This window comes from Bacteroides sp. An279 (assembly GCF_002159615.1).
Lineage (GTDB): Bacteria > Bacteroidota > Bacteroidia > Bacteroidales > Bacteroidaceae > Phocaeicola > Phocaeicola intestinalis.
Map to the genome: position 1 here is coordinate 1 of NZ_NFJA01000020.1, position 47,922 is coordinate 47,922.

Consider the following 47,922-nt stretch of genomic DNA (forward strand, 5'->3'; position numbering starts at 1 on the left):
CCAAAGCCCTGCAGGAACGCATCTTCACCAAACTCTTCGAAGCCGCTGAGATTGCCAAGTTCACCAAGACCGAATACGACAGCTACGAAGAAAGCCTGAAAATCTACCGCGACTGGAAAAATACCATTGATACTGCGAAAATTAAATCGAAGGAAGAAGGACGCAAGGAAGGACTGAAAGAAGGACGCAAGGAAGGACTGAAAGAAGGAGAAAAAATCGGTATTGAAAAAGGAGCAAAGAAAAAAGCAATTGAAATGGCACAAAGCCTGAAGGCTAAAGGAGTTGCAATCAGCATAATTGCTGAATGCAGCGGATTGTCCGAAGAAGAAATCAACAGCCTGTAGGTTAGTTTGTAAGTTTTTTAGTTCTTAAGTTCGTAAGTTCTTGAGTTAAGCATCAGAGAAACTTAAAAACTCAAGAACTCAAAATCACATGCGGCTCCGCTGCTCCTGTCCTGCACCCGTGCCTTTGTACTTGCTCTTTGTGGCATTGAATTTGTAGCGCAAAGTAAGCGTGAAATAGCGGCGCGATTCTTGATCAATGGTTATTAAGCGATTGCCGCCATATATCGTGCCCCATGCGTTACGGGAATTAAACAAGTCTATACCTTGCAGCTGCAAACTGAGGCGTTCATTGAAAAAAGCTTTGCGCAGGCTGACGTTAAGTGCCCAGCCTACTTCGCTGACGTGACCGTTTTCATTATCACCGGGTGTATCGAGCGATGCGTCTACATCCAACAGCAGTTCCCAAGGCAGACGGAAATTGTTGCGCCAGCTGAAGCTGCCCATGGGGTGGTTGAAGTTCTTGCGTGTGCCGTCGGGCATATCCACCATATACCATTGCTGAAGGTACATCAGCGTGAATTGGGGCGACCAGATGCCGATGGTAGGCGAGAAGCTGAGCGTGGCGTAGATTTTATCTGAATCATACTTATTAAAGTAGCTTAGCAGCATGATGTTAGGCTCGTCTTCCGAATAGGTACCGCCCAAGTTCACAATGGCGTCTTTGGTATGTGTATAGCGGGCATTGAAGTAAATCCACTTCCAAGAGGCGTCCAATGACAGGCGGTTGATGATGGAAGGACGGAGCAACGGATTGCCACTCTCGTAAGTATAACGGTTGGCATAGGTGATGTTGCTGCGCAGCATGTAATAAGTCGGACGGTAGATACTGCCCGTATAACTCAACGAAAGCTGCGTCTTGCCCACAGGAAGAGAAAGCGCAAACGTAGGGAACACATTGTCATACGTACGGCTCTGCTCGTCCACAAGGATTTCATTCTCATAATAGTCGGATGCCAAGTGCTCGTAACGCACGCCTATATGAGCCTGCAGCTTGCCGAAACTGCGGCTGTACTCCAGAAAGGCAGAAGCGGCGTTCTCGCGGATATTGCTGTGGTCGTCATCCAAAATGCCCTGGTCGTTGATATAGGTATTCGTATGGTCGGTATAGGTATATTCCCCGCCGAAAGACAGGTTTCCGTCCCACAGGGGACGGCTGATGATAAGCTTGGCGGCATAGAGCGTGTTCTCGTCCTTGTTGTAGCTGGTGACGTTCTGCTCCTGCAAGGCTTCGCCGATGGGGGTATATTCTTCGGTCATATCCTGCAACGTCTTGCTGTATGACCACATGCCGTCGGCATTGAAGTCAATGTTCCAGTCGCCTGCCTGACCGTTGTAATAAGCATTAAAGGAGTGGGTAGTAGCCGGAGTCCTCTGCCAACCCCGGCTGGTGTTCTCTTCATAAAGCGCACCGTCTCGGAACACTTGCGAGTACATATTGATATTCCACCAGTCCTTGGGCGTACGGTTGAAGTCGTAACGCGCACCGGCTGAATGATTCTCGTTGAACTGGTAATTGAGTGAAAGCATGGTAGAGATATTCCGGGAGCCTCCTGTTGTAGAAATGGAACTCTCCTGCCGCCACGTATTATCGAGGAATGTTTCAAAAACCCCTGTCTTGTTGTCTTCACCCTCGGTTTTCGAACCGAAGAGCATGCCGCTCAGGTCGAACCCGCCCTTGCGATAGTTAAAGTTAAACTGGTCAAGCACATTCCAGCCATAGTAATAACGGGTGAGGAAACGGTTGTTGAATCCGAAACCTTCGCCCTGCGCCTTCTTGGTATAGATGCGCACCACGGCTTTCACCGTTGCGTCATAACGTGCACCGGGATTGCGTACCACCTCTACACGCTTTACGTTATCCGATGAAAGCTGGTCCAGTTCCGAAGCGTTGCGCATCTTGCGTCCGTTGATGTAGATTTCAGCCGCACCCGAACCGAACACGTTTACCGTACCTTCTTCCGCCGATACGCCCGGAAGCTTGCTCAGCAAGTCATTGCCCGTACCTGCCTTCTCCAAGATAGTGCCCGTCACATTCGTCACCTGCGCATCACCTTTTAACTGCACTTTGGGCAAATCGCCCTTTACTACCACTTCGCCCAACAGCTGTGCATCGGGCAAAAGCTGAATCGTTCCCAAGTCCGATCTCTCTACCTTATTATATATAGTAGTATAACCGATGGAGGAAACACGGAGCAACAGGTTCGGTTTCTCGCTACGCAAGGTGAAAGCACCCGATTCATCACTTACCGTTCCCGTCACGAAAGCGGAATCGGGAAGGGATAACAACACTACATTGGTGTAAGGTAAGGGCTGGCTTTTCTCGTCCGTTACCTTGCCCGTGTAGGTCTGCGCCGGAAGGATGGATGCCGCGCACAGACACAGCAAAAAGAATAAAATCTGTCTCATTTCAGTCGATTGTTTTTGTTTTGTTTGGCGCAAAGTTAAAGACTATTATCCGATGAAACAAGAAATCCATCTATACAGCACCACTCCTATAAACGGCTTATAATAAACGGATTACAAATTTTAAGGAAAGCCGAATCTATACAGATGCGGCATGTTCAGGCTTCCCAAACCCATAAGTCCAGGCTCTTCTTGTCCGTGATGCCGAGGCACGAATAGATTTTCTTCTTCACACGGTGCTTGCTGGTAGAGACCGAGGAAGGGGAAATGCCCAGCAGGGCGGCTATCTCACCGACGGTGAAGCGGAGCTTGATCAGGCAGCACAGCTCCACCTCGTACTCGCTCAGCGAAGGGACGGATTGCGAGAGACGCCAGCAAAAGCCCCCGTACACCGTATCGCATATCTGGCGGAGCCGTGACATGCCTTCCGCCTGAAGGTACACCGGATGGGCATGGAGGGAGGAAAGCTCGGGGTATCGTTCCAGCATGCGGATGCGGAGCTCCTCGTTCTCCTGCCTGGTCTGGCGAAGTTCTGCGGCGATGCGTTCCGTACCGACCGACTCTTCCGAAGGGAGGCGGAGCTTCTCCATTTCCTTACGCAAGCGGTCCGCATCACGGCGCAAGGAATCGTTTGCCTTACGTAGGGAGGCAAGCGTTTCCTCTTGCTCACCCAACTGGTCCGAAGCCTCACGCCCCTCGGCTATCTGCGCTTCCAGTTCCGCAATGTAAGCGTTGTTCCGGTCCATCAGCGATTCATGCTCGTGAAGCCGCAAGCCCAAGCGGTTCAGTTCCTCTTCCTTTTCGTGTATGGCTATTTTCCGCCGCTGATAGAAATAGATCAGAACTAAGATTACAATAACCAACAAGAGAAGCAAACGGAAAGTATAAGCCTTTTCCAGTTCCAACTGCTGGTTTTGGGTTATCAACTTTTCATTTTCGTATTTTTCTTTGTAAGCGATGATTTCCTTACTCTTATCTATTTCATAAATAGAATCCATATAAAATAACATCGAATCACTATACATCCTCGAATATTTCTGAAAAGGAGGCTCCGCACTCAATTCATATAAAACATTGTAAACAGCACTTCGAGTATAAATATTTGATGTTTTTAAAGCCTCTATCAAATAATAATAAGCGGAATCTAATTGATTTAATTTTTTATAGTTTAGCCCCATTGCATAATAGACCTGAGGCAACGAAGGATTATCATTGCATAGCACCTCTTTCTCTAAAGACAATGATTTATTATACTGCCCTAAAACTGAATAAACACTTGCCAATTCCCCCTTTGCAGAATAACTAAAGCCAACCAAACCCAAACTATCGGCCAATTCAATCGCACGTTTATAATATAATATAGCATTATCAAAATCTTTTTTCGATATATAACATCTTGCCAAAAGATTTAAAGCCCCCATCTCGTAACGTTTATAAGAGGCTTGTAAAGCATAGTCATACGCCTTTTGACATGCCTCAAATGCTTCATTAGTTAATCCACAAAAAAGATATACATTACCTATTCCAACCATAACTAAATATCCTAATCTATAATCGGTCACACTTTGCACATTAGAAACAGCTTCTGTATAAAAGACAAAAGCATCTTCAGATTTTCGTAAATCATAGTTTATCTCACCCATATAGAGTGCCGCCATCGTTTTACGTCGCGCATCATCCGTAGGCTTATAATAATCGTACGCTATTCGAATCAACGAATCAGAAGGAATAGGAAGATATTGCTTGTATTTCGCTTGCGTCACCAACAGACACCACAAAGCATGCTGCTCCTTATCCGTAGGCATGGGCATAGATTCTAAAATACGCAAGGCACTGTCGGGATGGTCGAACATCACCGCTTCCGCCCGCTCCAGTTCGGGCAAAGGGGCGGCTTTCCGCTGAGAGCAGCCGAAGAACAGGTTCATCACACAGAAAATCAACAATAGGCAGGTTACGGCATTCGGTTTCATGGCTTGTCCTTTTATGCCTGCAAAGGTATAACAATTTTTTAAAATCCACCATACAGGATTTACAATTCAATACGCTGGAACACAACAGTTCATCATATTTATCCCTTCTGCCAATAAACCTCATCCGACAACGCAAAAGCTTGCTTCGCCCGACACATCCTGCTCCTCTTCCCAGTCCTCCCAGCCAGTACTGCAGTCCTGACCTATCAGGACAGCAGTACTGACTATAGAGGACTGAAAACGCAGATAGATGCTGACAGGAAAGCAGCTAACCGCATCGGGCGACACAAGCTGCCGCATCCAAAAACAATGCAAGAGGTATTGGCATCTAACTCCCAGCCCGCACCGCCATGTGTACAGGCTTAGAAATATTCGCATTTCATTTCTGACTGACCATCCTCCAACAAACTCAGAAGGCTGCAAGGAATTGCCAAACGAAATAACCGCACAATGCCAGCTTGACAACTGTTCCGAACAAGAAGCCCGCCAAAGAGCCGAACCCGGAGCGCAAGGCATCTTTCAGGTTCTTGTCTCCCACCAACTCACCAATGACCGCTCCGAAGAAGGGTCCGAAGATGATTCCCCAAGGCGGAAAGAACAAGCCTGCTACCGTACCGATGACACATCCCCAATTGCCCCATTTGGTGCCTCCGGCATACTTCGTCCCCAACATCGGTATCACGTAATCGAGCACCTGCACCAGAACAACCAATACAGCCCACACAACCAACTGCACCGGAGTAAACTGCAACCGACCGGTGAAATGAAACAGCAACATGCCGACATAGGCAAGCGGAGGTCCGGGAAGTAACGGAAGCACACACCCCAGCATACCCACCACCAGACAAATGACACCTAATATGATAAGGAATATATCCATAGCCTCAAGTTTATCCGTCCACAAAGTTAGCCATTTCCCTCAGACTTCAAAAGCAAGCAGAGGGAAAAACGCATGGATAAAAAAGCTCCCGACCCTTGACGGGCGGGAGCTTTCTATGATAAACACCAAAGAGATAATGATTATTCTACTTCGTTATAGTCGAGCACATTTTTCTTGTTGGCAAGGATACGGTCGTATTCTTCTTTCGAACCTACAATAATCTTATCGAACTCGCGCTGTCCGGTACCTGCAGGAATCAAGTGACCGCAAATCACATTTTCCTTCATACCTTCCAAACGGTCTACCTTACCATTGATAGCAGCTTCGTTGAGCACCTTCGTCGTTTCCTGGAAGGATGCAGCCGACATGAAGCTGGAAGTCTGCAATGCGGCACGGGTAATACCTTGCAGAATCTGCGTAGAAGTTGCCGGAACAGCATCACGTACTTCCACCGGTTTCAGGTCGCGGCGTTTCAGCATACTGTTCTCGTCACGCAACTTACGTGCCGTAACAATCTGCCCCGGCTGGAGATTCTGCGAATCACCTGCGTCAACCACAACTTTCTTGCCCCAGATACGGTCGTTCTCTTCGTTGAATTCCAGACGGTCTACCACCTGTTGCTCCAAGAAACGGGTATCTCCCGGCTCGTCAATCTGTACCTTACGCATCATCTGGCGTACGATAATCTCAAAGTGCTTGTCGTTAATCTTCACACCCTGCAGACGGTACACATCCTGGATTTCATTAACGATGTATTCCTGTACAGCCGTAGGTCCCTTGATAGCCAAGATGTCGGCAGGCGTAATGGCACCATCGGACAACGGTGTACCAGCACGTACATAGTCATTTTCCTGTACCAGAATCTGCTTAGACAATGCAACAAGGTACTTCTTTACATCACCCGTCTTCGAAGTCACAATAATTTCACGGTTACCACGTTTAATCTTACCCATCGTCACCTCACCGTCGATTTCGGATACTACGGCAGGATTGGACGGGTTACGTGCTTCGAATAACTCAGTCACACGAGGCAAACCACCGGTGATATCACCCGCCTTACCTACGGCACGCGGAATCTTCACCAAGATATCACCTGCCTTCACGGTCTGTTTGTCTTCTACAACCACGTGACCACCTACCGGCAAGTTATAAGTACGGATTTCGTTGCCATTCTCATCGGTAATATGCAACGAAGGTATCTTGTTTTTATCTTTCGATTCAGTAATGATGATTTCACGCAAACCGGTAGCTTCATCGGATTCCACTTTATAAGTCACGTTTTCGATAACCGACTCGAAAGCAATCTTACCTGAAACCTCGGTTACGATTACAGCGTTGAACGGGTCCCACTTCGCAATCAGCTTGCCCTTTTCTACCACTTCGCCATCCGAAGCATACAACTTAGAACCGTAAGGTACATTGTGGGTAGACAAGACAATGCCTGTATTAACATCGATAAACCGGACTTCGGCCAACCGACCTACAACAATCTTCACAGGTTCGCCAGTTTCTTCTACTGCATCTACAGTACGCAATTCTTCAAATTCCAGACGTGCGTCATTCTTTGCTACAATACTTGCATTTGCTGCCATATTGCCTGCGATACCTCCGGCATGGAAGGTACGCAAAGTCAACTGAGTACCCGGTTCACCAATAGACTGTGCTGCAATGACACCCACTGCTTCACCTTTCTGTACCATACGGCTGGTAGCCAGGTTACGTCCATAACATTTTGCACAAACACCTTTCTTCGATTCACAAGTCAATACCGAACGGATTTCTACGCTCTCAATCGGAGAGTTCTCAATTTCTTCGGCAATGCTTTCGGTGATTTCCTCACCCGAAGCCACAATCAGCTTACCGGTAGTAGGATGAATCACATCGTGTACAGACACACGTCCCAAAATACGTTCATATAATGTAGCGATAACTTCATCGTTGTTTTTCAATGCCGTACATACCAATCCACGCAACGTGCCGCAGTCTTCTTCGTTGATAATCACATCGTGTGATACGTCAACCAAACGACGGGTCAAGTATCCGGCATCGGCTGTCTTCAATGCAGTATCGGCAAGACCTTTACGGGCACCGTGGGTAGAGATAAAGTACTCCAACACCGAAAGACCTTCCTTAAAGTTAGAAAGAATCGGGTTTTCGATAATCTGTGCGCCTTCGGCACCTGCCTTCTGCGGCTTCGCCATCAAACCACGCATACCAGACAACTGACGGATCTGTTCCTTAGAACCACGGGCACCGGAATCCAACATCATAAATACAGAGTTGAAACCTTGGTCATCGTTCTTAATGGTCTTATACAAGATATCTGATAAATCACTATTTACGTGAGTCCATGTATCGATAACCTGATTATAACGCTCGTTATCGGTAATGAAACCCATATTATAGTTCATCGTGATTTGTTCAATTTCTTCATTACCGCGTTTTACAAGTTCTTCTTTTTCCTTCGGAATGATGATATCGCCCAAGTTAAACGACAAACCTCCCTCAAATGCTTTCTGGTAACCCAGGTTCTTGATGCCATCCAGGAAGTCACAGGCACGTGCCACACCGACCTTCTTGATAACATCGCTGATGATGTCGCGCAAGGATTTTTTCGAAATAATGGTATTCAGATAACCGCATTCGTCCGGAACCAACTCATTGACAATGACACGGCCGACAGAAGTTTCCTTAATCATCTTCTTAACAATGTTGCCATTCTCGTCAAGGTCGTTTGCCACCACACTGATAATAGCATGAATGTCCACCTTTCCTTCATTATAAGCAATCATCGCTTCTTCCGGACCGTAGAAAATCAATCCTTCACCTTTAGCTCCCTTACGGAGTTTGGTAATATAATAGAGTCCCAATACCATATCCTGTGCAGGCACGGTAATAGGCGCCCCATTGGCAGGATTCAAGATATTATGCGATTGAAGCATCAATAGTTGGGCTTCCAATACAGCTTCGTTACTTAAAGGCAAATGAACAGCCATCTGGTCACCGTCAAAGTCAGCATTGAATGCCGTACAAGCCAATGGATGCAACTGAATAGCCTTACCTTCAATCATCTTCGGCTGGAATGCCTGAATACCCAGACGGTGCAGTGTCGGTGCACGGTTCAATAGTACCGGATGACCTTTCATTACATGCTCAAGGATATCCCAAATCACCGCTTCCTTACGGTCGACAATCTTCTTTGCCGATTTCACGGTCTTGACTATACCACGCTCAATAAGTTTACGGATAATAAACGGCTTATACAATTCTGCGGCCATCAGTTTCGGAATACCGCATTCGCCCATCTTCAATTCCGGCCCTACAACGATAACCGAACGTGCAGAATAGTCGACACGTTTACCCAACAAGTTCTGACGGAAACGTCCTTGCTTACCTTTCAAGCTATCAGACAAAGATTTCAACGGACGGTTCGAATCGGTTTTCACCGCACTTGATTTACGTGAATTATCAAACAACGAGTCGACCGCCTCCTGTAACATACGTTTCTCATTACGCAAAATCACTTCAGGCGCCTTGATTTCAATCAATCGTTTCAAACGGTTGTTACGGATAATCACACGACGATACAAATCGTTCAAATCGGAAGTTGCAAAACGTCCACCATCCAGCGGAACCAACGGACGAAGTTCGGGCGGGATAACCGGCACAATACGCACAATCATCCATTCCGGCTTATTACGTCCACGAGAAGCACGGAAAGACTCAACTACCTGCAAACGCTTCAACGCTTCATTCTTGCGCTGTTGTGAAGAGTCATTGTTGGCTTTATGACGCAACTCGTATGAAAGCGCATCCAAATCCAAACGAATCAGCAAATCATAGATTGCTTCCGCACCCATCTTGGCGATGAACTTGTTCGGATCGGTATCTTCCAGGTATTGGTTGTCCTTCGGAAGCGTATCCATGATGTCAAGATATTCTTCTTCAGACAACAAATCATATTGATTAACACCGTCTTCAGCTTTTACACCCGGCTGAATAACGATATAACGTTCGTAATAAATTACAGCATCCAGTTTTTTGGTAGGCAAACCTAACAAATAACCTATCTTATTGGGCAAAGAACGGAAATACCAGATATGCGCTACAGGAACTACCAGCTGTATGTGCCCGCTACGTTCACGGCGCACTTTCTTTTCTGTCACCTCCACACCGCATCGGTCGCACACGATTCCTTTATAACGGATACGTTTGTATTTACCGCAATGGCATTCGTAGTCTTTTACCGGACCGAAAATACGTTCGCAAAACAAACCGTCACGTTCCGGCTTATAAGTACGGTAATTGATAGTTTCGGGCTTAAGCACTTCACCGTACGAATTTTCCAAGATTTCTTCGGGTGATGCCAGTCCAATCGTAATTTTGGAGAAATTACTTTTTACCTTAGTATCTTTTCTAAAAGCCATACTTTCTTAATTTCAAAATTAACTATTATTCCAATGTAATACTCAAGCAAAGACCTCTCAGCTCATGCAACAACACATTCAAAGACTCAGGGATACCCGGAGTAGGCATCGGCTCGCCTTTTACGATTGCTTCATATGCTTTCGAACGTCCTACTACATCATCCGACTTAATGGTCAGAATCTCCTGAAGGACATGAGCCGCACCGAATGCCTCAATTGCCCAAACCTCCATTTCTCCGAAACGCTGACCACCAAACTGTGCTTTACCACCAAGCGGCTGTTGAGTAATCAAAGAGTACGGACCGATAGAACGCGCATGCATCTTGTCTTCTACCATGTGACCTAATTTCAACATATATGTCACACCGACTGTAGCAGGCTGGTCGAACTGTTCTCCTGTACCACCATCATACAAATATGTCTTGCAATAACGTGGCAAGCCTGCCTTGTCTGTCCATTTGTCCAAATCATCCAAAGTAGCACCGTCAAAAATCGGAGTAGCAAATTTCACGCCCAATTCCTTACCGGCACGTCCCAGTACAGCTTCAAAAATCTGACCGATATTCATACGAGAAGGCACACCCAACGGGTTCAATACGATATCTACCGGGGTACCATCAGCAAGGAACGGCATATCCTCCTGACGGACTACACGCGATACAATACCTTTGTTACCGTGACGACCTGCCATCTTATCACCCACACCAATCTTACGTTTCTTTGCAATATATACTTTTGCCATTTGGATAATACCCGAAGGAAGTTCATCACCGATAGTCAAAGCAAACTTCTTACGCTTCAACTCGGCATCAAGTTCTTTATATTTCTTCAGATAATTCATTACCAAATCGCGAATCATATCGTTCTTATGAGCATCTGCCGTCCACTTGCTTAACTGGACAACCGTATAGTCCAAAGATTCCAAATCATGCTTGGTAAACTTCGCACCTTTGGCAATTACTTCTGTACCCAAATAGTCTTTCACACCCTGTGAAACTTTCTCGTCTGTCAATACCAACAGCTTCTCTATAAGAATTTCTTTCAGAGCTGCAGCCTTTTCTTCAAACTCTTCATTCAATTTTGGAAGAATCTGCTTGTCAGCATTCTTCTCACTACGAGTCTTAATAACACGAGAATACAATTTCTTGTCAATGACTACTCCACGCAATGAAGGAGAAGCTTTCAGTGAAGCATCTTTCACATCACCTGCCTTATCACCGAAAATAGCACGCAACAGTTTTTCTTCCGGCGACGGGTCCGATTCACCTTTCGGAGTAATCTTACCAATCAGGATATCACCCGGCTCAATACGGGCACCGATACGTACGATACCATTTTCATCCAAGTCTTTAGTAGCTTCCTCACTCACGTTCGGAATATCCGAAGTCAGTTCCTCCATGCCTCGTTTTGTTTCACGCACTTCCAGGATATATTCATCCACATGCACAGAAGTAAGAATATCTTCGCGCACCATGCGTTCATTCAATACGATAGCATCCTCATAGTTGTATCCCTTCCACGGCATATAAGCCACCAGCAAGTTCTTGCCTAAAGCCAACTCGCCATTTGCCGTAGAATATCCTTCCGTTAAGATATCGCCTTTCTTCACACGCTGTCCTTTGCTACATATCGGACGCAAGTCAATAGTCATGCTTTGGTTGGTCTTACGGAATTTCGGAATACGATATTCTTTCAATGCCGGTTCGAAGCTTACAAATTCTTCATCCTCGGTACGGTCATATAATACACGAATAGTAGTAGCATCTACAAACTCAATGACTCCATCTCCTTCAGCCGCAATCTGTGTACGAGAATCTTCGCACAGCTGCTTTTCAATACCTGTACCTACAATCGGAGCCTCTGTACGCAACAAAGGCACAGCCTGGCGCATCATGTTCGATCCCATCAATGCACGGTTTGCGTCATCGTGTTCCAAGAAAGGAATCAACGAAGCAGCAATAGAGGCAATCTGCTGTGGAGAAACGTCCATCAATTCCACCTGATCGGGAGTTACCACCGGATAATCTGCATCCCGACGCGCTTTTACCTTATCACGGATAAACGTTCCGTCATCATTCAACGGCGCATTACCCTGTGCGATAATCTTATCTTCTTCTTCTTCGGCAGACAAATATTCGATACCTTCCGGTGAAAGGTCTACTTTGCTATCAGCTACCTTGCGATACGGAGTTACAATAAATCCAAGGTCGTTAATCTTCGCATATACACAAAGAGAAGAAATCAAACCGATATTCGGTCCTTCAGGAGTCTCAATAGGACACAAACGGCCATAATGAGTATAATGTACGTCACGCACTTCAAATCCGGCACGGTCGCGCGACAAACCACCAGGACCTAATGCCGACAGACGACGCTTATGAGTAATTTCAGCCAGCGGGTTGGTCTGATCCATAAACTGTGACAATGCATTCGTACCAAAGAACGAATTGATTACAGACGAAATTGTCTTCGCATTGATCAAGTCTATCGGAGTAAACACCTCATTATCGCGCACATTCATACGTTCACGAATCGTACGAGACATACGAGCCAAACCGATGGCAAACTGATTGGACAATTGTTCGCCTACCGTACGTACACGACGGTTACTTAAATGGTCGATATCATCCACATCAGCTTTCGAGTTAATCAATTCTATCAAATACTTGATAATCTCGATAATATCTTGTTTTGTCAAAACCTTGACATCCATCGGCGTATCCAAATTCAACTTCTTGTTGATTCGGTAACGGCCGACTTCACCTAAATCATAACGCTTTTCCGAGAAGAACAAATTATTGATTACTTCACGTGCACTCGCATCATCCGCAGGGTCAGCATTACGCAACTGACGATAAATATACAACACCGCTTCCTTTTCCGAATTACTCGGGTCCTTCTGCAATGTATTGAAGATGATGGAATAATCAGAAGCATTCGCTTCCTCGTTATGAATCAGAATATTCTGAACACCCGATTCCAATATCAAATCAATATGCTCAGGTTCAATAATCGTTTCACGGTCAATAACGACTTCGTTACGTTCAATAGAAACTACTTCACCAGTGTCTTCATCTACAAAGTCTTCCGTCCATGTCTTCAATACACGCGCTGCCAACTTACGTCCGATTATTTTCTTCAGATTGGCCTTGTTCACCTTTATGTCTTCGGCGAGATTAAATATTTCAAGAATGTCTTTGTCATTCTCAAATCCAACAGCGCGCAACAGCGTGGTAACTGGTAATTTCTTTTTACGGTCGATGTAAGCATACATGACATTATTAATGTCTGTTGCAAATTCAATCCATGAACCTTTAAATGGAATAATACGGGCAGAATAAAGTTTAGTCCCGTTGGCATGGATACTTTGACCGAAGAACACACCTGGAGAACGATGCAACTGAGAAACAACCACACGTTCAGCTCCATTGATAACAAAAGTCCCTTTAGGAGTCATATAGGGAATAGGACCTAAATACACATCCTGAATAACGGTGTCAAAGTCTTCATGATCGGGATCGGTACAATAGAGCTTCAACTTCGCCTTCAAAGGAACACTATAAGTCAGCCCACGCTCCAAACATTCATCAATCGAATAGTGAGGCGGGTCGATATAATAATCGAGAAACTCTAATACGAAATTGTTACGCGTATCCGCAATGGGGAAATTTTCAGCAAAAACTTTATACAAGCCGTCGTTCTTGCGTTTCTCGGGCGGTGTATTCAACTGCAAAAAGTCTTGAAATGACTTCAACTGAACTTCCAAGAAATCCGGATACTTCATCGGATTCTTGATTGAAGCAAAATTAATTCGTTGGTTATTTGTATTAGAAGACATCTGTATGGAGTTAATTTATTAATTTCAGGAGTAAAACCTGTGTAGACGCAAAAAGGTTAAGAATCCTCCTATGAGGATTCTTAACCGAAATACCTGTTAAACAGGCAAATATTATTTGAGTTCAACTTCAGCTCCAGCAGCTTCCAAAGTTTTCTTCAATGATTCAGCTTCGTCTTTAGCCAAACCTTCTTTTACAGTGCTAGGAGCTCCGTCAACCAAGTCTTTTGCTTCTTTCAGACCCAGACCACAAGCTTCTTTCACTGCTTTAACTACCTGCAATTTAGCAGCACCTGCGCTCTTCAAAACTACATCGAATGAAGTTTTTTCTTCAGCTGCAGCAGCAGCACCAGCAGCAGGACCAGCAGCAACAGCTACAGCAGCTGCAGCAGGTTCAATACCATATTCTTCTTTAAGGATAGTTGCAAGTTCATTAACTTCTTTTACTGTCAAGTTAACTAATTGTTCTGCAAAAGCTTTCAAATCTGCCATTTTTGTATGAATTTAATTGTTTGTTACTAATTGAAAAATATTAAAGTTGTTATTCGGGACGTTCTGCAAGCGTCTGAAGAACGCCGTGAATGGTGTTTCCACCTGATTGAAGAGCAGAAATAACATTCTTCGCAGGCGATTGCAACAAAGCAATAATATCTGCAATGACTTCGTTCTTGCTCTTGATAGTTGCCAAAGCATCGAGTTGTTCTGCTCCTACATAGAAACCTTCTTCTGCATATGCAGCTTTCAATGAAGGAACACCGTCTTTGTATTCTTTCAACAATTTTGCCGGGACATTGGCAACCTCAGTAAACATGACTGCCGTAGTACCCTTCAAAGAATCGAATAACGGTGAATAATCAACATCTTCCATGCTCAGCAAAGCCTTGTGAAGCAAAGAATTCTTCACAACAACCATCTTAATACCGGCCTTATAGCACTTTCTACGCAAATCACTGGTAGCAGCAGCATCCATAGCTGTAGTATCTACCAGGTAGAAATGTCCAAATTGCTTTACGGTATCAGCTAATTGACCTATAATTACGCCTTTATCTTCCTTTCTCATGACTCCTCCTTAGTTTATTGTATTTCATCTACTGATTTCGGGTCGATTTTAATACCCTTACTCATAGTACTTGAAAGATAAATACTCTTGATATAAGTACCCTTAGCTGCTGCCGGTTTCAATTTGATGATAGTAGCGATAAATTCTTTCGCATTTTCACGGATTTGGTCAGAAGTGAAAGAAATCTTGCCGATAGAAGTATGAACGATACCGCTCTTGTCTACCTTAAAGTCAATCTTACCTTGCTTAACCTCCTTAACAGCCTTAGCTACATCCATAGTCACAGTTCCGCTCTTCGGATTCGGCATCAATCCACGAGGACCAAGTACACGACCGAGAGCACCGATCTTACCCATGATAGAAGGCATTGTGATGATTACATCAACATCTGTCCATCCACCCTTGATCTTTTCAATATATTCATCAAGACCAACATAGTCAGCGCCAGCTTCTTTTGCAGCAGCTTCAGCATCCGGCGTACACAATACAAGCACACGAACCTGTTTACCTGTCCCATGAGGCAAAGATACAACACCTCTTACCATCTGGTTAGCTTTACGAGGATCCACACCTAAACGTACGTCGATATCAACTGAAGAATCAAATTTGGCGAAAGTAATTTCTTTTACCAGTTCCGAAGCTTCTTTCAGTGAGTATGCTTTCCCTGCTTCAATTTTTTCTGCAGCCAACTTTTGATTTTTTGTCAGTTTACCCATTATTAATTGAAGTTTATTTGTTATTTACCCGGGAAGTCACCTTTTACAGCGATACCCATACTTCTAGCTGTTCCTGCTACCATAGTCATGGCAGCCTCAATAGTAAAGCAGTTCAAGTCAACCAACTTATCCTGAGCGATTGTACGAATCTGATCCCAAGTCAATTCAGCGACTTTCTTACGATTCGGCTCAGCAGAACCACTCTTAATCTTCGCAGCCTCAAGCAGCTGAATAGCCACAGGAGGAGTTTTGATTACGAAGTCAAAAGACTTGTCTGTGTAGTAGGTAATAATAACAGGCAATACCTTACCTGCCTTGTCCTGGGTCCTGGCGTTGAATTGCTTGCAAAACTCCATAATGTTGATACCCTTCGAACCCAAGGCAGGTCCAACGGGAGGTGATGGATTTGCAGCGCCTCCTTTAATCTGTAATTTGATTAGTCCAGCAACTTCTTTAGCCATTTTCTTAGTTTTTAATATAAATGATTAACGAATAGAATAACGACACGTAACAAGATGTCTTATTCCTTTTCCACATCCGTAAAGCCCAACTCAAGCGGAGTCTTCCGCCCGAATATTTTGACCATCACTTTCAATTTCCGCTTTTCCGTACTCACTTCTTCAATGACACCACTGAATCCGCTGAACGGTCCGACAGAAACCTTTACTGTTTCTCCTACAACATAAGGAATGTTTGTGTCCTCACTTGCCTCCTGCAGTTCATCCACCGTACCCAGTATCCGATTTACTTCCGATTGTCTTAATGGTACCGGATGATCCAGTCCTCCTAAGAAACCGATTACATTGGTAATGTTTCTCAAATGATGAGCCACTTCACCAACCAACGCAGCTTCTATCAAGACATAACCGGGAAGATAAGTCCGCTCTTTCACAATTTTCTTACCATTGCGAACCTGATAGACTTTCTCCGTAGGAATCAATACCTGAGATACGTATTCGCCAAGGTTCGTATTCCGCATTTCTGCTTCGATATACTCTTTCACCTTGGTTTCCTTACCACTCACGGCACGAAGTACGTACCATTTCTTTTCAACCTCAGACATTTTCTTCAACTGTTAATTAGTGCGGATAGATAACATCTTCCATAATGAACTGGAAGGCAGAATCCATAAGAAAAACAACGAGTGCAATAAGCAGGGAAGCATATAAAACAACTACTGCACTACTAGAAAGTTCTTTACGAGTAGGCCAAGATACTTTATGGACTAGTTCGTCGTAAGATTCTTTACAATAATTCGTTATCTTTTTAAACATAGTTTTCAAATTTAGCACGGGAAGAGAGACTCGAACTCCCGACACTCGGTTTTGGAGACCGATGCTCTACCAACTGAGCTATTCCCGTAAAAATAGTTCCCGAAAATGAATCCGGGAACTATCTATCTTAATTCAATGATTTCCTTTAATTAGTCAAGAATTTCAGTAATCTGACCTGCACCTACTGTACGTCCACCTTCACGGATAGCGAAACGCAAACCTACGTTCAATGCAACCGGGTAAATCAATTCTACAGTGATAGTTACGTTATCACCCGGCATTACCATGTCTGTTCCTTCCGGCAAAGTAATTTCACCTGTACAGTCCATAGTACGCAGATAGAACTGAGGACGATAGTGATTGTGGAACGGAGTGTGACGACCACCTTCTTCTTTCTTCAGGATATAAACCTCAGCTTTGAACTTAGAGTGAGCCTTAACCTGGCCCGGGTGACACAAAATCATACCACGTTTGATTTCGTTCTTGTCGATACCACGGAGCAACAGACCTACGTTATCACCAGCTTCGCCTTCATCCAAGATCTTGCGGAACATTCCAACACCAGTTACAACTGATTTCTTATCTTCACCCAGACCCAAGATTTCAACTTCGTCACCTACTTTTACGCGACCAGCTTCAATACGTCCGGTAGCTACAGTACCACGACCTGTGATTGAGAATACGTCTTCAACCGGCATCAAGAACGGTTTATCAACATCACGCGGAGGCAGAGGAATCCAGTTGTCAACAGCTTCCATCAGTTCGATAACCTTGTCTTCCCATTCCTTCACGCCGTTCAATGCACCCAGTGCAGAACCACGGATGATAGGAGTATTGTCACCGTCGTAGTCATAGAATGACAGCAGTTCGCGCATTTCCATTTCTACCAGTTCCAACATTTCTTCGTCATCAACCATATCGCATTTGTTCAAGAATACAACCAAACGCGGAACGTTTACCTGACGAGCCAACAGGATGTGTTCACGAGTCTGAGGCATCGGACCATCAGTTGCAGCAACTACGATGATCGCACCATCCATCTGAGCAGCACCAGTTACCATGTTCTTCACATAGTCGGCGTGTCCCGGACAGTCTACGTGTGCATAGTGACGATTTGCAGTTTCATATTCTACGTGAGAAGTATTGATAGTAATACCACGTTCCTTTTCTTCCGGAGCGTTATCAATCTGATCGAAAGACTTGATTTCGTCAGCTTTAGTGAAACCTCTCTCTGCCAATACCTTAGTAATAGCAGCAGTCAAAGTTGTTTTTCCGTGGTCTACGTGACCAATCGTACCAATGTTCACATGGGGTTTGGTGCGTTCAAATTTCTCTTTAGCCATAGCTTTACTTATTTATTTTGATTAATAATCAGCTTTACATATTCGCGAGCTGTTACCGGGACTTGAACCCGGGACCTCTTCCTTACCAAGGAAGTGCTCTACCGCTGAGCTATAACAGCAAAAGAAGAAAAGAAGAGCGGAAGACGGGACTCAAACCCGCGACCCTCAGCTTGGAAGGCTAATGCTCTATCGACTGAGCTACTTCCGCAAAATCAGTGGGCAAAGATGGATTCGAACCACCGAAGGCGTAAGCCAGCAGATTTACAGTCTGCCCCATTTGGCCACTCTGGTATTTGCCCAACTTTCTTTCTTCTGAGCCTCTTGTCGGATTCGAACCAACGACCCCGAGATTACAAATCACGTGCTCTGGCCAACTGAGCTAAAGAGGCAAGATTAAACTTTGCAGCCACGCGGCTATCTATCGTGGCTTAGCGGCTGCAAAGTTAGATATATTTTTTGAATCACAAAACTTTTAGCGTGATTTTTTTATTTCCCTTGCTGTTTTTCTTTTACTTTCAGCAATTGCTTAGACAATGCATCCATGCATACGTCTATCGATTCTTCAAATGTATCACTTACTTTTTCTGCGTAAAACTCGGTATTCAGCGCCAATACGCGCACGCCAGCTTCCTTATTCATAGCTGTCTCCGGCTTTACCACCTTCAAAGACACCTCTACTTTCTTTATATTATCGCAAAATCTTTCAAGTTTCTCTGCTTTCTTCTGAATAAAAGCTTCCAGTCTCTCAGATGCATCGAAATGAATGGATTGAATTCTTACTTCCATAAAAACCTCCTTTTTTTTACGCTCTTGGATGAGCTTGTTCATAAACTTTTTTTAATTCTTCAAAAGTCGTATGCGTATAGACCTCGGTAGTGGTCAGGCTCTCATGTCCCAAAAGCTCCTTCACCGACTCCAGCCCTGCCTCATTATTCAGCATAGCCGTCGCAAATGAATGCCTCAGCACATGCGGGCTTCTTTTCTTCAACGTCACGACCTTCGACAAATCGCGTTTCACCAACAAATAAACAAGACTGGGATATAATGCTTTCCCTTCCTTACGGACGAAAAACGCCTCACATTCCCCGTGCCAATATTCTTCTCTTGCCGAAAGATAACGGAGCAGCCTTTCTTTCAAACCTTCCCCGAACGGGATAATACGCTGCTTATTCCTCTTTCCTGTCACTTTTATCTGGCATGCAGACAAATCCACATCCCCGTCTTTCAGACCTATCAGCTCCGCCTCGCGGATACCCGTTTCATAAAAGACTGCGATAACCGTCTTGTTGCGGACACTCTCGAAATCGTCACCCGGTTCCTCATCCAGCAACCTGTCCATATCAGCTTCTTTTACAAATACGGGAAGCGGTTTCTTCTTTTTCGGCCCCTGAACCTTCCGGATCGGATCTGCCGAAACCACATTCTCCCGCAACAGATAGCGATAAAACGACCGCAGCGCACTCAGCTTCCGGTTTACCGACGATGCCGAATACCCCTCATCCATCAATGAAACCATCCATCCACGGATAATGTCCGAATCGACAGCCGTAAAATCCAAAGCCTCATCCACCGCTTTGAAGTATGCTTCAAACTCCGAGAGGTCTGTACCATAGCTGACAATGGTCTTGTCAGAATAGTTTTTCTCGAACTGGAGATACCTCAGAAAAGATTCCTTCAACATAAAAATATCGCCTTTCTTGTTCTCAGCAACGAATTTATGAAAAAGAATTCAATTATTCAAAGATTTTTGCGGAATTATTCTTCTGTCTGATGCATTTTTTGAACGTAAATAGCACGTTCCATCTTCAATCTCTTCAATACAGACGGTTTGTCGTACTGCTGTCTGCGTCTCAATTCTTTTACAACACCTGTTTTCTCAAATTTTCTTTTAAATTTCTTCAGCGCTTTTTCAATGTTTTCGCCTTCTTTTACTGGTACTACAATCATGTTTTTAAAATTAAGATTATATTGTTATTAAATGTTGCGTAGTCAATTCGCGGCGCAAAATTACACATACTTTCTTTATTTACAAAACTTTCCACCATATTTTATTGTATATTCCACAGAAATCGTAACTTTGTTAACCGTTAAAACGAAAGCTACTGTATGGAAACAAGAATCACCGAACGAATAGCGTCTTTACGCGCTTTCATGCAAGAAAGAGGACTTTCTGCATTCATCATCCCAAGCACCGACCCGCATGCGGGCGAATACGTGCCTCAATACTGGGAGGCACGCAAGTGGATTTCCGGATTCACAGGTTCGGCAGGAACCGCTGTCATCACCTTATATAATAAAGGAGGACTTTGGACCGACTCGCGTTACTTCCTCCAGGCTGAAGAACAGTTGAAAGGCTCGGGCATCATTTTATTCAAAGACCGTCTGCCCGAAACTCCATCTATCCCCGACTGGCTGGGAAGTGTACTGAACCCGCACGACAAGGTGGGTATCGACGGATGGGTAAACAGCTATGGAGAAACAGAAGACTTACGCACTGCACTGGATACACATGGACTGGAACTGGTAGCAACCGATGACCCGTTCCGACTCATTTGGAAAAACCGCCCTGCCCTGCCCGGCAATCCCCTTTCTATTCTGCCACTCACTTATGCCGGAACGTCTGCATCCGACAAGCTAAGAACCATACGTGCCTGCATTGATGCAACTCCGGCCGACGGAATCCTCCTGTCCGCTCTTGACGAAATAGCCTGGACACTCAATCTGCGGGGAAATGACGTACATTGCAATCCGGTATTCATCAGCTACCTGCTCATCACCCGCCAAGATGCTACCTTATATATAATGAGTGAAAAACTTACCCCCGAACTGACCGCTTATCTCACCGAAAACGGTGTACAGGCAAAAGATTACGGAGAAATAGAAAACGACCTGCGGCATTTCACCGGCAAGAGCATCCAGCTTTCGCCCGAGACCAATTACGCACTATACCGTACGGCACAATCGGCCGCATCCGTCATCTGCCGTCCATCACCCGTCTGTATGTTGAAGGCCATCAAGAACGAAACCGAGATAGAGGGCTTCCATCAGGCAATGAAACGCGACGGAGTAGCAATGGTACGCTTCCTGATGTGGCTGAAGGAAGCCGTAAAGAGTGGAGCGGAAACCGAAATCAGTATTGATAAGAAACTATACGAATTCCGCTCGAAGCAAGACCTGTTCCAAGGCATCAGCTTCGATACCATCGCTGGCTACCAGGAACATGGAGCCATTGTCCATTACGAAGCCACCCCCGAAACAGCATCTACACTGAAGCCTGAAGGCTTGCTGCTCTTGGATAGCGGTGCACAATATACCGACGGCACAACCGACATAACCCGCACCATTGCCCTCGGACCGGTATCCGACGCACAACGCATCGATTACACCCTGGTGTTGAAAGGTTTCATCGCCTTGTCGCAAGCCGAATTTCCACAAGGCACATGTGGCACACAACTCGATGTACTCGCCCGCCAGTTTATGTGGAAAGCAGGTATCAATTACGGACACGGTACCGGACACGGAGTAGGACACTTCCTCAACGTTCACGAAGGCCCTCATCAAATCCGAATGAACCACGTCCCTGCCCTACTCCAACCCGGCATGACCCTCACCAACGAACCGGGCATTTACAAGTCTGGACGGTACGGTGTGCGCACCGAAAACACCATGCTCATCATCCCCAGCCAGACTACAGAGTTCGGTAAATTCTATAAGTTCGAACCATTGACACTCTGCCCGATAGACAAAGAGCCCATCCGCCCCGAAATGATGACAGCCGAGGAGAAAACATGGCTAAATGCCTATCATCAGAAAGTATATCAAGAACTTGCACCGCTGCTGGCACCCGAAGAGGCTGCATGGCTGGAAAATGCCACCTCTCCCCTCGCCTGAAGCATACAGATATTATCTTCAGAACCATATGCACATATTTGCACCAAGCGGTGCAGATATGTGCATCCGCCAAGGCAAATAAGTGCACCGCCGACAAGATTAATAATCTTACGGCTTGAAGATTATTAATCTTATCGCATATAGGTCGAAGTGCATCCGCTGGAGCAAAAGGCTGAAGAACCGCAAACAACCTTTTATCGCAACATTCAAACTTAAGAAAATATGGCTTTAATCAAATCAGTAAGAGGATTCACTCCCAAAATGGGAAGCAACTGTTTCCTTGCCGACAATGCCACGATTATCGGTGATGTAGTGATGGGAGACGATTGCAGCATCTGGTTCAATACCGTCCTGCGGGGAGATGTCAATAGCATCCGCATCGGAAACCGGGTAAACATCCAGGACGGAAGCGTCCTGCACACACTTTACGAGAAATCGACCGTAGAAATCGGCGATGATGTTTCTATCGGACATAACGTCACCCTGCACGGGGCATGTATCCACAACAAAGCACTCATCGGTATGGGCGCCACCCTGCTCGACCATGCCATAGTAGGCGAAGGTGCCATCGTAGCCGCCGGCGCTCTGGTACTTTCGAACACGATAATCGAACCATACACCCTTTGGGGAGGCGTTCCGGCAAAGTTCATCAAGAAAGTAAATCCTGCACAAAGCAAGGAATTAAACCAAAAGATAGCTAACGGATACCTGATGTATGCCTCGTGGTACAAATAAATGAAGAATGAGGAATGAAGAATCGCTGCGCCCGCATGGAATTCTTCATTCCTCATTCTTAATTCCTCAAAGCTTCCCAATCAATGCATCCACGTTTTCTTCTCGTGTCGCCCAGCTGGTAGCTATGCGCACCGCGGTATGCGTATCGTCTACTTTTTCCCAGACCTCGATACCGACCTGGGCAGAAAGGCGTGCCAATTGTTCGTTCTCCAATACCACGAAGAGTTGGTTGGTCTGCGGAGTAATCAGAAACCGGTATCCCCGTTCCTTCAGTGCCGATACAATCTTGTCCGCCATCACAATGGCATTGCGGGCAATCCGTTCGTATAATCCGTCGGTAAAGAGTGTATCAAACTGAAGTCCGAGCAAACGCCCTTTTGCCAACAATACCCCTCTTTGCTTGATAATGGAAGACAACTGGCGGATAGCACCCGGACGAGGCATCACCAAAGCCTCGCCAAACAAAGCACCCACCTTTGTACCACCAATGTAAAACACATCGCAAAGCGAAGCTATCGTTTCCAGTGTCACATCATTACCATGAGCCGCAAGAGCATAACCCAAACGCGCACCATCCATATACAAAGGAAGGTGATGCTTGCGGCACACAGCCGACAAAGCCCGAAGTTCTGCCAATGTATACAAAGTCCCATATTCGGTAGGCTGGGAAATATACACCATTCCGGGAGCTACCATAGCCGTCCAACTGGGATTGGCATAAAAATCTGTAACATAGCGGTTCACATCCGTAGCAGAAAGCTTACCCTCAGCATGTGGCAAAGCCAGTACTTTATGCCCGCCAGCCTCTACAGCACCGGCTTCATGCTGGTTAATGTGTCCGCTCTCTGCAGCTATCACACCTTCATACGGACGAAGCATTGCTGTTATCAGCGTAGCATTGGTCTGCGTTCCGCCTACCATAAAATGTACCTCCGCTTCGGGAGCAGCGCACGCAAGCCGTATTTTCTCACGTGCCGCCTCACAATACACATCAGTTCCATATCCCGGTGTCTGTTCCATATTAGTCTGCATCAACCGCTCCAATACAAGCGGATACGCCCCTTCCAGATAATCACTTTCAAAATGTAACATAGTTTACAATATAAAAAATCCAAGACAAAGATAGAAATAAAACCTCTATCTTTCTTGATAAAAAGCCTCCAATCTCAATAAAACAAAACAGGCCCTCATACGGAACATTTTACCAACAAGCCTTAATATCAGACACGAATACATCTATAAATCAAATACTTATATACAATCCGTCAGTAGCCGGCGCGGCTACTGACGGGGCTTTCCGCCCGTTCTCTCCAGAATATGGCTGTACTTGTAAAGACTTGAGTTAGAACGATTTGAGTTTTTTAATTTATAAATTAAATTTTATTTGTTATGAGAAAAAAGTATTTAAGTGCACTGCTGTTCGGAGCGCTTTTGTTCGCTTCAACAGGAACTTTTACCTCTTGTAAAGACTATGATGATGACATCAACAATCTACAAGAACAAATCAGTGGCCAGGAAGGTGTAAGCGCCAAGATTACTGCGATAGAAAGCACTATCAGCAGTTTGCAATCTGCACAAAGCGGTTTGCAAAGCGCAATTGACGCTGCCGAAAGTGCAGCCCAACAAGCTGCTCTGGCTGCTCAAAACGCTGCCATTGAAGCTGCAAAGGCTGACTTGGAGGCTGCAAAGGCTGAACTGCAAGCTGCCGCTACTGCAGACAAAGAAGAGCTGCAAGCTGCTATTGCTACTGTTAACGAAACATTGGCAGGCATTTCGGGCAGCATCCAGACTTTGGAACAGTTCAAGACTAACACTGAAGCTTCACTGGAAGCCTTGGCGCAAGCTGACACCAATTTGCAGAACGCCATCACCGATCTGGAAGCTTCTGTGGCTGAAAACGCAAAGCAGATTGCTGCCAACAAAACTGCCATTGAGGGACAGCTTGCTGCTTTGGAAGAATATAAGGCTCTGACAGGTGCAGACATTGATGCTTTGAAAGCTTCAATCGAAGCCATCGAAGCTGGTCAGTTGACCGAAGAAATGGCTAACAAGATTGCAGAGCAGGTGACTGAAACTGTTGGTGCTGAACTGGATGTGATTTCTGCTGCATTCAGCAAGGCTGTAACATTTGTGACCGTTATGAACTATAAGTTGAATGGTAGTAACAATAGCATTGTTCAAGGTGCTCATACTACTTTGGATTTGCGTACTGCCGTTGCACGCGTAGATTATACATTCGGTAAAGACGAAGTAGAAGCCGGTGTGTACGAAGTCGCTAACCAACGTGAATTCAAGAAAGGCGAACGTGCTTTCTTATCCGATTCTATCGTTATCCGCGTATCTCCAACCAATGCTGTGCTGACTCCGCAACAAATTTCATTTGTTAGCTCTGATAAAGCTACCTTGGATGATTTGGTAACCATCGAAAGCGTAGAACCTGTGAAAGGTGTGGCTACCCGCGGTATTTCCGCTAACGGCTTGTGGCAAGTGAAGTTCAAATTGAACGAAACGAACTACAAAGATGAAGCTTATAATGCCGCTTCTAAGTACGACTACAAAGAAGGCATGGAAGTAGAAAAGATGAAAGAGCTTAAAGACATCCTTTATGCCGTAGCTGTTAAGGATACTCCGGAAGACACCGAACGTTACGTAACCAGTGAATACAATTTGACCTTGGGCAATGAGTACGATTATCATTACAACTTACAGTTCATGGTTGACGATGTACCTTATTATAATATACGTAATCGTTATTACTATGCTGAAGAAAAAAACAACGACTATACCAATGATAATGACGGACGTACTTGGGTTGTAGATGAGAATCAGAATTTGTTGTTTGATAAAGCATGGGATTTGGATGCTGAAGGTGAACTTCAAGAAGATGGTACAAATTTCTTGACTGAAGTAGATGGAATTGATGCAGGTTACACACGGACAATTTACGGTAATAAACAAGATTGGTATTATGGTGGAGATGAACGAAATTCACAAAATTTCTTCATGGCTAAACCTAATGAAGCATTTACTGTAAGACTGGGTTATGAAGATCAACCTGAAGCAGATTTGGCAGGTATCTATGGTTTCTATGTGACACTGGATTCACAACGTGCCGTAGAAAGTGCTCCGTCTGAAATCAATGCATGGAACTCTTATGCTGGAAAGATTGAAGGTCTGAATCAAATCACCACTTCAAGAGAAATCACTTTGAACATTAAAGACGAAAGTGCTAATGGCGATATCATCGGTTTCCGTGTATATGCCATCAATCAAGATGGTACATTGGTTGACCCGGACGGTAAAGCGTTTTATGTATCTGTAGGCAATATCGCTCAGGTAGAAGTAACAGATATTAAGTATACTCCGACCGATATTAGTTCTACTGTTATCGAAGAAATTCCTATACCTGCCGAATTGACCCAGTTGTTCAAACAAAGTATGTACTACCGCATGACCGATTGGACGGTTGATTATGAAAACAATCCGGTTGTAAGCAAAAACGGCAATACCTATAAGTCTGGATTTAATGTTGAATTCGTTGATGAAAATGGCAATCGGACAAACCCGTACAATGCAGAGACAATGAAGATTGTGTTGTATAGCAGTCCTTCGATGTACAAAGACGGTGGAACTTATAGCGGAACCTTCAATATCAGAAATGAAAAAGAAGCTGTTGTAAGAACTGTTAAAGTATCGTTCACTAAGGAAATGCCTACATTCCCAGCTGAATTCTCTATGAAGAATAACCAGTTGACAAACGGTGCTAAGGAAGTGGTTGTAGATATCCATAACTGGAATAATAATCTGGTTGTTCATAATTTGGGTACTGCATTCAATGGCATTTCTACAGCAGATAATGCAATTGTAGACTGGAATTATACATTCACCAGCGATAACGATCAGATTGTATTCAACTCTGATTTGGACAATAACGCTCGTTATGGATTCTATCTTAATGTAGATAACATGGATGAAGCAGCTAAACTCTTCTCAGATAAGAATACTACTGATAAGGTTTACAATGTGACTGTAGGATATGTTTACAAAGACATTTCTTCTGAATCTGATGATAATGACTACGAAGTAGATGCTCCGGCAGACAAGAACTTCAAGATGAGATTGGTTTGCGGTAACGGACTGACTTCGGAATGGAAGAAGTACGATGATAAGAAAGCACCTGTCCATGAAAAGATTGTTTATGGCAGTACTACCCCTACCCGTATAAAAGCTGCCGATATCTTGAAACTCAAAGAAGGCAATACTGATATCACAAGACTTACCGCTAACCAGATTAAAGATTGCCATTTGGCAACAGGTGGTGTAAACGATGAATACTTCAAGGTTTCGTTTGATGCAGACGCTCAAGAATTCATATTCACAACAGTATTGACGGAAAATCCGCCGGTATCTGACATCAAGGGTGCTGAATTGAAGTTTACTTTGGTTGACGTATTCGGACATGAAAATCCGGAAAGTTATAAATACATTGATATCACGCTTAAATAATACAAAGGTGGTAATCAAAGTGATTTAAATAACCAAATGCTTACCTAAGATAAGAGAGGCGTTCTCAATCTTGTATTGAGGATTGCCTCTCTTTTCTTTATTTATCTTTATGCGATTATGCCTTTTGCACATGATAGTTATTATTTGTGAAGGTTATCCATTGCTCAGCACTGTAATATGACTTTATCGAAACCTTAACTCTAACCAGATGAAAGCAGGAGAAAAGCCCCAAAATATGTTTAATGAATACACGTCGAACATCGACCATATACTCATCCCCTTGCCCGGTTTCCAGCAGTACCACCAAACGAACTCGGACAAGCTGGGCGACTATGGATTTGTAGGCCGCCGCACCATTATCAGCAAGCTGAAAAACTGGATTTCCAATGAAAAGACCTTGACCGGTGCCTATCTGATAACCGGCTTTCGCGGCATGGGGAAATCAAGCTTTGTGGGGAAAGCATTGTACGAGCTGGTCCGGCACCAGCACCGTCCCGCTACCAGGATCTGTTTTGATGTAATCAGGGTGCTTTTCCCGGTTTGGACAATCGCAAGCTGCATACTCGTCAGGGGGACGGAAAGCTTCACCAAGCCTTGCGGGTGGGGGTTGACTTTGTGCCTTATCCTGTTGGCGGGCATCATCCTTTTCTGCACGCACACATTAAGGTTTTGCCATAACAGGAAGGGGGCAAACACGGAAGAGGAAAAGGACGTGGACAATGGCAACCGGAAAATACAGTATATCCCTATACATATCAACATCGGCAACGAGCTGCTTTCGCATAACGACGAAATCCTGCGGCTGATAGTGAAAAGCGTGCACGATGAGTTTGCCAAATATGCCAATCGCCCGGAGCGGCATTGCCTGCCCTCGTTTATAGTGCTGTGCCTCCATACGGTTTTAACCACTTGGATTGCATACGAGATTCATCCGCTGCAGGTCAATCTTACAGACATCCAAAACAACTGGATACTCTTCTTCACGCAAGCGAGTGACTGGTTCTTGAAAGAATACCGGATACTTGCCTGCGGTCTTGCCGTCGCCATATCTTATGGCCTGATGCACTACGCCTGGAAAAAAGCCTGCATATTGGCCTCCCATTTTTCGTTTCCTACACTCGAAGGCATCAAAGAGAATATACACCATCTTTACCTCCGTAGCATAGCAGCCATCGATGAAGATTATTCGTCCGTATTCCAGCGGATTCCGATGATATTGAAGAAAAAGAAGTTTGACCGTGCTTCCGTCCGTGAGATGGAACAGTCGCTGGTGGATATATTCGAGGAAATAGACAGCCTGCGTTTCCATCACGTACGGTTTGTCTTTGTCATGGACGAACTTGACAAAGTAGAAACGCCGGAAGACGGACTTCTGCAACCGGACGAAAACGACGGCATCCCTGCGTATGAGTTGTCGGCCAGCGGCTTTTCGGGCACTATGAATGCGCGGAAAAGGAAGAAAGAGCTGATGAAGACCCTTGGGAATATGAAATATTTCCTTTCCACGGTGAAAGCAAAATTCATCTTCATTGCGGGGCGTGAGTTGTATGACGCCTATCTGGCCGATGTCTCCGACCGCGAATTTGCGATAAGCAGCGTGTTCGATGGCGTCATTAACGTGAACAGCTTCTTTAAATACGGCGATTCATCGGCCGACATTACCGCCATGGCAGAACAATATATTTGCCAGTTCCTTTTTGCCCCAGGCGAGGCGGATAAACCTAACCTTGCCGATTACCACCGGTATGCCAACAAGACCTGGCTAAACAAGGAAAAGCGCAACTTCCGGAACACGTCTTTCCTGTACCAGTACGTGATGTACCTGGCATACATGAGCAACGGTTCCCCCAAGAAAATCGCCGTTTATTTTGAAAAGGACATCCGCAGCCGTGAATATCTCACACGGGTCAAAAAATACGTATTGGAAGACGATTACAGCTATTATCTCTCGTTCGGCATCAAGGATATACAGAAGATAGGCTTCATCCATTACCTTGCCTACCCGATCATGCAGGCGATGATCAGCAAATCGAAAATCTATGAGGACAGGCTGCTGGTATCCACTTCGTTTATGATCAGCCATGTGTTCAAATACCATAATATAGGGTTTTCATGGAGGAATCTGGAACATATTCCCGAACTGCTGGACATGAACCGGACACCCGAACTGCGCGATTTCCTGAGCACCATCATTGCCCTGTTGGGGCAGACGCATCTGGCAACGGTCCAGTCGGGGCTATACCAGTTCAAGTTCCCGATGAAGATATCGGAAGAGATTTCTTTCCTCTCGAAGCGGATAGAGGACATCTCGGCATTGTTCCATTTCTCGAAAGACGGCTCCTTGCCCGTCAAGCGGCATTATATGCATTTGTTGGAATACTATACAAGCAAGAGGAACCGGTTGTCGGACACAGACCTCCATGCGCTTGCCAGCATCCACCATATTCTTGCCGACATCTACTTGGCAGACGAAGACTACTCGCAGGCCATCTATGAATACCAGACAGGGCTGCAGCTTGTCGTCAACCAAATTAAAGGTTCAGATTTCAATGAGGATGCCCATTGGATTTCGAACATGCTGTTCATTGTGCGCAACATGCTTAAGCTGGGGGTCGCTTATGAAAAGAGGAAGACATTCGACTCGGCATACACCACCTATAGCGAGCTGGGGAAAAGACTGATAGACTACCGCCTGCTGGATGAGAAAGCGCTTAGCCTGAAATATAAGATAGAGAACGATGCCAGTCTGCACAGAAAGGCTGTGCTGTATAAAGCGAAAAACAACCCGACGCATCAGAATAAAGGGAATACTTCAGGATGGGAAAGCGATACCCCACCGTCATACGCTTTTCAGGCAGACCATTTGAGCTACGAGCTATCGCGCATCCTCTCGCCTGAGAAATATGCCGTCTTGATGCGGCAATCCTTTTTCTACGACCTCCGCCTTGCCTACCTTCCTACCCTTGCCAAACTTTCTGTACTGGAGAAAATGGAAACGGAAGGCATAACGCGCGACAACCTGGAGCTTGCCGAATCAGAGTTCTTCTACCTGCATGTCTTTGTCAATGATTCGGACAAGCCCATGATATATTCAGACTTTTTCCAAAAGCTGGGAGACATCCTTTATTACAAAAACGGGCTTACAAAAGCGAGTGACAACAACCTGTTCCGCTCCATGGAACTGAACGGGTTTGACTTGAAGTGCTTTGCTGACAAGCTGACCAAGGAATTGTCATCCAGCTTCAATGTGAAGTATTTTGAGTGCAGCAAGAAAATCGGCGGCATGTTTGACAGCCCTTTCCAAGAGACGGAAGGGCTGGGGGACATACACAGCGTTGCAAGATACATTTCCAAAAAAACAATGCCAGAGGCTGCTCATTGCGGTTGTACAGAAAAGGTTGAAAAGTTATTGTACGAACTGAAAGTTGACGATAGCCTGCTCCATAAGTCACAGGATTGCATGCGCCACCGCAACGTGCTTTTCGAAAAGGGAAGAAGGCTTCCGTGTTATGCCTGCAAATACTATAACCTCAGTTTCGATTCCATTATAAAACGTATCCTCAACCTTTCATACGGCGAGAAAGGGAAATCGAAAGCGGTAGGCTTGATGTTGTGGCTCATCGGGCACGGCACCCAAATGGCAAGTATGCAAGAAACCCATCTGACCTTGATAGCCAACACGCTGAAAGGGCTTGCCAATGTTATGTTAGGCTGTTCGGATGACAGTTGTAAAATCAACAGGTATTTCCTTGAGAAGCTGTTTGCATCGTTCTACAGTTTCTATGAAAAGGGAAACTCAAAGGAATGCAATGCTACGTTCGACCTGGATGACGAGTTGACTTCCTTGGAAAAATCCATCTTGCTGTATATGGAAGCCGGTATATTTTTCGACAAGGCAGGCAGCGAGAACAATGCCGTCCTGATGTTCCGCCAAATCCTTGAAATCTTGAATTTCTACCTGCGCATAGCCCGGCATTTGGACCATGAGGGAGAAAAGAACGGCAGGATAGACGCCATTACCGCCTTCTTGACGGATATAGAAAGGCTGGTGAACCATATCATTACCATCCTGTATAGGCGCTACGACAGTGTGAACATGCTGGAAATTGAAAAAATGAAGGACCTGTTCGGGAAAGACATTGATGAAGACGTGTCTTTGCACAAGCTGCCTTTGTCGCCCGACGTGGAAGAACTGATTTACCGGTATCTGTCATTGCGCATCCGGTGCAAGAAGTCCGAGTGCATCAAAGACATTTATTCCAGCAACCTGATGGGCAGGTACAAACAAATCAACACGCTAAGCCAGAATATACAGAACCTGCGTTTTAAGTTCCTGATGAATGAAACAATTTTCGACAGGGTATTCAATATCAGAAGGGACAAAGGAGGGTTCAATTTCGACACGTTGATAGGTTCGATAACCACCTGTTTCGAAAGCAGCGAGGATATCAGCGACATACTCCGGCAATATGGGCTGGAACCTGAAAGATATTCCGATCCGTTCAAAGTAAAAATAGACGCTTTAAACTTTTTCGTTGTTGACAATTTGACATGCTTGGCGAAAATAGCCGACATTCTTCTCCCACTCAACAATCCCACTCTATTCATTTCCTACTTTTTAGGGGATATCAATCTTTATACCGAATATTGGAGAAGGCTTTACAACGCTTTGTTGCTGCTTTATAAAGATGCTGACAAGTATGCGCACGGTGACATTATGAACAACCGTGAGGACAATGATGCAAACGGCGAGACACAGACAGAGTACATGCAAGTAAAGAATAAAGAAAGCTACAAGAAACTGTACCGCTACATTGCCAATCATAAAGGAAGCGAGGAACTGAGCCCGAAACTGAGGGATTTCCTGAAATCGAAAGCCGGAAGCGACGGACTGGAACGTCTTGCGTGGAACTATAATGCAGAACTGGCCGTGTTGAACTACAGCAAGGCTATCGAAATGCATACCGAAGGACGTGCATATAAAGACATAATCCCGACATTGTATTTTTTAGACGATGACCTGAACAATGATACCCTTCAACAGCAGCTGGCCATCGAGCGGTATCTGATAAACAGCGGAAATCTGGACAAGCGGATTGCACAGATGCGGAAGAGGCTGGAGCCTTCCCGCATATTTAAAGTGGAAAATTATGTTAAACTTAAATAATACAAGCGTATGGACGAAAATGCAACAGACCTTAAAAAGCTCCTTAGAGAGTACTTGCAAGAACATGCAGGCACAAAAAATGAGACTATGGTATGGATAATTGGAACCGTTTTTGTTGCAATTGTCTTCATAGGCCTGATTGCCTGTTTATGCAAAGCAAATGATGAATGCATAGAAATAATCGGCAGTTTTTCAATGACAATGGCAGTTCCCATTGCATTAATCGTCATATGCACGATAATATGCGGAGCCGTATGTTGTTGTAAAAATAATAAAAAGAATGACGGAAGCAAAGAATATTATGATTTTCTCCGTTATTTAGTCAATGTGACAATGGAACTGGAAAAGAACAAGCAAAAGACGCCAACAGATGATGAAGTATTGAATAAAATACAGGACTCTATCAAAGAAAGCATCTCCCAACAAGTAACGGATATGTTTCCCGATGAATCGAAAATAACAGAGCTGATTCGCAATGAGATACGGTTGGCATTGCCGAAAGAAGCTATAGAAGAGGCTATTAAAAATGGATTAAGGGAGGCAAAATCTATAAAAGAAGATGCGGACAGTAACCCAAATCCTGCTATTGGGAAATTTCTGGATATAGACAAGGTGATAGAGATAATCAAGGCCACTTATGGGAGCAATTAGTCTATTATACTATGCACATTTTCATACCGTACAAAGTATAATATTTATCAGTCAAGAATGTCAATCAGGAGTTAAAAGGGAGTTAGATGGAGTTATCGCCCACTTGGTGGGCTGGGAGTTAGATGCCAATACCTCTTACATTGTTTTCAGAAGCAGGACTATTGGTCTTTAACTCCTGAACGAAGTGATAACTCCTGTGAAACATAACTACGTTTAACTCCTGATTCGCATCAATAAAAAACCATAAAAAAGCGGCTTTTTTGAGCCGCTTTTTTATGGCCCCTTTCAGAATAATTTTGTTTCTTTGCGTAAATCCAAAACTTGATGCACGATGAAGTACCCGATAGGAATCCAGAGCTTTGACCAGATTATAGAAGACGGTTATGTATATGTCGACAAGACCGGTTTGATTTACCGGTTAGTGAACGAGGGGAAAATCTATTTCCTGAGCCGTCCGCGCCGGTTCGGCAAGAGCCTGCTGGTCTCTACCTTGAAATGCTATTTCCAAGGGCGGAAAGAACTGTTCAAGGGGCTTGCTATTGACAAATTGGAAACCGAGTGGGCGGAATACCCCGTGTTCCATATCGACTTTAACGGGACTGACTTTACAAGATCGGGCAAACTGGATGATATCATAGGAGGTACGGTCGGCACATGGGAAAAGGAATACGGGCGAACTACAGAATTTGAGGATATAGGCAAGCGGTTTGCCTACGTGCTGCAGCAGGCGCACCAGCGGTACGGCAGGCGGTGCGTGGTGCTGGTAGACGAATACGACAAGCCGATACTCGATGTGCTGGATACGGGATACACGGCCACGATAGACGGGAAGGAGCGTCTGCTGGAAGACATCCATAGGGAAATATTAAAGAGTTTCTATTCCACCTTTAAATTGGCGGATGAAGACCTTCAGTTCGTGCTGCTGACGGGCGTGACCAAGTTCTCTCAGGTAAGTGTGTTCAGCGGGTTCAACCAGCCGAGCGACATCAGCATGGACGAGCAGTATGAAACGCTTTGCGGCATCACACAGGAAGAGCTGGAGCGTTATTTTGCCGAGCCTATCAAGGCATTGGCTACAAAATATAAGGTTACTGAAGAAGGGATGCTGGACATGCTGAAGCACCGGTATGACGGCTATCACTTCAGCGGCAACCTGACGGACATATACAACCCGTTCAGCCTGCTGAACGCGTTTGCCAAAAAGGCACTCCGTGACTATTGGTTCTCCAGCGGCACACCCACCTATCTGGTCCGCCTGCTGAACCATACGCAGGAGGACCTGAACGGAATGACCGGCAAATATTACGAGGACAAGGAGTTTGTCGATTATAAGGCGGATGTGGAAAAGCCCCTGCCGATGATTTACCAGAGCGGATACCTGACCATCAAGGGCTACGACAGTGATTTCGGTACATTCCTGCTCGACTTCCCGAACAACGAAGTGAAGAGCGGCTTTGTATCGTTGGTTGCTTCCAGTTATTTGCAGCCTCAGGAAAACCTGGGCGGCTGGATACGGAGTGTGGTTGTTTCCATGCGTCAAGGCGATTTGGAACAACTCCGCAAGCTGTTTACTTCTTTTCTTGCCAGTATCCCATACTCAATGCGTGCCAAGAAGGACGAGGCGGAAAAGGAACGCTTCTTCCACTATACGCTTTACCTCATCTTCCGCCTGATAAGCGTCTACACGGTCTATACGGAGAAAGAACAGAGCCAGGGGCGTGCCGACTGCATCGTGGAGACGGATGACTACATCTATATTTTCGAGTTCAAGCGCGACGGCACGGCGGACGAGGCTTTGGCGCAGATAGAGGCGAAAGGCTATGCCCGACCCTACGAAGCCGACCCGCGCACCTTATATAAAATAGGTGTGAACTTCTCTTCCGAAACGGGGACGGTGGAGGACTGGAAAACCGTCTGATTTACTATTTGTCTATTTGCGATTTTCTATTCTATGTAGGGGCGTATCGCATACGCCCTGAATGCGCCAACTTATCCACGCGGATGATTTCAGGGCATATGCGATACGTCCTTACAGTTCATTGGGTGAAATGTGGAATTCATTTTTTCATATCCGTAATTTAAAGGTTAATGTAAAGATAAAAAGAAAGGGAGGCGTTTCCCATTATGAGATTGGGAACGCCTCTCTTATCTTAGTAAGCAGTGTTAATTCTGAATTGTTTTGCTTAGGCTGTTATTACTTCGCTGCTTTTACAGTTACAGACAGAGTCTTAGTAACACCGAATACGTCAACCAATTCGAACTTGAGAGTTATAGGCTCAGTTGTACCGATATTATTAGGCAACTGAATCATGATGCCACCTGGAACAGCAGGCAAACCTTCTTTCTTATTCGCTTGTTTAGCTGGCAAGTTAACGACAACAACCTTATCTTCATAAGGACCTGATACTGCCCAACCATTGGTCTTAGTATAAAGATTTTCATAGAATCCTGCATAACCTTGAGTAATAGTTATTGAACCATCTGGATCAACAACTGCAGTTCCTGCTGTACCTACAATAATACTACCCTTAGCCTTATCAAAAATAGTCTTACCATTTTTATCTACTGCAGTGATATTTGCATTTGCAAGAACGAAATTACGTGCAAAACCTTCAGTATCTTCTTCAAAGCCTTGACGTTGGTTCATTTCATCTCGCGGATCAATATTACCATCAGCTGTAATACCATCAAATAGATAGAATGGATTACCTAATGCATCGGTCAAAGTGAAATCTGTATCTTTCAAGATAACTTCACGGGTTACATTATTAGAAATGTATTCAGATGCTTTAGTCTTAACTTCTTTTGCATCACCCAGTAAGCTTGCAAATACTAATGTAAAGTCTTTTACTTGCTCTTCTGTTGCTGGATATACTCCATAGAAATTATATTCAGCGAAGATTTCAATTTCGCTACTGTTAACATCACCCTTGTGAATATAGGTCTCCCATTCTTCAGCCTTACTTGAATAAGCAATTTCTGTTAACGGTGCATTCAATTTGTCATAAGTGTAATCCATAATTTTACCATCATAAATGTTATATTTAGGATTACCTTTCAGTACATAATATTCTGCATTAGGTATAAATTTGCTATATTCCTTTTCATATGCAGTAGTGAATGCTTCAAAGAGCGGAGCATACATATAATTACCAACTTTATCACCATACAGTCTCAATTCTGTATCGCTGGTCCAAATAGCCTTTTCACCGTTTTCACGAGTGATATCCAAAGTCGGTTGAGTAAATTCAAACGGCAATACGATAGATGCTACCGGAGTCTGGGTATCTTGATCGTTTACAGTCAAAGTCAACTGGTATGCGTTGTTCAAGCTGAAGTTGTATGGATATCCATAAGATACACAGAACTGGAAAGTAATGGTATTGTTCTTTGTGTCAACAGAATAACGGACATTGTGACCCATATCGTCATTGTCATTATCTTGGTTATTGTCACCTTCACCACCAATAACGGTCAGTTTCACGGAGTTGTTTGCAATTGCACTATTCCATACTGCTTTTTCTACATCACTCATTCCGTTAAGCAATTCAGTCAAAGAGTATGCTTCAGTATTCAATGCAAATACTTTTTCGCCGTTATTACTCCAAATCCAATTATCAATCCAAGTCAATTCTTTGTTGTCTTTTCCATCAATGTATTTTGCATCCATCGGAACATTCAGGCGTTCTAATGTTACAGTATGTTCTGTAGCCATTTCTTCGCGCATCAATGCAGTAAATATAGGCGCTTTATCACCCTCTACTACAGTTCCGTCCATCAAAATATAGTTGTAGACCAATTTAACAGAATTGTTTACACCTGTGTCTCTTGTATATCTGAAAGAGTGTCCATCGTTAACGATTTCTGCGCCATACAGCTGAACAGCTTTCAGATTGTCTGCAGATTGTTCAAAAGTCAACCAATAGTCGTAAACGGCATTGGCATCAACAGATGAAGTTGAATAAGTCGGAACATATTCCTTATTTACAGCACAGTTAGTCAGATTATTAGGATATACTTCCACTTTGCCTATTTTCTTCAAGCTTGCGCCCAAATCATAAGCTGTCTTGATGGTGGTGTTGCCCAACGTTGCAGTCAACGACAAAGCGTGCTTAGCACCATCATTAGCCTTGAACAACAGGTAGTTCTTCGTTCTTGCGTCTTCAATATCTTCATAACGGGTAAAGTCATGCGGCAAAACCCATACGCCGTTTGCAGAAGTTGCTCTTGACAATACGCCTTCGTATGGAACTGCATCCTTAAATAAGATTACATTATGCCTCTGTTTTTTCTACATTTAAATTTTGCAATAGTGATATATTTCACTCGATAAATTGGATTTTGTCTGCTTCACGAGGCTTGGCGGTTGGAGTCTCATCGGGATAGCCGAAGCCGATGCAATATAACAGTTCGTAACCTTCACTGAAGTTTAGCTTTTTCAAGTATTCAGCCGCTTCAGGACTCTTCATAAAGCGGGCGGGACTTCCCAAACAACAACTTCCTATCCCCATAGACCAAGCTGAAATCATCATGTTTTCAGCCAACAAACCGCAGTCGAAAGGCGAACTTTCTGATTTTGTATCGTGCCCGATAAAGACTACCGTAGGTGCATTGCGGAACATATTGCGGAATGTAGAGTCTGACGCGGCTTTCGGATTGGCTTTCTTATATAATTCGGTTATGCCGTTAATATAATTGGGATTGTCTACGACACGGATTTCCCAAGGTTGGCGGTTCATGGCATTGGGGGCATTGATACCGCATTCGACAATAGTCTGCATCTTTTCACGCTCTACCGCCTGCGGTTTATACTGGCGGATGCTACGGCGTGACATGATGGTTTCCACTACTTGATTCTTTACACTGTCTTGGGTAACTTCGGCGGTTGCCTGTGTTTGTCCTCCTCCGCACGCCATCAGGGGCAGAAGCAGGGTTGCGATTAATACGTGTTTCATGAGTTTTTGAGTTTTTAAGTTTGTGAGTTTTGTTGGATTTTACCACAGAGGGCACAGAGTATCACACAGGAATGATTTTTTTAGAGAAAAACGCTGTGTCCTTTGTGGTAAAAATCCAATTGCGAATATACAAACAATATGATAAACTCAAAAACTCATAAACTTAAAAACTCACAAACTTATTCGTATCCCGGTGTTTGTGTCAATGCCGGATTATCTGTCATGGTGTCTGTATCGATGGGCCAAAGCAAATGGTCCGGGTTTTGCAAGGACGAATATTTCATGACGTATTCTTGTCCGAAACGGCGAAGGTCGTACCAGCGTTTTCCTTCGAACATAAACTCGCGCAAACGTTCACGCAAAAGCACTTCGTTGATTCCTTCGTTGTCTCCTGCCAGATGCGGATAACCCATTGACGCTTCCTCGTACGCTCCGGCATACGCCCGCTGACGAATCTGATTGATTTCTTCTGCAGGGTCACTGCCAAGCACCGCTTCCGCCTCTGCCTTCAGCAATAACACATCGGCATAACGGTAAATGGGGTAATCGTCGCAAAACTCCCGGTATGAAGCGCCGGCAGGTGTCATGCCCCGGAATTTATAAGCAAAACAACCGACGTATGCAACCGTTCCTGATTCGTCTTTGCTATAAACAGCCCGCAATGTTCCGCTCAAGCGTGTGTCTGTTTCATCAAACTGGCTGTACAGTTCTTCGCGGAGCGGATAATATACATTGCCGTTAAAGTTCAGGCTGATGGGCGAACCGTCGCTTTCGTAATAACTGCTCAACGTGGTCTGTTGCGGCACCATGCGGTTGCGCCATTCTCCGTTAAACAAATCCGCCTCGTTGTAAGCCGCATGCAGCGAGAAGATAATTTCGTTATTGCCCTTATTTTCGTAATCGAACACAGAGGCAAAATCGGGCAGCAAATCCAATTCTGTACGCGAGATATGCGTCTGCACATCGTTCAACGCCTCTAAAGCTGTCTGTGCATCAGCCGTTCCGCCATTCATTTGCCTGCTGGACCAAAGGTAAGCTTCCGCTTTTAAAGTCAGTGTTGCCGCCTTCGACCACAACGAACGCCCGGCACGGAACGAATAATCGTCTCCAAAAGCTGTTTCAGATGACGCAATATCGTCTTTGATATACTGCATTACGGTTGACGCATCCGTAGCCGGACGCTCTAAGTTGCCTACTTCAAAACCTAAACTGGGGTCGGCATTCCATACTACATTGCCCCACGAGCGTAATAAATGGAAATAATAGAAGGCACGCAGCCCATACGCTTCGCCCAAGTAATAATTGCGGTCGGCTTCACTTAATAAGTCTGTGGTTTCAGCCCGTGAGAGAAACAGGTTGATTTGATTGATATTGTAATACAGTCCGCCGTAATTCTCAATGCCCGGACGTTCTTCGGTCAGTGTATTGGAAGTGATTTCTTCTACCTGATTGCTTTCGCCCGTCCAGCCGATGCCTGTATTGTAAATGTCCGAACGCAATTCGCCCAACATAAACAGATTTTGCGCATCGGCATCACGCAAGCGGCTGTGTATGCCATACATGAAGGAAGTGAAATGCCCTTCGTTCTTCCACATATTTTCATCGGTAATTTCGCTGATTGGGGTCATATCCAGGCAACTGCTAAATGAGCATGCCGCTATCACGCCCAAAACTGACATCTGTATTGTTTTCTTCATAATCATCATACGTTTTTTAAAGTTAGAATGAAATAGACGCACCGACCAATACGGTACGCGGAGTCGGATAACGTCCGGTATCGACTCCCGGATAAACCAACGGAGCTTCGGGAGACGTGCCGCTATATCCCGTAATGTAAAACAGATTCTGCCCTGTAATATACAATGAAACATCGGTGCTATGAATCTTGGAAACCCATTTCTCAGGCAGCTTCCAACTCCATGTCAATTCACGCAAAGCCAAATAGTCGCCCTTTTCATAGAAACGGGAACTACGGTTGTCTACGCTCGTAATGTCACTTCCTGCCGTATCGCGGTAAAGGTTCTTCTTATTGGTGGAATCATCGTAGTATGACTTAGGCAGGTCTGTATCCGGATTTTCGCTTGTCCAGCAATCCAGCCCGTCGGCAATGATGTTCTTGAATCCGACCGACTGCCCGATAGAACGCATCGCCACCATGTTCAAGATGGTATGCCCGACTGCAAAGTCGAACCGCCCGTAAAGCGAGACATTTTTATACGAAAGGGTAGTGCTGAAGCCGCCGGTCCATTTCGGATAGATGTTTCCGACCTTTACGCGGTCCAGCTGGTCAATGACATTATCGCCGTTCAAGTCTGCCCAAAGCACATCGCCGGCTTCAATCGGCTTGGTCAGTCCGTAACGTTGGCGGTCTGCCTCGCTGACATTCGGCCCGTACAGTCCTGCAATCATATCCATACGGTTTCCTGCCAATTGCGCCACTTCGCTTTCGTCTCTCAAGATTTTTACCTGCTGATATGCATAAATATCGCCCAACGTATGACCTTCCTGGTATCCTCCTACCCAAATGACCTGTTGAGATGCCGGGTCCCAAACTTGAGATCCGCCCTGACGGTTGTTCTCATTGCCATTATCGGGCAATTTCACAATTTTATTGAACACATACGAAGCGTTAAAAGAGAAATTCCAGTTGAATCCTTTCGGATTGGAAATCAGGTTTAGGTTGCCTTCCACCTCGAACCCGCTGTTACGCAACGTTCCCAAATTGGTCTTAAACGAATCGAATCCTGTGTACCCGGGCAGGTTTACATCGGTCAATAAGTCGGAAGTCGTACGGTTATAATAATCCAGAATCAGATTGAAACGGTTGTTCAGAAAGCCAAGGTCTAAACCTGCTTCGAAAGATTTGCTCTTTTCCCAGCGCAGTTGCGAATTGATAACTGCCGTATTCAGAATGCCGTTCACTCCGTTATACGGATGTGTGCCGCTGGCTTGCCCGTACAGCCCATATACGTCGTAATTGTTGATGCCGTTCACATTGCCGTTGATGCCGTACGAAATACGAGGCTTTAGCGTAGAGACCACATTGGCAAGCGGGCTGTTGTGAAAGAAAGCTTCTTCGTGGATATTCCAACCGGCAGACACCCCCGGGAAGAATCCCCAGCGGTTGTCGGACAAACGGGAAATGCCATCGTAGCGGGCTACAGCCGTAAACAAATACCGGCGTTTGTAATCGTAAGTCACCCGTCCGAAGAACGAAGCGATGCGGTATCCTTCACGGTATGAATACGCAGTCATATTTTCGTTTCCCGATGCGTTCAGGGTAGGAATATCATCGAAAGGTGCTCCCTGGCCGGTTCCGCTGTATTCGGTATACTGATTCTCAAAATATTCCCCTCCCAGCATTGCCGAGAAATTGTGGTCTTCTTTAAACGTATCGGTATATTCCAGCTGCACGCTATGCTGCTGCTGGATGGTGCGCTGATAATCAAACGAAGCCTTCCGTTCTGTATTCACGTTCCAATAGTCACGGTATTCCTTATCGAACAATTCCCTTGTATAGTCTTCATAATAAACCGAACTGTTTTCGCGCAAGAACAGCTTGTCTTTTATCAGTTCCAAATCGGCGCCGATATTCAGCGTTGTCTTACGTGTATTGTTCTTATTCGTCAGTTTGTCCAGCCAATAGAGCGGATTGCCGTCACGCTTGCCGTAGCCATAATTAGGCGACCCGTCGTCGAAGAAAGGTTTCCAGGTAGGTTCCATACTCTGCATACGCTCGAAAAGGTCTGCCATGTCGTCGTAATACAATTCCGGAGCAGTAGAGGTGGAAAAACTTACTCCTCCTTTGATATTCAAAATGGGCAATACCTTATAATTCCCGTTCAACGTACCGCTGAACCGGCGGTATTCCGTGCCTTTTACCGTTCCGTCTTCGGAATAATACCCTAATGATGCGGCGAACGTGCCTTTTTCGCTTCCTCCGTTAAAGCTCAAGTAGTGGTCTTGTGTAAAAGCAGGGTCTTTGTACACCTCGTCACGCAGGGTAGTCCCGTAATCCTTGAATACGATTTGCCTGCCTGTTACCGGATCGGTCATTTGTTTCCAACCTTCTTGCAACAAGTTCTCGTTCCCGTCCAAATAGCGGATTGCATACTGGTCAGGGTTATTGGCGCCGTATACGGCACCGTATCCTCTTGTATTGTCGATATCCGTAATGCTTCCGCCCGAGTACATGCGCCCCAATCGTCCGAAACGGATGTAATTCTCGGCATCCATGTATTCGTAACCTTTACGGGCAAAGTTCATGCCTCCTTTAAATTTATAAGAGACTTGGGTATGTCCGGCTTTCCCTTTCTTCGTCTGCACCAGAATCACGCCATTATTGGCACGGGCTCCATAAATCGCTGTAGAAGCGGCGTCCTTCAATACCTGAATCGATTCGATGTCGGAAGGGTTGATATCGTCCATGGAACGGACTACGCCATCGACTACCACCAAGGGGGAACCTGCGCTTTCTATTCCCGCCCCGCCACGCAATACGATGGTAGGCGCGCTTCCCGGCGCTCCGGAAGTATTCGTTACACGCAAGCCGCTGACAGTACCCTGCAAGGCTTGTGCCGCATTAGAAAGAGCTGCGTTCTGCAAGACTTTCTGGTCCATTTTCGAAATAGCCGTAGTCATCGTGGAACGCTTCTGCTTTACGCCATAGCCTACTACAACCACTTCGTCCAAGAGTTCGGAATCTTCGTGAAGAATGATTTTCAATTGCTTTTCATTCACCGCCCGTACGCGCTGTGTCTCAAAACCGATATAACTGATTACCAACGCCTTGCCTTTCTCTACTTGCAAGGTAAATTCGCCATCCAAATTGGTAATGGTTCCGTTTTCGGTTCCTTCTTCCAGTACAGTAGCTCCGATAACAGCTTGGCTGGATTCGTCTAAAACCACTCCATTTACAGTCAGACTCTGCGCCATAAGCTGCACGGTGCACCACCCGTATAAAATCAGAAAAATGCTTCTTTTCATAAATTATATATTAAATAATTGTTATTCATGAACTGTTTTTCACCCAACCCCTTGGATGTACACATAAGAAGCATGCCTCTAAAAACCCGGTGCAAAATTATATTTTTTCAGCATTCCGTGTAATTATCGGCTTATTTTTTTCATATTATTTAAACGATGGGAACAAAAACAGCCGTTGTGGTAATCTCGGATAAGAATACTCACAACGGCGTTAAAAATCAATTGCTTATACCTTTTTTACCATCTTCTCGATGAAATAAGCATGTACTGTAGTATCGTCCGTCAGTTCGGGATGGAACGAGCAGACCAACATGTTCTTTTCACGTGCTGCTACGATGTGCCCGTCTACCGTTGACAAGATTTCCACCTGCGCGCCTGCCTTATTTATATAAGGAGCACGGATGAAAGTCATGGGTATTTCTTGTCCGGCAAACAGGTCATGAGTGAAGAAACTGCCCAACTGGCGGCCGTATGCATTGCGTTTCACGCAGATGTCCATCACTTGCAAGTAGCGCTTCGGGTCGTTTTCTATTTCATTTGCCAATAGAATCATACCTGCACATGTACCGAATACGGGCAATCCTTCTTTCACCTTCTCCCTAAGCGGAGACATCATATCCAGGCTATTCAAAAGCTTGCCGATAGCCGTACTCTCCCCGCCTGGTATAATCAGCCCGTCCATGGGGCAGGACAAATCGGATAATTGGCGGATTTGAAAATGTGCTACACCCAAGTGGTCCAACATCTGTTCGTGCTCAAGGAAAGCTCCTTGCAGCGCCAAAACACCTATTTTCAGCATATCCTTTCCCGGTTATTTTCCTCTTTCTGCCATCAACAGGGTGATTTCATCTTCGTTAATGCCTACCATGGCTTCGCCCAAATCGGTAGAAACCTCTGCCAATAACTTAGCGTCGTTATAGTTGGTTACGGCATTGACAATGGCACGCGCCCGCTTTTCGGGATTGCCAGACTTGAAGATACCGGAACCGACAAACACACCTTCAGCCCCCAGTTGCATCATCAAGGCGGCATCGGCAGGAGTGGCTACACCTCCGGCAGCGAAATTCACTACGGGAAGCTTTCCGTTTTCGTGTACATACCGCAACAAGTCCAACGGCACTTCCAGCTCTTTGGCCTCATTGTACAGTTCGTCTTCGGCAAGTGCCTGTACGCGGCGGATGTCGCGCATCATGCTGCGCATGTGAGTCACTGCCTGAATCACATCGCCGGTGCCCGGTTCTCCTTTGGTACGAATCATCGAAGCACCTTCTGCGATACGGCGCAATGCCTCGCCCAGGTTTTTAGCTCCACAAACGAACGGTACCTTAAACTGGGTCTTGTCTATATGGAACACACCGTCTGCCGGCGACAATACTTCACTCTCGTCGATGTAGTCGATTTCCAACGCTTCCAATATCTGTGCTTCCACAAAATGTCCGATACGCACTTTCGCCATCACAGGAATACTGACAGCTTCCTGTATGCCACGTATCATCTTCGGGTCGCTCATACGGGCAACTCCGCCCGCTGCACGGATATCAGCCGGAATGCGTTCCAATGCCATAACCGCTACTGCACCTGCCTGTTCGGCAATCTTTGCTTGCTCCGGAGTCGTTACATCCATGATAACGCCTCCTTTCAACATTTGAGCCAAATTCTTATTCAGCTCGTACCTTTCATTCTTCATCTTCTACTAAAGTTCTTAAGTTTGTAAAACAAGGAAAATATAACAAATAAAGCAACATGGTAATTTTAAGAGCCTATTTAAATTTTCCAATAAAGCCATGTTGTACTGTAAAACGGTATCAAAATGTGCATTTTGATGAACATAAGTGAGTGGACCGTTTCACATAAGTAACCCGGGCGTTTCACATAAGTGAGTCAGCCTTCTCACTTATGTTCGTTTGAGGGAGCTTTTGGCTTGAACAGCATTTAAACAGGCATTAAAAAAGCGGTCCTCTACGAAAGAGGACCGCTTTGCCATATAGGTTGAGATTGAAATTACAATTTCGGACCAGCAGCAACCAAAGCCTTACCAGCTTCGTTACCTGTAAACTTAGCGAAGTTCTTGATGAAACGTCCAGCCAAGTCTTCAGCTTTCTTAGTCCATTCAGCAGCATCAGCGTAAGTGTCACGCGGATCCAAGATTTTCGGATCAACACCCGGCAATTCTGTCGGAACAACGAAATCGAAGTAAGGAATAGTCTTAGTAGGAGCTTTTTCGATAGAACCATCCAGGATAGCGTCGATGATACCACGAGTATCACGGATAGAAATACGTTTGCCAGTTCCGTTCCAACCAGTGTTAACCAAGTAAGCCTTAGCACCAGTCATCTTCATCTTCTTAACCAATTCTTCTGCATATTTAGTCGGGTGCAATGACAAGAAAGCAGCACCGAAGCAAGCAGAGAATGTCGGAGTCGGTTCAGTGATACCACGTTCTGTACCAGCCAACTTAGCAGTAAATCCTGACAGGAAGTAGTACTGAGCCTGTTCTTCGTTCAAGATAGATACTGGAGGCAATACACCGAATGCATCAGCAGACAAGAAGATAACTTGTTTTGCGTGAGGACCTTTAGAAACCGGTTTAACGATGTTGTTGATGTGGTAGATAGGATAAGAAACACGAGTGTTTTCAGTTACGCTCTTGTCAGCGAAGTCAATCTTGCCGTTAGCATCTACAGTTACGTTTTCCAGCAAAGCGTCACGTTTGATGGCGTTGTAGATATCCGGTTCAGATTCCTTATCCAAGTTGATAACCTTAGCATAGCAACCACCTTCGTAGTTGAATACACCTTCGTTATCCCATCCGTGTTCGTCATCACCGATCAACAGACGTTTCGGGTCAGTAGACAAAGTTGTCTTACCTGTACCAGACAGACCGAAGAAGATAGCTGAGCTCTTGCCTTCTTTGTCTGTGTTAGCAGAACAGTGCATAGAAGCGATACCACGCAACGGGTTGAAGTAGTTCATCATAGAGAACATACCTTTCTTCATTTCACCACCATACCAAGTATTCAGGATAACTTGTTCCTTAGTAGTCAAGTTGAAGACAACGGCAGTTTCAGAGTTCAAGCCCAGTTCTTTGTAGTTTTCAACTTTAGCCTTAGAAGCGTTGTAAACAACGAAGTCAGGTTCGAATGATTCCAGTTCTTCTTTAGAAGGACGGATGAACATGTTAGTTACGAAGTGAGCCTGCCATGCAACTTCCATGATAAAACGAACTTTCAAACGAGTAGCTTCGTTAGCACCGCAATAACCATCTACTACATACAGTTTCTTGTTTGACAATTCTTTTGCAGCCAAAACTTTCAAAGCATTCCAAGTTTCTGTAGTAACAGGTTTGTTATCGTTTTTGTATTCTTCAGAAGTCCACCATACAGTGTTTTCACTTGTAGCGTCTTTTACCAGGAATTTATCTTTAGGAGAACGACCAGTGTAGATACCAGTCATTACGTTTACTGCACCCAGTTCAGTTACCTGACCTTTTTCGAAGCCTTCCAAACCAGCTTTTGTTTCTTCTGCAAACAATACATCGTAAGAAGGATTGTGTACGATTTCTACGGTTCCAGTGATACCGTACTTAGTAAGATCTAAATTTGCCATTGTTCAAATGATTAATTGGTTATTATATCAAATGTTTAGTTATTGCTTGATGTTCTCTTTAGTTAGCTTCAAAAAAGATGTTCTTCAACACATCTCCCTTGTTTTTCGCGCTACAAAAATAGTGGTTTCTTTTGAATCCGAAGCAGATATTATTGAAAAAAATCCGTAATTAGCAAAGTTTTATACTTGTGTAACAAATATGCTACACGGAGTTTGCAATTGCCTTGTTTCAAAAAAGATACCCCTCACCCTCTTTACCACGAAACCTTCGGGGCATAGCATGACATTTTTACACAAATGTCCTTTTTTCTTCGTACCTTTGTGAAAAATTATCAAGCGAACATCATGAAGATTATTGATTTTAGTACCAGCAACACACTGTTAAACCAATTCCTTGCCGAGATGCGCGATGTCAACATCCAGCAAGACAGTTTGCGATTCCGGCGGAATATCGAACGTATCGGGGAAATCATGGCATACGAAATCAGCCGTGACCTGCCTTATGAAGAGAAGGTGATACGCACGCCGCTTGCCGAAGCAGTGGAAAACATACCGGCTGTCCGTCCGGTTATTGCGACCATTCTGCGTGCAGGGCTTCCGCTCCACCGAGGATTCATCAATTATTTCGACCATGCCGAGAATGCTTTCGTATCGGCTTACCGCAAATACATCGATGAAGATCATTTCGACATTCATATCGAATACATCGCTTCTCCAAAACTGGATGGAAAAACATTGATTCTTACCGATACGATGCTTGCTACGGGTGCTTCTATGGAATATGCATATGAAGCCTTGCTGACCAAGGGAACGCCTGCGCACGTACATATTGCTTCGGTAATAGCCAGCCGACAGGCTGTAGAACATATCCAGAAAGTTTTTCCTCAAGAAAAGACTACCTTGTGGTGTGCTACTATCGATCCGGAACTGAATGCTCACTCGTATATTGTTCCGGGGCTGGGCGATGCAGGCGACTTGTGTTATGGCGAAAAAGAATGACTTCTGAATTGTGCGTGCAGGCGTGCGGAGAAACACGTCTGCACACATTCTCAGTCTGGGATATAAGAAGCTGTTTTGAATTTATCGTGCGATGATTTGGGATGAGTTTTTGAGGCATTTTCGCTTTTGTGATGAGGAAGATAGCGGGCTATCTGACGAAGAACAGGAGCGAAA

At 44.9% G+C, this 47,922-nt stretch carries 32 protein-coding genes and 5 tRNA genes; 8 read left to right on the forward strand and 29 right to left on the reverse strand.

What is annotated here, in order from left to right:
* A partial coding sequence (locus B5F78_RS05400) for a PD-(D/E)XK nuclease family transposase (RefSeq protein ID WP_204502626.1) occupies positions 1 to 344 on the forward strand: 344 nt, incomplete at its 5' end.
* Between the two features lie 84 nt (positions 345 to 428).
* Here the strand turns inward: B5F78_RS05400 and B5F78_RS05405 are convergent.
* The 21 genes from B5F78_RS05405 to rpsU all read right to left on the reverse strand — a co-directional run bounded on the left by B5F78_RS05405 (position 429) and on the right by rpsU (position 20,199).
* Positions 429 to 2,750, reverse strand: a complete 2,322-nt coding sequence (locus B5F78_RS05405) for an outer membrane beta-barrel protein (RefSeq protein WP_087406220.1) — start codon at positions 2,748 to 2,750, stop codon at positions 429 to 431.
* Between the two features lie 155 nt (positions 2,751 to 2,905).
* Positions 2,906 to 4,717, reverse strand: a complete 1,812-nt coding sequence (locus B5F78_RS05410; protein WP_087406221.1) for a tetratricopeptide repeat protein — start codon at positions 4,715 to 4,717, stop codon at positions 2,906 to 2,908.
* Positions 4,718 to 4,837: 120 nt separating this feature from the next.
* Entirely contained in the window at positions 4,838 to 5,095 is a 258-nt protein-coding gene (locus tag B5F78_RS16775; RefSeq protein WP_140400044.1) for a hypothetical protein, read from the reverse strand.
* A gap of 31 nt (positions 5,096 to 5,126) precedes the next feature.
* On the reverse strand, positions 5,127 to 5,597 hold the full coding sequence (locus B5F78_RS05415) for a DUF456 domain-containing protein (RefSeq protein WP_087406222.1): 471 nt from the start codon (positions 5,595 to 5,597) through the stop codon (positions 5,127 to 5,129).
* Positions 5,598 to 5,737: 140 nt separating this feature from the next.
* Positions 5,738 to 10,024, reverse strand: a complete 4,287-nt coding sequence (rpoC, locus tag B5F78_RS05420) for a DNA-directed RNA polymerase subunit beta' (RefSeq protein WP_087406223.1) — start codon at positions 10,022 to 10,024, stop codon at positions 5,738 to 5,740.
* Positions 10,025 to 10,049: 25 nt separating this feature from the next.
* Complete coding sequence (gene rpoB, locus B5F78_RS05425) at positions 10,050 to 13,862, reverse strand: DNA-directed RNA polymerase subunit beta (protein WP_022040821.1); 3,813 nt, start codon at positions 13,860 to 13,862, stop codon at positions 10,050 to 10,052.
* A gap of 111 nt (positions 13,863 to 13,973) precedes the next feature.
* Entirely contained in the window at positions 13,974 to 14,351 is a 378-nt protein-coding gene (gene rplL / locus B5F78_RS05430; RefSeq protein WP_022040820.1) for a 50S ribosomal protein L7/L12, read from the reverse strand.
* A gap of 49 nt (positions 14,352 to 14,400) precedes the next feature.
* A complete protein-coding gene (rplJ, locus tag B5F78_RS05435; RefSeq protein WP_087406224.1) occupies positions 14,401 to 14,919 on the reverse strand; it encodes a 50S ribosomal protein L10 in 519 nt (172 codons plus the stop codon).
* Between the two features lie 14 nt (positions 14,920 to 14,933).
* Positions 14,934 to 15,635, reverse strand: coding sequence for a 50S ribosomal protein L1 (gene rplA, locus B5F78_RS05440; RefSeq protein ID WP_022040818.1), 702 nt, complete (start codon positions 15,633 to 15,635; stop codon positions 14,934 to 14,936).
* Positions 15,636 to 15,655: 20 nt separating this feature from the next.
* Complete coding sequence (rplK, locus tag B5F78_RS05445; protein ID WP_022040817.1) at positions 15,656 to 16,096, reverse strand: 50S ribosomal protein L11; 441 nt, start codon at positions 16,094 to 16,096, stop codon at positions 15,656 to 15,658.
* A 59-nt stretch (positions 16,097 to 16,155) separates the two neighbouring features.
* Positions 16,156 to 16,698 (reverse strand): transcription termination/antitermination protein NusG, encoded by a 543-nt coding sequence (gene nusG, locus B5F78_RS05450; RefSeq protein WP_022040816.1) that lies wholly within the window; start codon positions 16,696 to 16,698, stop codon positions 16,156 to 16,158.
* Positions 16,699 to 16,714: 16 nt separating this feature from the next.
* Entirely contained in the window at positions 16,715 to 16,909 is a 195-nt protein-coding gene (gene secE, locus B5F78_RS05455) for a preprotein translocase subunit SecE (RefSeq protein ID WP_022040815.1), read from the reverse strand.
* Positions 16,910 to 16,924: 15 nt separating this feature from the next.
* A tRNA-Trp gene (locus B5F78_RS05460) sits at positions 16,925 to 16,997 on the reverse strand.
* A 61-nt stretch (positions 16,998 to 17,058) separates the two neighbouring features.
* Positions 17,059 to 18,252, reverse strand: a complete 1,194-nt coding sequence (gene tuf / locus B5F78_RS05465) for an elongation factor Tu (RefSeq protein ID WP_087406225.1) — start codon at positions 18,250 to 18,252, stop codon at positions 17,059 to 17,061.
* Positions 18,253 to 18,299: 47 nt separating this feature from the next.
* Positions 18,300 to 18,371 (reverse strand) — tRNA-Thr (locus tag B5F78_RS05470).
* 16 nt (positions 18,372 to 18,387) lie between these two features.
* Positions 18,388 to 18,460: transfer RNA gene (locus B5F78_RS05475), tRNA-Gly, on the reverse strand.
* Between the two features lie 8 nt (positions 18,461 to 18,468).
* A tRNA-Tyr gene (locus B5F78_RS05480) sits at positions 18,469 to 18,551 on the reverse strand.
* A gap of 16 nt (positions 18,552 to 18,567) precedes the next feature.
* A tRNA-Thr gene (locus B5F78_RS05485) sits at positions 18,568 to 18,641 on the reverse strand.
* A 97-nt stretch (positions 18,642 to 18,738) separates the two neighbouring features.
* On the reverse strand, positions 18,739 to 19,038 hold the full coding sequence (hpf, locus tag B5F78_RS05490; RefSeq protein WP_087211356.1) for a ribosome hibernation-promoting factor, HPF/YfiA family: 300 nt from the start codon (positions 19,036 to 19,038) through the stop codon (positions 18,739 to 18,741).
* Positions 19,039 to 19,054: 16 nt separating this feature from the next.
* Positions 19,055 to 19,933, reverse strand: a complete 879-nt coding sequence (locus B5F78_RS05495; protein WP_087211336.1) for a tyrosine-type recombinase/integrase — start codon at positions 19,931 to 19,933, stop codon at positions 19,055 to 19,057.
* 74 nt (positions 19,934 to 20,007) lie between these two features.
* Complete coding sequence (gene rpsU, locus B5F78_RS05500) at positions 20,008 to 20,199, reverse strand: 30S ribosomal protein S21 (protein ID WP_087211334.1); 192 nt, start codon at positions 20,197 to 20,199, stop codon at positions 20,008 to 20,010.
* Between the two features lie 159 nt (positions 20,200 to 20,358).
* Between rpsU and B5F78_RS05505 the strand changes: the two genes are divergently transcribed.
* Together B5F78_RS05505 and B5F78_RS05510 are read left to right on the forward strand one after the other, a co-directional pair.
* On the forward strand, positions 20,359 to 22,143 hold the full coding sequence (locus tag B5F78_RS05505; RefSeq protein WP_087406226.1) for an aminopeptidase P family protein: 1,785 nt from the start codon (positions 20,359 to 20,361) through the stop codon (positions 22,141 to 22,143).
* A 222-nt stretch (positions 22,144 to 22,365) separates the two neighbouring features.
* On the forward strand, positions 22,366 to 22,878 hold the full coding sequence (locus tag B5F78_RS05510; protein WP_022040137.1) for a gamma carbonic anhydrase family protein: 513 nt from the start codon (positions 22,366 to 22,368) through the stop codon (positions 22,876 to 22,878).
* Between the two features lie 66 nt (positions 22,879 to 22,944).
* Here the strand turns inward: B5F78_RS05510 and B5F78_RS05515 are convergent, their stop codons facing one another.
* The gene (locus tag B5F78_RS05515; RefSeq protein ID WP_087406227.1) at positions 22,945 to 23,970 is read right to left on the reverse strand and encodes a threonine aldolase family protein; all 1,026 of its coding nucleotides are present in this window, start codon (positions 23,968 to 23,970) and stop codon (positions 22,945 to 22,947) included.
* A gap of 297 nt (positions 23,971 to 24,267) precedes the next feature.
* On the opposite strand from B5F78_RS05515, the gene B5F78_RS05520 reads away from it, so the two are divergent.
* From B5F78_RS05520 to B5F78_RS05535, 4 genes are all read left to right on the forward strand, one after another.
* Positions 24,268 to 27,384 carry a hypothetical protein gene (locus B5F78_RS05520; RefSeq protein ID WP_087406228.1) on the forward strand — a complete coding sequence of 1,039 codons (3,117 nt, stop codon included), beginning with the start codon at positions 24,268 to 24,270 and terminating at the stop codon, positions 27,382 to 27,384.
* A gap of 208 nt (positions 27,385 to 27,592) precedes the next feature.
* Positions 27,593 to 32,551 carry an ATP-binding protein gene (locus tag B5F78_RS05525; protein WP_087406229.1) on the forward strand — a complete coding sequence of 1,653 codons (4,959 nt, stop codon included), beginning with the start codon at positions 27,593 to 27,595 and terminating at the stop codon, positions 32,549 to 32,551.
* 9 nt (positions 32,552 to 32,560) lie between these two features.
* On the forward strand, positions 32,561 to 33,202 hold the full coding sequence (locus tag B5F78_RS05530) for a hypothetical protein (protein WP_087406230.1): 642 nt from the start codon (positions 32,561 to 32,563) through the stop codon (positions 33,200 to 33,202).
* A gap of 331 nt (positions 33,203 to 33,533) precedes the next feature.
* A complete protein-coding gene (locus B5F78_RS05535) occupies positions 33,534 to 35,120 on the forward strand; it encodes an ATP-binding protein (protein WP_087406231.1) in 1,587 nt (528 codons plus the stop codon).
* A gap of 276 nt (positions 35,121 to 35,396) precedes the next feature.
* On the opposite strand, the gene B5F78_RS05540 is transcribed toward B5F78_RS05535, so the two are convergent.
* The 7 genes from B5F78_RS05540 to pckA form a co-directional block, all read right to left on the reverse strand.
* Positions 35,397 to 37,436, reverse strand: coding sequence for a hypothetical protein (locus B5F78_RS05540; RefSeq protein ID WP_140400046.1), 2,040 nt, complete (start codon positions 37,434 to 37,436; stop codon positions 35,397 to 35,399).
* Positions 37,437 to 37,524: 88 nt separating this feature from the next.
* Entirely contained in the window at positions 37,525 to 38,157 is a 633-nt protein-coding gene (locus B5F78_RS05545) for a nitroreductase (protein ID WP_140400048.1), read from the reverse strand.
* 179 nt (positions 38,158 to 38,336) lie between these two features.
* Positions 38,337 to 39,854, reverse strand: a complete 1,518-nt coding sequence (gene nanU / locus B5F78_RS05550) for a SusD family outer membrane lipoprotein NanU (RefSeq protein WP_164470540.1) — start codon at positions 39,852 to 39,854, stop codon at positions 38,337 to 38,339.
* A 22-nt stretch (positions 39,855 to 39,876) separates the two neighbouring features.
* Entirely contained in the window at positions 39,877 to 43,143 is a 3,267-nt protein-coding gene (locus B5F78_RS05555) for a SusC/RagA family TonB-linked outer membrane protein (RefSeq protein ID WP_087406233.1), read from the reverse strand.
* 226 nt (positions 43,144 to 43,369) lie between these two features.
* Positions 43,370 to 43,939, reverse strand: a complete 570-nt coding sequence (gene pdxT, locus B5F78_RS05560; protein ID WP_087406237.1) for a pyridoxal 5'-phosphate synthase glutaminase subunit PdxT — start codon at positions 43,937 to 43,939, stop codon at positions 43,370 to 43,372.
* Positions 43,940 to 43,954: 15 nt separating this feature from the next.
* A complete protein-coding gene (gene pdxS, locus B5F78_RS05565; protein WP_013618076.1) occupies positions 43,955 to 44,830 on the reverse strand; it encodes a pyridoxal 5'-phosphate synthase lyase subunit PdxS in 876 nt (291 codons plus the stop codon).
* Between the two features lie 314 nt (positions 44,831 to 45,144).
* Entirely contained in the window at positions 45,145 to 46,749 is a 1,605-nt protein-coding gene (gene pckA / locus B5F78_RS05570; RefSeq protein WP_087406234.1) for a phosphoenolpyruvate carboxykinase (ATP), read from the reverse strand.
* A gap of 345 nt (positions 46,750 to 47,094) precedes the next feature.
* Here pckA and upp point away from each other — a divergent pair, with 345 nt between their 5' ends.
* Positions 47,095 to 47,748: a uracil phosphoribosyltransferase gene (gene upp, locus B5F78_RS05575; protein WP_087212513.1), complete on the forward strand. Its 654-nt coding sequence runs from the start codon at positions 47,095 to 47,097 to the stop codon at positions 47,746 to 47,748.
* Positions 47,749 to 47,922: the final 174 nt, after the last annotated feature.

Coding starts and splice junctions, on each gene's coding strand:
- B5F78_RS05405 (WP_087406220.1), bottom strand. CDS start 2,750: ATGAGACAGATTTTATTCTTTTTGCTGTGTCTGTGCGCGGCATCCATC.
- B5F78_RS05410 (WP_087406221.1), bottom strand. CDS start 4,717: ATGAAACCGAATGCCGTAACCTGCCTATTGTTGATTTTCTGTGTGATG.
- B5F78_RS16775 (WP_140400044.1), bottom strand. CDS start 5,095: ATGCGAATATTTCTAAGCCTGTACACATGGCGGTGCGGGCTGGGAGTT.
- B5F78_RS05415 (WP_087406222.1), bottom strand. CDS start 5,597: ATGGATATATTCCTTATCATATTAGGTGTCATTTGTCTGGTGGTGGGT.
- rpoC (WP_087406223.1), bottom strand. CDS start 10,024: ATGGCTTTTAGAAAAGATACTAAGGTAAAAAGTAATTTCTCCAAAATT.
- rpoB (WP_022040821.1), bottom strand. CDS start 13,862: ATGTCTTCTAATACAAATAACCAACGAATTAATTTTGCTTCAATCAAG.
- rplL (WP_022040820.1), bottom strand. CDS start 14,351: ATGGCAGATTTGAAAGCTTTTGCAGAACAATTAGTTAACTTGACAGTA.
- rplJ (WP_087406224.1), bottom strand. CDS start 14,919: ATGAGAAAGGAAGATAAAGGCGTAATTATAGGTCAATTAGCTGATACC.
- rplA (WP_022040818.1), bottom strand. CDS start 15,635: ATGGGTAAACTGACAAAAAATCAAAAGTTGGCTGCAGAAAAAATTGAA.
- rplK (WP_022040817.1), bottom strand. CDS start 16,096: ATGGCTAAAGAAGTTGCTGGACTAATCAAATTACAGATTAAAGGAGGC.
- nusG (WP_022040816.1), bottom strand. CDS start 16,698: ATGTCTGAGGTTGAAAAGAAATGGTACGTACTTCGTGCCGTGAGTGGT.
- secE (WP_022040815.1), bottom strand. CDS start 16,909: ATGTTTAAAAAGATAACGAATTATTGTAAAGAATCTTACGACGAACTA.
- tuf (WP_087406225.1), bottom strand. CDS start 18,252: ATGGCTAAAGAGAAATTTGAACGCACCAAACCCCATGTGAACATTGGT.
- hpf (WP_087211356.1), bottom strand. CDS start 19,038: ATGGAAGTAAGAATTCAATCCATTCATTTCGATGCATCTGAGAGACTG.
- B5F78_RS05495 (WP_087211336.1), bottom strand. CDS start 19,933: ATGTTGAAGGAATCTTTTCTGAGGTATCTCCAGTTCGAGAAAAACTAT.
- rpsU (WP_087211334.1), bottom strand. CDS start 20,199: ATGATTGTAGTACCAGTAAAAGAAGGCGAAAACATTGAAAAAGCGCTG.
- B5F78_RS05505 (WP_087406226.1), top strand. CDS start 20,359: ATGGAAACAAGAATCACCGAACGAATAGCGTCTTTACGCGCTTTCATG.
- B5F78_RS05510 (WP_022040137.1), top strand. CDS start 22,366: ATGGCTTTAATCAAATCAGTAAGAGGATTCACTCCCAAAATGGGAAGC.
- B5F78_RS05515 (WP_087406227.1), bottom strand. CDS start 23,970: ATGTTACATTTTGAAAGTGATTATCTGGAAGGGGCGTATCCGCTTGTA.
- B5F78_RS05520 (WP_087406228.1), top strand. CDS start 24,268: ATGAGAAAAAAGTATTTAAGTGCACTGCTGTTCGGAGCGCTTTTGTTC.
- B5F78_RS05525 (WP_087406229.1), top strand. CDS start 27,593: ATGAAAGCAGGAGAAAAGCCCCAAAATATGTTTAATGAATACACGTCG.
- B5F78_RS05530 (WP_087406230.1), top strand. CDS start 32,561: ATGGACGAAAATGCAACAGACCTTAAAAAGCTCCTTAGAGAGTACTTG.
- B5F78_RS05535 (WP_087406231.1), top strand. CDS start 33,534: ATGAAGTACCCGATAGGAATCCAGAGCTTTGACCAGATTATAGAAGAC.
- B5F78_RS05545 (WP_140400048.1), bottom strand. CDS start 38,157: ATGAAACACGTATTAATCGCAACCCTGCTTCTGCCCCTGATGGCGTGC.
- nanU (WP_164470540.1), bottom strand. CDS start 39,854: ATGAAGAAAACAATACAGATGTCAGTTTTGGGCGTGATAGCGGCATGC.
- B5F78_RS05555 (WP_087406233.1), bottom strand. CDS start 43,143: ATGAAAAGAAGCATTTTTCTGATTTTATACGGGTGGTGCACCGTGCAG.
- pdxS (WP_013618076.1), bottom strand. CDS start 44,830: ATGAAGAATGAAAGGTACGAGCTGAATAAGAATTTGGCTCAAATGTTG.
- pckA (WP_087406234.1), bottom strand. CDS start 46,749: ATGGCAAATTTAGATCTTACTAAGTACGGTATCACTGGAACCGTAGAA.
- upp (WP_087212513.1), top strand. CDS start 47,095: ATGAAGATTATTGATTTTAGTACCAGCAACACACTGTTAAACCAATTC.